This is a genomic window from Micromonospora sp. NPDC023737, from assembly GCF_040639715.1.
Taxonomy (GTDB): Bacteria; Actinomycetota; Actinomycetes; order Mycobacteriales; family Micromonosporaceae; genus Micromonospora.
Genome location: NZ_JBFAAL010000005.1, coordinates 1 through 57,671, shown reverse-complemented (window position 1 = coordinate 57,671; position 57,671 = coordinate 1). Strand labels below are relative to the sequence as shown.

Below are 57,671 nucleotides of genomic sequence, written 5' to 3'. Positions count from 1 at the left end.
GACCACTGGCCGGTCGCGCGGACCGTCTTCTTCCTCGGGCCCGGCCTCGGCGGGGTCGCGCTGGTCACGGTGAGCGGGCTGCACGCGTACGACACGGCGCTGCTGAGCGTGCACATGGTCCAGCACATGATGCTGTCGATGGTGGCGCCGATCTTCCTTGCCCTGGGCGCGCCGATGACGCTCGCCCTGCGCACCCTGCCGCAGCGACCGCGCAAGCGGCTGCTGGCCATCGTGCACAGCCGGATCGCCCGGGTCTACAGCTTCCCGCTGGTGGCGTTCGCCATCTTCGTGGTCAACCCGTTCGTGCTCTACTTCAGCGACCTGTACCGGTACACGCTCGAGCACGCCTGGGCGCACGAACTGGTGCACGCGCACTTCATCATGACCGGCTGCGTGTTCTTCTGGCCGCTGCTCGGCCTCGACCCGCTGCCCGGTCGCTGGCCGTATCCGGCCCGGGCGCTGCTGATGGTGCTCTCGGTACCGTTCCACACCGTGCTCGGGCTCACCGTCATGCAGAGCACCACGCTCTTCGGCGGCGACTGGTACCCCTCGCTCAACCTCGGTTGGGCCGATCCCTGGGACGATCAGGTGCTCGCCGGCGGCATCCTCTGGGCCGGTGGCGAGTTCGTCAGTGTGACGATGCTCGCCGTGCTGGTCGTTCAGTGGATCAAGCAGTCCGAGCGGGAGGCCCGCCGCATCGACCGCGAGCTCGACCGCCAGGAGGCCCGCGAGCGCGCCGCGGAGTCCGCGGCCTGAGCTGGGCCGGGAGCAGCCGCGGCCGCCGGACGCCGGGCGGGATGTCGGCTGTGTCACGTCGACCGGTACGATCAGCGGGCAGCTACGAGGTGGGAGCCTGTCTAGCGATGAGCGATCGTGAGTGCACCGTCGTGCTCTACAGCGACGACCCGCAGGTCCGGGACCGGATGCGGCTGGCCGTCGGCACCCGGCCCGCGCCCGGCCTCCAGCTCGAGTTCGTCGAGGCCTCCAACTATGCGGAGGTCGTCCGGCTGGTCGACGACTACGAGATCGACCTGCTCCTGCTCGACGGCGAGGCGACCCCGGGCGGTGGCATCGGGATCGCCCGCCAGATCAAGGACGACCGGGCCGACGCGCCCCCGACCTGCGTGGTGATCGCCCGCGCCGCGGACCGATGGCTCGCCGCGTACGCCGAGGTCGACGCCACCCTGGTGCACCCGCTCGACCCGGTGACCACCGGCAACACGGTGGCCGAGCTGCTGCGGACGCACGCACCCGCCTGACGTCCCCCGCTCCGGCACCGACCCACGGCGCCGGACCGACCGGCGCCGGTTCACCCACCCGTATCCGCACGCTCGGGAGGCCCGCGATGGGCGATCGGACCTGGCCGCACCTGCTCAACGCGCTGCTGCGCGGCGAGGAGCTCTCCACCGCCGACACCGCATGGGCGATGGGCGAGATCATGAGTGGCGCCGCGAGCGCCGCGCAGGTCGCCGGGTTCGCCGTCGGATTGCGCGCGAAGGGCGAGACGTCGGCCGAGCTGGCCGGGCTGGTCGAGGCGATGCTCACCCGGGCGGTCCCGGTGTCGCTGAGCGACGAGGTGCGGTCCACCGCCCTCGACGTCGTCGGCACCGGTGGCGACCTCGCTCACACGGTGAACATCTCCACCATGGCCGCCCTCGTGGTCGCCGGTGCGGGCGTGCGCGTGGTCAAGCACGGCAACCGCGCGGCCTCCTCCCTGTGCGGCACCGCTGACCTGCTGGAATACCTCGGCGTACCGCTGGATCTCGGCCCGGAGGCGGTCGCCCGGTGCGTGACGGAGGCCGGCATCGGCTTCTGCTTCGCGGCCCGCTTCCACCCGGGCATGCGGCACACCGGTCCGGTCCGGCGCGAGCTGGGCGTGCCCACGGTGTTCAACTTCCTCGGCCCGTTGAGCAACCCGGCGCGCCCCCGGGCCGGCGCGGTCGGCTGCTTCGACCCGCGGATGGCCCCGGTGATGGCCGGCGTGTTCGCCACCCGAGGCGACTCGGTGCTGGTGATGCGGGGCGAGGACGGGCTCGACGAGTTCAGCACCGCCGCGCCGACCAGGGTCTGGGTGGCGCAGGGCGGCACCGTACGCGAGACGCTGCTGGACGCGGTCGACCTGGGGGTGCCCCGGTCCACCATCGCCGACCTGCGGGGCGGTGACGCTCCCTACAACGCCGACGTGGCGCGCCGCGTGCTGGCCGGCGAGACCGGTCCCGTACGCGACGCGGTCCTGGTCAACGCCGCGGCGGCGCTGGCCACGCAGGGCCCGTTGGACGGTGATCTCGTCGAGGCGCTGCGTGCGGGAATGGCCCGCGCCGCCGAGTCGATCGACTCCGGTGCGGCGGCTGCCACTCTGGAGCGCTGGATCGAGGTCGCCAAGACGCTCTGAGCGCCCGCCACGGCCGGTCCGCCGTTTTCGGGCGCGACGGGTCGTGTCGGAGGGGCGTGCCAAACTACACCTGAGTGATTCATCCTCGCTCGGGCAGCACGTCCACGGCCGGTCCCTCCCCGCGATCGGCCCGACGTCGCCCGGGCGGGCCGCAGCGAGATGAGGCGCCCGTGTCGGACCGTGAGCTGTACTGCGACAGTTGCCAGGGCGTTCAGCAGTTCGAGACGCCACCGTGCGTCGACGGGCACGGTGGCGACTGCCCCGAGCTGGTCTGCACCCGCTGCGGCGACGCCCTGCTGATCGCCACGTTCACGTTCCGCGCGCCTCGCCTCGCTCGGAGCGAGCAGCGCACGCCGGCCCACCGCCAGGCCGCCTGACGATCCCGCCACGCGCCGGCCAGACGCCTGACGACCCCACCCCCACCTGCCGCGTAGCCACGCAAGCCCTCTGAAGCCACGCGCGCTCCCTGACGGCCACGCAAGCCCTCCGAGGGCCACGCACGCCCCCCTGACGGCCACGCACGCCGCCTGACGGCCACGCCCGCCTGCCCGGGGCTGCCGTGAACCCGCCGCGGCCCTCTGCCGGCCGCACAAACCGTCTGACGATCCATGCGCTCGTCACCCTGCCGCACCGCGCCGCACCGCCGCGCGATGTCCGCGCCTGCCCTCCGGCCCACCGCTACCGGTGGCCGGCCCGACTGACGCCGACGACGCCTCGACCCGCGGGCCGCCGTTCGGCGTCCCGGCGGTCCGGCAGCCTCCCAGGCCGGTTCGACGGACGACGCCGCATCGGCGGGCAACGGGCTGCCGTGCCAGCACTGTCGAGCTGCCCCAAATATGGGACGGCGGTGGGTGGCGTCGCGACCGCCCCTGGGGACGCCGACGGAACGCCGCGACCGGCATCGGCCGGCGGACGCCGCCAGCCAGCCCCTACGACAGACAGCGCGACCGGCGTCGGCCGGCGGACAGCTACCGGAGGCCGGGCTCCCATGGCGGACACCGCACCGGACAGCCACCGGACCGCCGAAGTCCCATGGCAGACGCCGCACCGCACAGCCACCGGACCGCCGAAGTCCCATGGCAGACGCCGCACCGCACAGCCACCGGACCGCCGAAGTCCCATGGCAGACGCCGCACCGGGACAGCCACCGGACCGCCGAAGTCCCATGGCAGACGCCGCACCGCACAGCCACCCGGCGGCCAAGGCCCCTTGACGGACGCCGCGCACCGGACAGACAACAGGGCGGCTACCCGGGGGTCCACTTGGATGTCGAGCGCGATCGGCGTGTGCCCCAGAACTGGGGCAGCTCGACACTGCCCGACACAGCACCCCGGCACCCCACGTCTGAGGACGGGTCGCTCAGGAGGTGGGTGCGTTCTCCCACCCGGGAAACGCGAAAGCCCGCCTCCGAAGAGGCGGGCTTTCGTCGCGGTTCAGGATGCGGCCGGCTCAGTGCTCCGCGGTGCGCCGGGTGCCCGAGTAGTACTCGAAGAGCAGCCCGCAGGCGGCGAAGATGACCGCCACCAGACCGGCGCCGAGCAGCCAGAACTGCCAGAACACCAGGCCGAGACCGGCGATGGAGGCGGCGAGCGCCAGCCCGAGCGGCCAGTAGCTGCCCGGGCTGAAGAAGCCGACCTCGCCCGCGCCGTCGGCGATCTCCGCGTCCGGACGGTCCTCCGGACGCAGGTCGATCCGGCGGGAGACGAACCAGAAGAAGCCGCCGCACATCAAGCAGAGGAGGAAGGACAGCGCCAAGGCGGTGGTGCCCACCCACTCGACGCGACCACCCTCACCGGCGGTCCAGGCGCCGTACAGGACGGCGGCGCCGAAGAGGAAGCCGGCGATGACCAGGAAGATACGCCACTCGGTCTTCATGCCTGCTCCCTCAGCTTCCCGCGCCGGCCGGAGCCGGGTTGAAGTTGTGCTCCGTGCGCCGGGTCTCGAACGGCTCGGTGGTCTGCGCGTACGGGTCCTCGCCGATCGCGGACAGCGCCTCCTGCGTGGTCTTGCCGTCCCGCTTGGCCGCGAGGAACTGGTCGTACTTCTCCGGCGACACGACCCGCAGTTCGAAGTTCATGAACGCGTGGTACGTGCCGCAGAGCTCCGCGCACCGCCCGACGTAGGCGCCCTCGCTGTCCAGGCTGGAGACCTCGAACACGTTACGGATCTTTCCGGGGAAGACGTCGCGCTTGAACAGCAGCTCCGGCACCCAGAACGAGTGGATGACGTCCCGGCTGGTCTCCTCGAACCGGACCGACCGGCCGGTCGGCAGCACGAGGATCGGGATGACCTCGCTGGTGCCGAGCGTCGACGCGACGGTGTTGGCGTCCGGGCCCTGACCGTCACGGTAGTTGAACTGCCAGTTCCACTTGAACGCGACGACCTCGACGGTGACGTCGGGGTTCCGGCTCAGCTTGTTCACGTCGGTCTGCACGACCGCCGTGTAGTAGAAGAGCACGGACACCACGAGGATCGGCGCGATGGTGTAGAGGAACTCCATCGGCATGTTGTAGCGGGTCTGCACCGGCAGGTCGTTGCCCCGCTTCCGGTAGCGGATCACGCACCAGAAGATGAGGAACCACACGAAGACGCCGACCGCGAGCGCCGCGATGCAGGACGCGATCCAGAGGTCGTACATCCGGTGCGACTGCGGCGTGATGCCGCCCTGCGGCCAACCGAAACCGTGGAACGTCTTGCCGACGTCACAGCCCGTGAGCAGGAACAGCAACGCCGCGCCGCCGAGGCCGAGCCCGGCGAGCCGACCAGCACCACGCCGCCGGCCCACGCCAGCTCCCGCGTTGTGCCGTACGGCCGACGGCCGTACCTCCGAACTCCTTGCGACCACCTGGTCCTGCCTCCCTAGCGCGCCGCGGTGTCTGTCCTTGTCCTGCTGACCTCCGGCTTACGGAGCGGACAGCACCGGCGGCAAAGGCGTCACCGACGGTCGCAGATTACTCGACCATGACCGGCTGGACCGTGTTGGGGTCACTCTCCGCCCCCCAACGGGGGATCTTGGCTCATTCGGCGAGATAGCGTAATCAGCCGTGAGTGCTTCCCCGGTCTACCTGGACGCCGCCACGGCCACGCCGCTGCACCCGGTGGCCCGGCAGGCCCTGCTCGCCGCTCTCGAGGACGGCTGGGCCGACCCGGGCAAGCTCTACACGCAGGCGCGCCGCTCGCGCCAACTGCTCGACGCGGCCCGGGCCGCGGCCGCCGAAACCCTGGGCGTACGTCCCGACGAACTCTCCTTCACCGCCAGCGGCACCGCCGCCGCGCACGCCGCCGTGCTGGGTGGCCTGGCCGGCCGGCGGCGAACCGGTCGCCGGCTGGTGCACTCCGCCATCGAGCACTCGGCGGTGCTGCACGCTGCCGAACGGCACGTCGCCGACGGCGGCGAGGCCGCGTCGGTGCCGGTGGACCGGCTCGGCGCCCTGGACCTCGACGTCTGGTCGGCCGAGGTACGCGCGCCGGGCGTGGCGCTGGCCGCGCTGATCGCCGCCAGCCACGAGGTGGGCACCCTCCAGCCGGTGGCCGAGGCGGCCGCCGCCTGCGCCGGCGCCGGGGTGCCCCTCTACGTCGACGCGGCGCAGGCGGTGGGCCGGGTGCCGGTGCCGGCGGGCTGGTCGGTGCTGACCGCGAGCGCGCACAAGTGGGGCGGGCCGGCCGGGGTGGGCCTGCTGGTGGTGCGCAAGGGCACCCGCTGGGAGTCGCCCTATCCGGCCGACGAGCGGGAGTCGGGCCGTACACCCGGGGCGCTGAACCTGCCCGCGGTGGTGGCCGCGGCGGCCAGCCTGCGCGCGGTGGCGGCCGAGGCCGAGGCCGAGGCGGCCCGGCTGGCACCGCTGGTCGACCGGATCCGGGCCCGGGTGGGTGCGGAGGTGCCGGACGTGGAGGTCGTCGGTGACCCGCAGCGCCGGCTGCCGCACCTGGTCACGTTCTCCTGCCTCTACGTCGACGGCGAGGCGTTGCTGCACGCGCTGGACCGGCGGGGTTTCGCGGTCTCCTCCGGCTCGTCGTGCACGTCCTCGACGCTGCGCCCGTCGCACGTGCTGGAGGCGATGGGTGTGCTCTCGCACGGCAACGTTCGTGTGTCGCTGCACCGGGACACGTCGGCGGCCGACGTGGAGCGGTTCCTCGCCGAGTTGCCCGGGATCGTCGCCGACCTGCGGGCCGAGGCAGGGGTGGTGGGGCTGTGACCATGCCGGACGAGGTGCTCGACTGCCGTGGCCAGCGCTGCCCGTTGCCGGTGATCGCGGTGGCCCGCCGCCTGCCGGAACTGCCGGTCGGCACGGTCGTACGGCTGCTCGCCGACGATCCGGCGGCGGCGGTGGACATCCCGGCGTGGTGCCGCATGCGCGGACAGGAGTTCGTGGCCCGGGTCACCGGCCCCGACGGCCCCGCCTACGACGTACGTCGCATCCACTGACCCTGCCCGCGCCCTGGCCTTCTCGGCCCATCGGTGGGTCAGGGCAGCAGGTGGGGGCGAACCTCGTCGGCGGCCACGTCCCCGTACGACTCGCCGAGGCGCTTGATGAAGAGATCCCGGCGCACCTGGTACTCCTGGGTGCCGACGGTCTCCAGCACCAGGGTCGCCAGCAGGGAGCCCACCTGCGCGGCCCGCTCCAGGCCGAGCCCCCAGGAGAGCGCGGTGAAGAACCCGGCGCGGAAACCGTCCCCCACGCCGGTCGGGTCGACCGCCCGGATCTCCCGGGCGATGGGCACGTGGATCGTCTCGAAGTCACGCCCGGCGATCTCGACGCCGTCCTTGCCGAGCGTGGTGACCCGGACCTTGACGCGGTCGAGCAGCTGGGCGTCGCTGAGTCCGGCCTTGCTCTGCAGGAGCGACTTCTCGTAGTCGTTGGTCATCAGGTACTCGGCGCCGTCGATCAGCGCGACGACGTGCTCACCGGGCATCCGGGCCAGTTGCTGGGAGGGGTCAGCGGCGAAGGCGTAACCGCGCTCGCGGCACTCGGCGGAGTGACGCAGCATCGCCTCGGGGTCGTTCGCGCCGACCAGGACCAGGTCGAGGCCGCCGAGGCGCTCACTCACCGGGCCGAGTTCGATGTTACGGGCCTCGCTCATCGCCCCCGCGTAGAAGGAGGCGATCTGACACATGTCGAGGTCCGTGGTGCAGACGAAGCGGGCGGTGTGCGCCACCTCGCTGACGTGCACCGAGTCGCAGTCGACGCCGTGCCGCTCCAGCCAGGAGCGGTAGTCGGCGAAGTCGGCGCCGACCGCGCCGACGAGCGCCGGGTGCAGGCCGAGCTGGCCCATGCCGAACGCGATGTTCGCCGCCACGCCGCCACGGCGCAACACCAGGTCGTCCACCAGGAAGGAGAGCGACACCTTGTGCAGCTGGTCGGCGATGAGCTGGTCGGCGAAGCGGCCGGGGAAGCTCATCAGGTGGTCGGTGGCGATCGAACCGGTCACCGCGATCTTCATGTCAACCCTCGGGGTCGGGAGCGGGGCGCGGTCAGCCTACCGGGCCGGCAAACGTGCGGTGTCCGCTCGGTGGGACGACGGTCATCTGCGGTAACCGCGCCGGAACGAGGACGGGGCCGCCCAGATGGGCGGCCCCGTCGTCGTACAGGTCGATTCAGCTGAAGGAGTCACCGCAGGCGCAGGAGCTACCCGCGTTGGGGTTGTCGATGGTGAAGCCCTGGGCGTCGATCCGGTCGGCGAAGTCGATGGTGGCACCGGCCAGGTAGGGGGCGCTCATCCGGTCCACGACGACCTCGACACCGTCGTAGTCGGTGACGATGTCACCGTCGAGGGAGCGCTCGTCGAAGAAGAGCTGGTACCGCAGGCCGGAACAGCCGCCCGGCTGCACCGCGACGCGGAGCCGCAGGTCGTCGCGGCCCTCCTGCTCGATCAGGGCCTTGACCTTCTGCGCCGCGACGTCGGTGAGGACGACGGTGGTAGGGGCCTTGGCCTCGGTCGACTCGGTCTGCGCTGGCGTGGTCACGTGGAATTCTCCCTGCGCGCTCGTGGTGTGGTCGTCCCGACCAACGTCACCCGCCGGTCAGCGATTCCCACTGTGGTCCAATTTCTGATTGTAGGCCGGTCCGGGCGCCGTTGACCCCTGGACGTGACCCGGGGTTCACCTCGGGCGGCGTGGGTCACACCCGCCGTGCGCGGCTCCACTGCCCGGCCAGCCGCGCGCCGAGCTCCCGCAGGCCGTCGGCGGGCCGGCTGAGCGCCTCCGCGAGGCCGCGCTCGTCGCCCCCGAAGTGTTCCACCAGGCTGTACGCGTCGGTGACCCCGGCCGCGGCCGCCTCCCGGCGGCCGGTGCTCACCTGACCGGCCAGCACCACGCAGGGCAGCCCCCGGTCCCGCGCCGCCCCGGCCACCCCGGCCACCACCTTGCCGCGCAGCGACTGGTGGTCGAACGAGCCCTCGCCCGTGATCACCAGGTCGACGGCGTCCAACGCGGCGTCGAGGCCGATTGCCCTGGTGACCAGTCCGATGCCCGACTCACAGCGCCCGCCGAGGGCGAGGATCGCCGCGCCCGTCCCGCCGGCGGCCCCGCCACCCGGAAGCGCACCGAGCGACGCAGGGCATCCGGGCAGGTCCCGTTCCAGCACCACCGCGAACCGTTCCAGCGCGCCGTCCAGCAGCAGCACGTCGGCCCGGTCCGCCCCCTTCTGCGGGCCGAAGACGTTGCTCGCGCCGTGCAACCCGAGCAGCGGGTTGTCGACGTCGGTGGCGGCGATCAGGTCGACGCCGCGCAGCCGGGGCGCCCCGTCGAGCCCGGTGACGGCGGCCAGCGCCGCACCGCCGTACGGCAGAGCCAGGCCCGCCTCGTCCAGCGGCGTGACGCCCAGCGCGGTCAGCATGCCCGCCCCTCCGTCGTTGGTGCCCGAGCCGCCGAGCCCGACGACCACGCGTCCGGCCCCGCGCTCGACCGCTGCGGCGACCAGCAGACCGAGCCCGAAGGAGGTGGTCACCTTCGGGTCGCGCTCGGGTGGGGCGAGCAGGTGCAAACCGCACGCCTGGGCGCTCTCGACGTAGGCGGTGCCGTCGGCGGTGAGCAGGATCTCACCGGCCGTCGGACGACCGAGCGGATCGACGATCGGCACCGCCACCCGGTGGCCGCCGAGCGCGTCGGCGAGCACGTCGACGAAGCCGGGCCCGCCGTCGGCGAGCGGTCGGATCAGGAGTTCGTCACTCTCGGCGATTTCACGCCAACCGGCAGCGACCGCGGCGGCCACCTCCGGGGCGGAGAGGGTGCCGGCGAACTTGTCCGGGCAGAGCAGCACACGCATGCCGAGCAGTGTGGCAGCACACACCGGGGGAAGCTGCGCACCGTTCGCGCTGTGGGACCATGGCCTACGTGACTTCCACCTGGGTAGAACCCTCCAACACGGCCACGGCACTGCTGCTGCTCGGGCGGGGAAGCGACCCGGCCACCGAGCGCGGGGTGGAGTGTCCGGGTGACCTTCCGGCGCCCAGTGACCCCGACCTGGTGGCCCGGGCGGCGGCAGCGAAGGCGGCGTTGGGCAGCAAGGTGTTCGTGCTGGGGCATCACTACCAGCGCGACGAGGTGATCCAGTTCGCCGACGTGACCGGTGACTCGTTCAAGTTGGCGCGCGAGGCGGCGGCCCGGCCGGACGCGGAGTACATCGTCTTCTGCGGCGTGCACTTCATGGCCGAGAGCGCCGACATCCTCACCACCGACAGCCAGAAGGTGATCCTGCCCGACCTGGCCGCCGGGTGTTCGATGGCCGACATGGCCGTGCTCGGTCAGGTCGAGGCGGCCTGGGACGTGCTCACCGAGCTGGGCATCGCCGAGGAGACGGTGCCGGTCACGTACATGAACTCGTCGGCCGACATCAAGGGCTTCGTCGGCCGGCACGGGGGCGTGGTCTGCACCTCCTCCAACGCCAAGCGCGCCCTGGACTGGGCCTTCGAGCAGGGTTCGAAGGTGCTCTTCCTGCCCGACCAGCACCTCGGCCGCAACACGGCCGTGCTGGAGATGGGTTACTCGCTCGACGACTGCGTGCTCTACGACCCGCACAAGCCAAACGGCGGGCTGACGCCGGAGCAGCTGCGCGACGCGAAGATGATCCTCTGGCGCGGGCACTGCTCGGTGCACGGCCGGTTCACCCTCGACAGCGTGAACGACGTCCGCGAGCGGGTGCCGGGGGTGAACGTGCTCGTCCACCCGGAGTGCCGGCACGAGGTGGTGACCGCGGCCGACCACGTCGGCTCGACCGAGTACATCATCAAGACCATCGAGGCGGCCCCGGCCGGCTCGGCGTGGGCGGTCGGCACCGAGCTCAACCTGGTCCGCCGGCTCGCCCTCGCCCACCCGGACAAGCAGATCATGTTCCTGGACCGGGCGGTCTGCTACTGCTCGACCATGAACCGCATCGACCTCCCGCACCTGGTCTGGGCGCTGGAGGAACTGGTGGCCGGCCGGGTGGTGAACCAGATCACCGTGGATCCGGACACCGCCGGGCACGCCCGCGCGGCGCTGGACCAGATGCTGGCGCTTCCCGGCGTCGGCGCGGCGGCCCCGACCGCCAACTGATCACGTTCCGTAGCGTCGTTGATACCCATTAGTGCGGGATCACCGGTTTAGCACTCTGCGGGTGGTGTGACCGGTTCCATTCTCGCCACCGAGGACTATGCTGCCGGAGCAACGACGCAGGCGGTCCGTTTTGAGATGACCGCATCCGGGGTAGCGGTGAGCATCGTTGGCCCCACCATCAACACGGCAGCACCGACGCGCTGGAGGTTGCGTTGACCGACGACGTCCTGGTCGTGCACGGAGGCACTCCGCTTGAAGGGCGGATCCGCGTGCGCGGCGCGAAGAACCTGGTCTCCAAGGCGATGGTCGCCGCGCTGCTCGGCGACAGCCCGAGCCGGCTGTTCGACGTGCCGAAGATCCGCGACGTCGAGGTGGTCCGGGGCCTGCTCGGGTTGCACGGGGTCAAGGTGACCGACGGCGAGGAGGACGGCGAGCTCGTCTTCGACCCCGCCAACGTCGAGAGCGCCAGCACCGACCAGATCAACGTGCACGCCGGGTCGAGCCGCATCCCGATCCTGTTCTGCGGGCCGCTGCTGCACCGGCTCGGGCACGCCTTCATCCCGGACCTCGGTGGTTGCCACATCGGGCCGCGCCCGATCGACTTCCACCTCCAGGCGCTGCGCGAGTTCGGCGCCACGGTCGACAAGCGGCCGGAGGGCCTGCACCTCTCCGCGCCGAACGGCCTGCGTGGCACCAAGTTCTCGCTGCCGTACCCGAGTGTGGGCGCGACCGAGCAGGTGCTGCTCACCGCGGTGATGGCCGAGGGCGTCACCGAGCTGCGCAACGCGGCGGTGGAGCCGGAGATCCTCGACCTGATCTGCGTCCTGCAGAAGATGGGCGCGATCATCAAGGTGCACACCGACCGGGTGATCGAGATCCAGGGTGTACCGAAGCTGCACGGCTACACGCACCGGCCGATCCCGGACCGGATCGAGGCCGCGAGCTGGGCGGCCGCGGCGCTGGCCACCCGAGGTCACGTCGAGGTGCTGGGCGCCCAGCAGGCCGACATGATGACCTTCCTCAACATCTTCCGGTCCGTCGGCGGCGAGTACGAGGTGACCGACCTGCGGCCGCCGCGCAACGGCCAGCCGGGCCAGGAGGGCGGCATCCGGTTCTGGCACCCGGGCGGGGAGCTGAAGTCGGTCGCGCTGGAGACCGACGTACACCCCGGCTTCATGACCGACTGGCAGCAGCCGCTGGTGGTGGCGCTCACCCAGGCCCGCGGGCTGTCGATCGTCCACGAGACGGTCTACGAGCAGCGGCTGGGCTACACCGAGGCACTGAACTCGATGGGCGCCAACATCCAGGTCTACCGCGACTGCCTCGGCGGCACCCCGTGCCGCTTCGGTCGGCGTAACTTCAAGCATTCGGCGGTCATCGCCGGTCCGAGCAAGCTGCACGCGGCCGACCTGGTCATCCCGGACCTGCGGGCCGGGTTCAGCCACCTGATCGCGGCGCTGGCCGCCGAGGGCACCTCCCGGGTGTACGGCGTCGACCTGATCAACCGCGGTTACGAGGACTTCGAGTCGAAGCTCGCCGACCTGGGCGCCCACGCCGAGCGTCCGTAACGTCGGGAACCTCGAGTTCGCGCCCGGTGCACCGCGATGTGCACCGGGCGCCGTCGTTTGGCTACCCTTTCCCCGTGCCGTCGCTGTTTCGCCGTAAGCCCACCGACCTCGCCGACGAGGCCGTCACCTCGGTGACGCCCGACGAGGAGTCCGAGTCCGCCCGCCCGCGCGGCTACACGCCCGCCAAGGGGCGCGAGACGCCGAAGCGGCCGAGCGTGGGCCGGCGCCCGGGCGGCGCCCCCAGCAAGCCGCTCACCAAGGAGGAGGCCCGGGAGCGTCGCCGGGAGCTGCGCGCCGAGGCGGCTGCCGAGTTCCGCCGCGAGGGCGGTCCCCGCGACCGGGGCCCCGAGCGGCTGCTGGCCCGCAACGTGGTCGACTCCCGGCGTAACGTCGGCACCTGGTTCTTCGGCGGCGCGCTGATCGTGCTGCTCGGGTCGAACGCCGCGATGCCGCCACTGGTTCGGCTGATCTCCAATCTGCTCTGGGGTGTGCTGGCACTCGGCGTGGTGGTCGACTCGATCCTCATCTCGCGCAAGATCGGCAAGCTGGTCCGCGAGCGCTACCCCGACACCGGTCAGCGCATGGGCTCGCTCTACCTGTACGCGATCATGCGGTCGATCACCTTCCGCCGGATGCGGACGCCGCAGCCGCAGGTCAACATCGGCGATCGGGTCTGACGCGGCGCAGCGTCGCCGGGTGCGGTGGCGCGGCGCCGAGCGGCGTCCGATCACCCTCCGTTCGCGGTAGCGTACGCATGGTTCACCACGCGTAATGCGCTACCGAGATCAACGGAGTGACCCATGCCCGCTCCCCCGCTGGCCGACATCGCCGCCGCGCTGCGCCGGGAACGGGAGCGGGCCGGCCTGTCGCTGGCCGATCTGGCCCGCCGGGCCGGGCTCTCCGAGTCCACCCTCGCCCACCTCGAGAAGGCGGACGGCAACCCGGACGTGAATACGCTCTGGGCGCTCGCGGACGCGCTCGGCGTACCGCTCGCCCGGTTGGTCGAGACGCAGCCGCACGAGGTACGGGTGATTCCGGCCGGCCAGGGTCCTCGGATCCGCTCCGAGCACGCGGACTTCGCCGGAGCCCTGCTCAGCGCCGGCTCGGCCGAGGTACGCCGTGACCTCTACCTCATCCGGCTGGAGCCCGGTGCGGTGGGCAGGGCGGAGGCGCACACCCCGCGCAGCGTGGAGCACGTCGTGGTGGCGGCCGGGCGGCTGCGGGTGGGCCCCGAGTCGGAGCTGGTCGAGTTGGGCCCCGGCGACTACGCGGCGTTCCCGGCGGATACTCCGCACCAGTACGAGGCGCTGGCGCAGGACACGTTCGCGGTGCTGGTGCTGGAGCATCCCTGAGACACACCCGGCCAACCCGGTCCGCCGCGTCGGCCCGGAACTCGCGCTCGAACCGCGTGCGGCGCGCCGGTGTCCGCAGGGGACGCGGAACGCCGAATATCCACAGTGGCGGACGATCCCGGCCAGACCCACTCGCGGGTAGGTGGAGTATCGTCGGAGGCCGGATGCGGCTATCGCCCAAAATGTCCGGAACAGTAGGATAACGTTTGAGGTGGTGAACGGTGCCACAGTGGCGTTGGGCGAGCCCACGCCGCTACCCTCCATCCGCAGCCACACCCTGCCGGAACGGCGAACTCCGCCGGCGGGTCGGGTGCCCAGCGCGACAATTGGCAACGAGGTGACAACGCCGTGAGCGAGCGGACGCGAGCCGGCCACCGGAGCGCGGTCCTCGGCGGCCCGGCGTCCGGCGGTCACCGTGTCGCGGCCCTGGCCGGACGGCGTCGGACGGGCACCGGCAGGCACCCCGGGCGAGGCGACAGGCACGCCGGATGAGCAGCCGGTACGCAGACCGGTGGCAGGACCCGGCCGAACCATCCTGGATGGTCGAACCCACCCACGAGTGGCACCCGCAGTTCCCCGGTCAGCGTTACCCCGGTGACATCGGCGCGCAGTACACCCCACCACCCCGTGGCCGGGCCGCCGTGGTCGGCCGCGCCGACGTGCCCCCGCTCGCCCCGACCCGCCCCGACGGCACGTACGTGGGCCGTTCCTGGGCCGACGAACCGACGCCGGAGGAGGAGCCGCACGGCTGGGACCGCCGGCCGGACCGCGTCGACGCACGCCGGTACGACGACGAACCGTACCGCGCGCCGCACGCCGAACCGACGTGGCCCGACGAGCGACCGCCGACGCGCCCCCGCGACCCGGACGGCCGGACCGAGTGGGCCGACCGCCGCTCGCGCGGCGAGGATCGCGGCGCCTGGGAGCGAGGGCCGACACCGGAGGTCCGCCCGCACCGGGTCGAACGCAACCCGGGGTATCCGCCCGCCCCTCCGGTCTCCCCCGCGCCCCGCTCTCCCCAGCCCGGTTGGGTGCCCGAGCCGGACGAGCAGACTTCCCGCCGATACGACGGCGGGCGGCCGTCCGCCGGCCACGAGGGACGCCCGCCGGCCGGCGGCCGTACGCGCTACCCGTGGGGTCACGCCCCGGAGCGGGACCGGCGCCCGGACGACCTCCGGCATGAGCCGACCGGCCGCGTGCAGCGGCCACGCCACCCGGACCAGGACCGGCACCCCGACGACGCACGCGGCCCCCGCTACGACGACCGGCCACGCTACGAGGACGGGCCGCAGCACCCCGCCGGGCGACCCCACGGCACCGACGAGCACCTCCGCCGCCCCGACCACGACCGGCACGGTCGCCCGCATCACGAGGACGACCGTGCGTACGACCGTGGCGGGAATCCGCGCCCCGAGCCGGAGCGGCGCGGACGGCCCCGCGAGGCGGCCGGCTACACCGATCCGTACGCCGATCGGCGGGCGCGCGAGGGGGGCCGGCCGGAGGCGTACCGCGAAGGGTGGCCGCGACCGGAGCACGAGTTGCGCGGCGCGTCCTGGCCGCCGGGACCTGCGCGCCCCGGTCGGGACCCGGGACAGCACGGCGAACCGCGACCGGAGCCACGCCGGCCGGTCGAGCCCGAGGTGCCGCCTCGCGCCGCCGGACGGCAGGAGGTGCCGCCCCGGTACGACGACACGCAGCGCCCGCCCGGCCGGCCCTACCCTCCGGCCGCCGGCGCCCCGGCCCGGGACATGCCGATGTCCGGCCCGCCCGTCTCGCCCGCCCCGACGGGCGGCCGCCCCACGGGGCCCGCGCCGGCCGGCAGGCCGTACCCGGCGACACCCCCGGCCCCGCCGACACCCCCGGCCCCACCGGCGCACCCGGCTCCCGCACGGCCCGGCGTGCCCGACCGACCGATCTCGCCCGCGCCGGCGCGACCGGTCTCCTCGGCGCCCTTCTCCCCCGCGCCGCGGGGCCACGTCCCGGGGGCACCTGTCTCCCCCGCGCCGCCGGGCCACGTCCCGGGGGCACCTGTCTCCCCCGCGCCGTCGGGCCACGTCCCGGGGGTACCGCCGTCCGGTTCGACCGCTCACCGCAGGCCGGTCTCCGGTCCGCCGGGGAGCGGGGTGCGACCCGAGTTCCGCCCCACCCCGGAGCCACCTTCGGGCGCCTCGGCGTCGTCCCGGCCCGCACCGGCTCCATCGGCCGAGCCGCGCCCGGGATCCGGTGGTGGTGTCGACGCGACCAGCCGGACGGCTCACCCCGTCCAGGGGCCGCCGCCTGGACCGGGCGCCCCGACCCGTCCGCCGTCGGCCGCTCCGTCAGTGACGCATGCGCCGGGCCGGCCCACGCCGGACGAGCCGCCGCGCCACGACGGGCCGCCCACCCCGGATCGAGACACCGGCGAACAGCCGCCGGACCGGGGCCATCCGGTCGTCGAGCGCGCTCACGCGTACCCCGTCGCGCCGTCCGAGCACCGACCGGACGAGAGCGAACGCGCCTCCGCCGGGAGGGCCGCGTCCCCTGCGGACCCAGCGGCGCCGGTGGCCCCGCCGACACCCGGCGCGCCACGGGTGTACGTACCACCGCCCCCGTCGGGCGCGCCCGCATACCAGCCGCAGCCCCAGCCCGCCGGTGGTTCGGACGCCTGGTTCCGCCCGGCCCGTCCGACGCCGAGCGAACCCGAGTCGACGCCGGCCAGCGGCCGGTCGGAGCAGGCCACGGCGCAGCCGGCCGGGTCGGCGGCCGGTCGCACTGAGGACCGGACGACGGTTCAGCCGGACCGGTCGACCAGCGACACGTCCGCCTCCTCGACTCCGCACACCCCGTCCACCCCGCAGCCGCCGGCCCTACCGGCCCAAGCCCAGACGCCACCGACGGTGACCCGGCCGGTGGATCCGCAGGCATCCGCCCCGCGCCCGCCGGCCGTACCGGAGCCGCCCGCCACGCCCGAGCCATCGGCCGACGCCTCCGCCGCCTCGCCGGCGGGCGCCCGCGTCGAGGCGTCGACGTCCGACCCGGAACCGCCGGCAACCGCGTCCGTCGACCCTCCGGCGAACCCGCCGGCCAGCGTGCTCGACGGCTCGGTGAACCCGCCGGCCGCCGGGATGAGCGACGAGCCGGTGAATCGACCGGCCGCCGGGATGAGCGACGAGCAGGGTGTCCTGGCCGCCGATCCGATCGAATCGGCTGCACCGCCGGCCGCCCCCGTCGGCGCACCCGCACCGGCGGTCGGGCAGTTCGACGCGCGACAGGCTCCGTCGGCCGGAGCGGTCGAGGCCACCCCGGGGCCGGTGGACGTGGCCGACCTCGGCCCGGAGCCGGTCATGCCGGCCCGGACGGGCCCGCTGCCCGCACCGGTATCCGCTCCACCGGCCGGCCTCGACCGGTCGGCGTACCCGGTGGACGACGTCGCATCCCTGCTGGACACCCCGGCGGCCGCGTCGCCGGGTGCCGAACGCGAGCCGACCCGGTCGCCGGTACCCGACGAGTCCGGCACCGTCGCCACGTCCGCACCCGACGAGCACACCTCGGCCTCGTCGGTCCCTGCCGACCTCGCGGCAGCGGTCCCCGACCCGGCGCAGCCGGTCCCAGCGCAGCCGGTTCCAGCACCGCCGGTCCCAGCGCAGCCGGTTCCAGCACCGCCGGTCTCGGCGCAGCCTGCGTCGGCGGGTCCGGTCCCCGCAGCGCCAGGATCAGCGCAAGCCGTCGCGTCGCCGGCCGTACCCGGTCCGGCCGTGCAGCCGCCGGCCGGCACGGAGACGGTCGTCCCGGAGCCGTCCCGCGCGGCGACGGTCGTCCCGGAGACGAGCGTCTCGAAGACGGTCATCGCGGAGACCGCCGGCACCGGGACCGCCGGCACGGAGAACGCCGAGGGCCTTCCTGCCGCGACAACCACCCCGCGCCCGACCTCCGCGTCACCGACCGAGCCGGACTCCTCAACACCAACTCCGTCGGCGAACACGCGAGCCGACGCGGACCTGGCGGAGGCGGCATCGGGCGGGCTGGACCGGACGTCTCCGACCGCTCCCGCCGCTTCGGCCTCGCCGGCGCGGGTCGACGCGTCGGTACCGGGTCCGGACGGGTCCTCGCCCGATTGGGTGACACCGCCGACGCAGCCCGTCGCGGCGCCGGTGTCCGCACCGCCGGTCGCACCCGACCCCACACCGCAGCCCGGCTCCGCCGCGGCGCCGGCGTCCGCCGCTTCGGAGCGTCCGGTGTCCGCGCCACCCGGATCCGTGTTGCCGCACTCGACCACCACTGTCACGTCCGAGCCGGAATCCGGTCGGTCGAACAGCCCGACCGCCGCGCCACCGGCCGAGCCGGTCTCCACGCCACCCAGCGCGTCGCGCGCCGGGCCGAAGTCCGAGCGGCCCGCCACATCTCCGGCCGGGCCGAAGTCCGAGCGACCCGCCGGACCGGTCCCCGCGCCACCCGCCGCCACCGACGCCGCGCCTCCGGCCGGGCCGAAGTCCGGGCAGCCCGCCGAACCGGTCTCCGCGCCACCGGCGTCGTCCGTGTCCGCCCCGCCCGCCGCGCCGACGGCCGCCGAGCAGGGCGACCCCGAGCAGGTGTTGGCGAGCTACCGCTGGCAGATCGATCCGGTGACGCTCCGGGAGATCGTGGACGACCCCGAGGAGCTGCGGATCATCCGACGGCGGCTCACCGAGAAACTCGATACGGCTGTCGACAACCGGGCCCGTGCCCGGCTGCTCAGCCTCCGTGCCGTGGTCTCCCGCGTCCTCGGAGAACTCGACGACGCCCTCGCCGACGCGCGGCTCGCCCTCACGTACGCAGAAGCGACAGGCGAACTGCGCCGGATCGCGCTCGCCCAGGCCCGGCTGGCGCAGGTGCTCCGCTGGCGCGGCGAGTTCGTGGAGGCCGACCAGCTGTTCGCCCGAGCCACCTCGCCCGAGTTGCCGGACCGGCTGCGCGCCGCGCTGCACGAGCACGCCGGACGATCCTGCGTCGACCAGGGCCGGTTCATGGAGGCCTGCCAGCACTTCGAGTGGGCGCTCGACCTGCGCGGTGCCGGGGACTCCGAGCTGCTGGCCCGGGTCCGGGTGGCGCTCGACGCGATCGCCGAGCGGGCGGCGGAGGGATTCGGGCCGTACCCGCGCAGCCGCGACGAGGTCCTGGAGCGGATCCAACCCCCGGTGCCCGCACGCGACGGCGCGCTGTGGGGCTACACCGACCCGGAGGGCGACCTGGTCATCCCGGCCCGGTACGCCGAGACCCAGCAGTTCCGCGAGGGGCTGGCCTGGGTACGTCGACCGGACACCGACCGCTGGTCGCTGATCGCGCTCACCGGTACCACGGTGATCCAGCCCTCCTACCTCGCGGCCCGTCCGTTCTCCGACGGGCTGGCCTGGGTGCTCCGGAACGCCGCCGAGGGCTGGCTGGCCATCGACCCGACCGGCGACGTGGTCGTCCCGCCCGGGTTCGCCGACGTACGGCCGTTCCGCCGAGGCGTGGCCGCGGTCCGCCGGGATGGTTGGGGCGCGGTCGACCGGTCCGGCCAGATCGTCGTGCCGACGAGGTACCACGGTTTCCGTACGGCCATGGCCGACGGTCGGGTCATCGACGGCTTCACCGACGAGGGGCTGGCCGTGATCGAGCTGGCCGGTCGGCACGGTGTGGTGGACCACACCGGCAACATGATCGTGCAGCCGGTGCACCCGGCGCTGGTCGTGCATCCGGTCGCCTTCCTGGTGGGTACGGGCACCGGGCGGTGGGGCGCGCTCGATCGACGCGGGAATCCGCTGATAGACCCGGTGCACCGCACACCAGAGGACGTGCTCGACGAGATCGAGCGTCTGCTCGCCGACACCAACCCGGTGCTCTAGGGGCGGCCGGCATCGACTCGGGTTCCTTGGAGTCGCGGTGTCCCCGTCGCGTGGATGCCCCGACTTCATGGAAGTCGAGTTGACCATGCGCCCGAGGGCGCGGTGGCCGGGCGTCGGCACCAGGGCGAAACCGCGCGGACGAGGGACGACACACACCGGAGGACGGCGGGACGGAGTCGGCCGAAGATCAGGGCTAGGGTCGGGTCATGGAATTCCGTCACCTGGGCCGCTCCGGCCTTCTGGTCAGCGAGATCTCGTACGGCAACTGGATCACCCACGGCTCGCAGGTCGAGGAGGACGCCGCCCTCGCCTGCGTACGGGCCGCGCTCGACGCCGGCATCACCACCTTCGACACCGCCGACGTGTACGCCGGCACGAAGGCCGAGGAGGTGCTCGGCCGCGCCCTCAAGGGTGAGCGGCGCGAGGGGATCGAACTCTTCACCAAGGTCTACTGGCCCACCGGGCCGGGCCGCAACGACCGGGGCCTGTCCCGCAAGCACATCATGGAGTCGATCAACGGCTCGCTGCGTCGGCTGCAGACCGACTACGTGGACCTCTACCAGGCCCACCGGTACGACTACAGCACGCCGCTGGAGGAGACGATGGAGGCCTTCGCCGACGTCGTGCACTCCGGCAAGGCGCACTACATCGGCGTCTCCGAGTGGAAGGCGTCCCAGATCCGCGAGGCCCACAAGCTCGCCCGTGAGCTGAAGATCTCGCTGATCTCCAACCAGCCGCAGTACTCGATGCTGTGGCGGGTCATCGAGGGCGAGGTCGTACCCACCAGCGAGGAGCTGGGCCTCGGCCAGATCGTCTGGTCGCCGATGGCCCAGGGTGTGCTCACCGGTAAGTACCTGCCGGGTCAGCCGCCGCCGGCCGGCTCCCGGGCCACCGACGAGAAGTCGGGTGCGAACACCATCGCCCGGTTCCTCAACGACGCGGTGCTGACCCGGGTGCAGCAGCTCCGGCCGCTGGCCGAGCAGGCCGGGCTCACCATGGCCCAGCTCGCCATCGCGTGGGTGCTGCAGAACCCGAACGTCTCGTCGGCCATCATCGGCGCGTCCCGCCCCGAGCAGGTGTACGACAACGTCAAGGCGGCCGGTGTGAAGCTCGACGCCGACCTGCTCAAGAAGATCGACGAGATCGTCGACCCGATCACCGAGCGCGACCCGGCCAAGACCGAGAGCCCGGCCCAGCGCCCGTGACGCCCTCCGGTCCGGCCGGCGCGTCAGCCCGGCCGGACCGGCCCGTCAGCCCTGCCAGAAGCGGATCAGGTCGAGTCCGGCGGCGTAGAGCCAGGACGGTAGGCCGAGCACCTCGCCGACGGTGAAGACCACGTCGAAGAACCAGCCGCTGATCCGTGGGTTCCACAGCAGCGCGAACAGCAGGATGAATCCGTACGGGGCGAAGAGGTCGTACATCCGGCGCCACTGCTGGTTCAGCCAGGGCTGGATCATGTTGCCGCCGTCCAGCCCCGGCACCGGCAGCAGGTTGAGCGCGCTCGCCGTGAGATGGAGGAACGTCAACAACGCCACCCCGGCCCAGAACTCGATCGACCCGCCGGCGCCGGTGCCGACCCGCAACACCAGCACGAGCACGAGCGTGAACACCACGTTGGTGGCCGGTCCGGCGAGGCTGACCAGCGTGTGCCGCAGCCGTCCCGGAATGGCGTGCCGGTCCACCCAGACCGCCCCGCCCGGCAGCCCGATGCCGCCGAGCAGCACCACCAGCACCGGCAACGCGATGGACAGCAACGGGTGGCTGTACTTCAGCGGGTTGAGGGTCAGGTAGCCGCGGTGCGCGACGCTCCGGTCGCCGGCCCGGAAGGCGACGATCGCGTGGGCGTACTCGTGCAGGCAGAGCGACACCAGCCAACCGGAGACCACGAACCCGAAGACGTCCAGCCGGACGTTGCCGACCTCGTTCCAGGCGAGCACCCCGGTGGTCACGAAGAGCGCCACCAGGGCGACGAAGATGGGGCTCGGCCGGAACGCCGCCCGCGGCACGCCGAGTATCAGCGACTCGCCGCCCTGGCGCTGGGTGGCCATCACTCGGCTGTGGGCAGCAGGCTCATCCGGTACTCGACCCGGTCGTCGTCGACGAGCGCGACCGAGGTGACGCCGGACGACGCGAGCTCGCGCCAGACCTGACCGATCCAGGACTCGGCGTCGGCCTGGCTGCCGAACGACTCCGCCGGGCCCTGCACCGGCTGGCCGTCCGTGCCCTCGTACCGCCAGCTCCACGCCATGCCGCGTCTCCCCTCGCCGCTGTGGTCCCCATGGGACGAACCCTCGCAAGCGTAGTCGCCCTGGCGCGCGACGGCCGCTCGCTCGCCCGTCGGGCGGTCGTACGGGCGTCGATAACCGTGTCCGCGCCTGCCGGTACGGTGGCCCGGTGCTGACTGAGGGAGTGGTGCTCAGCGATCGGTACCGGCTGAGCGAGCGCGTGGCGACGGGCGGGATGGGTGCGGTCTGGCGGTGCACGGACCTCCTGCTGGAACGCGAGGTCGCCGTCAAGGTGCTGCTGCCGACCCTGGTCGCCGACGCCGAGTTCGCCACCCGGTTCCGGGCCGAGGCGCGGATGCTGGCCGCTCTGCGTCACCCGGGGGTGGTCGCGGTGCACGATGTCGGTCAGGCCACGCTCGCCGACGGCACTCCGGTCGACTACCTGGTCATGGAGTACGTCGAGGGAGAGCCGCTGGGCCACTGGATCGGCCGCGCCGGCCGGCTGGACGCCGCGTCCGCCATGTCGGTGGTGGCGCAGGCGGCGGACGCCCTGCACGCGGCGCACGTCGCCGGGATCGTCCACCGCGACGTGAAGCCGGGCAACCTGTTGGTCAGGCCGGACGGCCGGGTGGTGCTGGTGGACTTCGGCATCGCCCGCTCGCCGGCCCTGACCGGGCTCACCGCGGCCAACATCGTGCTCGGCACCGCCCTCTACATGTCTCCCGAGCAGGGCACCGGCCAGCCGGTCTCCGCCGCCAGCGACGTGTACGCGCTCGGCGCCGTGGCGTACCTCTGCCTCGCGGGGCGCCCCCCGTTCGTCGGTGAGAATCCGCTCGAGGTGGCGCTGCGCCACCAGCAGGACGAGCCGGCGCCCCTGCCGCCGGGCACCCCGCCCGCGGTCATCGAACTGGTGGCCCGGACGATGGCGAAACGGCCGGCCGACCGGTTCGGCAGCGCCGCCGAGATGGCCAGGGCGGCCACCGAGGCGCGCCGCGCCGTCCTGGCCACCAGCCCGAACTCCGCCCGGCCGCCGTGGGCGTCGACCGGCGCGACCCCCACCGCGCCGCCCGCACCGGCCGACCTCTCCCAGCCGCCGCTGCCGGCCGCACTGGCCGCTCCCGGCGGTACGCCTCCGCCGCCCGCGCCGGTCAGCCCCGCACAGCCCCTGCCGATCAGCCCCGCACAGCCTGCGCCGGTCAGCCCCGCACATCCCTTGCCGCCGGCCCTGCCCGGGGATCTCACCATCGTCGGCGCGGCACCCGCCGGCCCGGCCCCCGGGCACCCGGACGCCGCTGCTCCACCGGCCGGGTTCGCGGCGCCGACCACGTTCAACGCCACGCCTGGGTTCCCAGCCACGGCGGGCGACATCCCGCCCGGGTTCCCGACCCCCGGGGTCCCGAGCGGATACCCGACCCCACCAACCGGGTTCCCGACCGCGCCGGCCGGATACCCGACCTCACCAGCCGGATACTCGACCCCGCCGGCCGGATTCCCGGCCCCACCGCCCAGCGGACCGGCTGGATTCCCGACCGGGTTCGCCGGCCCGGTCCCGATGTCGACGCCCCTCGGTCAGCCCGGCCCCGCCGGGTGGTCGGCCGACGTCACGCCCGTACGGCAACCGCCCCCGGCCGACACCCTTGAGAACCCGCTGGGTGCCGAGTCGACCGGACGCCGGGGCAAGCTGATCGGTGCCGGCGCGGCCGTGCTCGTGGCGCTGGCCGCGACGATCGGACTGATCACACTGCGTCCCGGCGACGAGCCCGGCAAGAGCGACCAGCCGCCGGCGCTGACCGCCGAGTCGGCGGCGGCGGAAGAGCAGACTCCCGTGCCGAACGCCGTCGGCACCGCCCCCGCCCGCCGCCCCAGCACCACCCCGAGCGCCACCCGTACGGCGCGCCCCGGGGTGACCGACACCAGTTCGACCGGCCAGCCCGGCGCTCCCGAAGCGCCCGGCGGCGGGCAATCCACGGCGCCGACCGGCGGAACCACCGACAGCCGCCCGACGCCGAGCGCGACCAGCAGCAAGCCCGAGAAGCCCAACCCGTACACGGCGGCCCAAGCCTGCGGCTCCGGCTACCAGGTGATCGACTCGGCGACGCTGACCGACGGCGGTGGACGCCGCCGGGGGCGCGTCTACCTGCTCTACAACGCGGCCAACGGCAACAACTGCGTCGTCACCCTCAAGGACACCGCCGTCGGCACGAAGACGGCGGCGTCCGCGTACCTCGAGGTGAAGGGGCAGACCCGTACGACCGACAGTGGCTCGTTCCAGTACTACGCCGGGCCGGTACGGGCCGCCGCCGCCGGGAAGTGCGTGAAGTGGGGCGGGTCGACCGGAGGCGTCAGCTACGCGAGTCCGTTCGAACACTGCGACTGAGCGCCCGGGCCGGGCGGCAACGGCACCACCGACGGCCTTAAGGTACGGGCATGTCGGTTGACGGGTGGAACACGGTCCTGGTGCTCGGCGGCATCCGGTCCGGCAAGTCCGAGTTCGCCGAGTCCCTGGTCGGTGACGCGCCGGTGGTCCGCTACGTGGCCACCGCGCCCGAGGGGGACCCGCAGGACACCGAGTGGGCGGGCCGCCTCGCGGCGCACCGCGCCCGCCGGCCGGGCAGCTGGACCACCGAGGAGACCTCCGACGAACCACGTCGGCTCGCCGACGTGCTCGCTTCCGCCGAGCCGCACGAGACGCTGCTCGTCGACGACCTCGGCGGGTGGGTGGCGGTGCTGCTGGATCCGGCGCACCAGCCCGCGGACGACACCGGGACGATCGCCGAACTGGCCGACGCGATCCGTCACTGCACCGCTCGGCTGGTGCTGGTCAGCCCCGAGGTCGGGCTGTCGCTGGTGCCGACAACCCCGGTCGGCCGGGCCTTCATCGACGCGCTGGGCACGACGAACCGGGCCGTCGCCGACGCCTGCGACGGGGTCGTGCTGGTGATCGCCGGGCAGCCGACCTGGCTCAAGAGCCCGGCACCGGTCTCCACCGGCGCCGCGGCGGCCGTGGGCGCCGGGGCCGTGCCGGTCTCCGGCAGGAAACCTGCCGGCGCCGCCGCGAACGGTGCCGCCGCCGCGTCGACACCCGAACTCGTCGACCTGTCGAACGTGGTGAACCCCACATCCCCACCGCCGTTGCCCGCCGAGAACGGCGCCGGCTGGGCCACGCCCACCACGACGCTGCCGATGAGCTCCACGGATCTCGTCATCCAGCCGGGCATGGAACTGCCGATGCCCGACGAGTACGCCGGTCCGCAGGCGATCGAACGGCTCGCCACCCTCGACGTGCCCGGCGCCGGGCTGGGCGTGCTCGCGCAACTGGTCGGCTTCGCCGCCGCCACCCAGGGCACCCCGACGCCGGCCGCCTGGAACTCCGTACGCGTGCTGCTGCTCAACGGCGACCACGCCGGTGGCGCGGCCGCCGGTGTCCGGCCCGGCGAGTCGGCGCGCCGGGCCGGGCAGGCCCGCACCGGCCGGGGCGCGCTGGCCCGGCTGGCCGCCGAGGCCGGCGCGAGCCTCCAGGTGGTGGACGCCCCGAGCGCCGCCGCGATGGAGGATGAGCCGGCGCTCACCGGCGAGCAGGTCGAGTCCGCGCTGCGCTACGGCTGGCAGCTGGCCGAGGAGGCCGCCGCGGCGGGCGTGCAACTGCTGGTGCTGGCCGCGACCGGGGCCGGCACCGAGGCGACCGCCGCCGCCGTGCTCGCGGCCACCGCCGGAGCGGAACCGTCGGCCGTCCTCGGCCGGGTGGTCACCGAGACTGGCGAGATCGACGACGCGGCCTGGATGCGGCGCTGCGCCGCGGTGCGCGACGCGATGCACCGGACTCGCAACTCGTCCCGGGCCGCCAAGGACGTGCTCGCCGAACTCGGCGGTGGCGACGTGGCGATCGCCACCGGCGTGCTGCTCGGCGCGACGGCACACCGCATCCCGGTGATGCTCGACGGCCCGGTCGGCCTGGCCGCCGGCCTGGTCAGCCGGGACCTGGCCGGGCAGGCCCGGCACTGGTGCCTGCTCGCCGACCACGGCGGCGACCCGGCGGTGAAGCTGGCGGCCGACGTACTCGGCCTCACCGCGCTGCTCGACCTGCGGCTGGGTCTCGGCGAGGGTGCCAACGCGCTGGTCGCGCTGCCGATGCTGCGTTCGGTGCTGGCGCTGGCCGCCGCGCTGCCCACGCACCCGTCGCTGGCCGGCGAGGGCGAACCGGACGAGGAGCAGGCGGCACCCGAGTTCGCCGAGCCGACACCGGCCGGACCCGGCCCCACCAGTACCGAGGCGGACGAGGAACGGGTCGACCCGTCGGGCCGTGCCGGCTGACGGGCGGTTCGTCGCCGGGGCGCGGCTGGCGCTCACCACGTTCACCACGCTGCCGGTGCGCGCCGGCCGGATCGATCGGGCCGTGGCGGGCACCGCGATGGCGCTCGCCCCGGCCGTCGGGGCACTGCTCGGCGCGCTGCTGGCCGGGGTGCTGCTGCTCCTGGCCGCGGTCGCACCGCCACTCGTCGCCGCCGGGGTGACGGTCGGCGCCGCCGCGCTGCTCACCCGGGGCCTGCACCTCGACGGGCTGGCCGACACCGTCGACGCGCTCGGCTCGTACCGGCGCGGGCCGGCCGCCCTGGAGATCATGAAGAAGCCGGACGTCGGCCCGTTCGGGGTGGTCGCGCTGGTGGTCGTACTCCTGCTGCAGGCCGCGACGCTCGCCGAGCTGGCCGGGCGGTCGTGGCCGGCGTGCCTCGCGGCGGTGGTCGCCGCGACAGCGGCCGGCCGGCTCGGCGTCACGCTGGCCTGCCGACGGGGCGTGCCGGCCGCCCGGCCGGACGGCCTCGGCGCGCTGGTCGCCGGGACGGTCGGCCCGCCGGCCCTGGCGCTCGGCGTGGTCGCCGTCGCCCTGGTGGCCCTCGCCGCGGTGCCGGGCCGGCCGTGGCAGGGGCCGCTCGCCGTCGGGGTCGCCCTGGCCGTCGCGGTGGCGCTGCTGGCCCACGTGGTACGCCGACTCGGCGGCGTCACCGGCGACGTGCTCGGAGCGACCGTCGAGCTCGTCACCACGCTGGTCTACCTCGGACTGGTGCTGTCCGGCTGAACGTGACACGGCCCGCCGGGTAGCGTTCGGCTCGACAGCACCGGCACCGCCAACCGGGGGACGAGAATGCTCATCACCGACGACTTCCTACCCGTACCGGTCCCGGAGTCGCTCAACGCGACCTACCTGGTGCCCGTCGAGGGGTTGCCGAAGGTCAGTACGAAGAGCGCGGTGGCGGCGCTCGCCGGCCGGATCGCCGAGCCGGTTCACGGGCTGGCGAAGCAGATGCTGGAGAGTCCGCTGATGAGCGTGGACCTCCGCCCGATCGGCGAGTTCCCCGAACTGCCGCCGGACCTGCTCGCCGCGTTCGGCGCCAGCGAGACGCAACTGGACCGGCTCGCCGCGGCCACCCACCTCGTGGTCGTGCAGGCCGAGTACCGGCCCGGCTGGCCGCCGGCGCACGAGTGGGCGGCCCGGGCGGTGGCGGCGGCGGTCGCCGACTCGGTGGGCGGTGACGTGGTGGACGTCTTCGGGTTGCAGTTCCTGGACCCGGCGACCGCGCTGCGCTCACTCCCCGACGACAAGGGGCGCATCCGGCTGGTCGACTGGGTACTGGTGCCCTACTCCTCGGACGCCGAGGGGCTCTGGTTCACCACGAAGGGACTGCGTCGCTTCGGCCTGCTGGAGTTGCAGACCCAGGGCGTGCCGGACCACCTGACCCGGGCGTGGGGCGCGGTGATGACCGGCGCGGCGCGACGGCTGCTGCGGGACTGGACCGACGGGCTGTCCGGCGAGGAGGTGCCGGCGTTCGTGCAGCTGCCGGTGCTCGCCACGGTGACCGGGCACGACATCGCGGTGGCGTACGGCAATCCGGAACAGCACGGTGCGACGGCTCCGGTGCTGTTGCGCATCGAACTCGACCCGGCGACCGACCCGGACGCGGACTCGTTCCTCAGCCTGCGGCCACCGGAGGGCCACCCCGGCCCGGCCGGCCGGTACTACGCGGCGGCCTGCGCCACGCTCTTCGCCGGCATCCAGCCGGACGTGCGCTATGCCCGGCCGGGGGACGCCATGAGCAAGGCGATCGCCACCGCCCGGTCGGGGTTGGATGACGTACGTGCCCGGTTCGTCGCCGGCCAACTGCCGCGCGAGTCGCAGCTGGTGGTCAAGTACGGCCTGCCCGGCGAGGACGGCCCCGAGTACGTCTGGGCCGGCATCAGCTCGTGGGACACCCCGGAGCGGATCGTCGGGGTGAGCGCCAGCGATGCGACCTCCGACCCGACCGTACGGATCGGCTCCCCGGTCGTGGTGGAGGCCTCCGACGTGGTCGACTGGGCGGTGCTGGACGGCACCGGCGTCATCGAGGGCGGCTGGACCCAGGCCGTCCTCGACGCCGGCGACCACCCCACCCCCTAACCCCACCCCCGGCCCCAGCCTGCCCCCCGCCCCAGCCTGTTGATCATGAAGTTATTGCCCACGGCAGCGGCGTGTCACGGCAATAACTTCATGATCAACCCGGGGGCGGGTGGGGTGGGACCGGGTGGGGGGCGGGTGGGACCGGGTGGGGTGGGGGTTATTTGACGCTGGGTTGGACGAAGGGGGGGCGGGTGACGCGCATCTGGGCGCGGCGGCCGCGGATGTCCACCTCGACCACGTCGCCGTCGGCCAGGTTCGCCCCCGTGTCCAGCAGCGCCAGGGCGATGCCCTGCTTCAGCGTCGGCGAGAACGTGCCGCTGGTGACCGTGCCCACAGTCGTCTCACCGACGTGCACGGTCATGCCGGGACGCGGGATCGCCCGGTCGACGGCCACCAGACCACGCAGCGTCCGGCGGGGACCGGCCGCCTTCTCCGCGCGCAGCGCGTCCCGGCCCCAGAACGCCGGCTTGTCCCAGCCGACCGCCCAGCCCGAGCGGGCCTGCACCGGAGTGATGTCCAGCGACAGGTCCTGACCGTGCAGCGGGTACCCCATCTCGGTACGCAGCGTGTCGCGGGCGGCGAGCCCGCAGGGACGCACGTCGTACGACTCGTCGGCGGCGAAGAGGGCGTCCCAGACGGCGGTGGCGTGCTCGGCCGGCACGACCAGCTCGTAGCCCAGCTCACCCGTGTACCCGGTCCGGCAGACGGTCAGCTCGACCGGCACGCCGGCGGCCGACGTGGCGGTGGAGAAGCTCATGTAGTCGTGCCCGGTGGGCAGACCCAGCGAGTCGAGCAGCTCCGCCGAGCGCGGCCCCTGCACGGCGAGCACCGCGTACGCCTCGTGCTCGTCGGTGACGGTGATCGACGCCGGCGCGGCGGCGCGCAGCCGTCGGACCACCTCGGCGGTGTTCGCGGCGTTCGGGATCAGGAAGACGTGATCGTCGGCGTGCAGGTAGGCGATGATGTCGTCCACGACGCCACCGGTGGCGTCGTCACAGCAGAGGGTGTACTGCGCCCGGCCGGGGCCGATCCGGCCCAGGTCGTTGCTGAGGCAGGCGTTGACGAACTCCGCCGCACCCGGTCCGGTCACCCGGGCCTTGCCGAGGTGGGACACGTCGAAGACGCCCACCCCCGTGCGTACCGCCGTGTGTTCCCGGAGCACGCCGCCGCCGGCGTACTCCAGGGGCATCTCCCAACCCCCGAAGGGGGCGAACTTGGCACCGGCAGCGGTGTGCCGCTCGTGCAACGGGGAACGACGCAGCCGGGTGTCGGCGACGTCGGTGGTCACGTCGGTCATGGGTGGCAACTTACCGGGGCCGGACGCGCTGGTTAGCATCGGCGGGACCCGCCGATTCGCCTCGGCGGGACAACCCACACGTCCGGCGGGTAGGTTCGCCGCCGGAGACCTTCACCGCCGGTACGCGTCGTCGCGGCCGGCCCGGCCCGCCCGGAGTAGCTCAGTGACATCGCCCCGCACCACCCTCAGCCTGGTCGACACCGACCCTGCAGAGCTCGCCGTCGACGCCATCGTGATCGGCGTGCACAGTCAGACCGGAGAGCAGGCCGCCACCAGCGGCCTCGCCGGCACCCTGCTGCTCGCCAGCGGCGCCGAGAGCATCGCCGCCGCCTTCGACGGGAAGCTCACCGAGACGCTGGCGCTGCTCGGCGCGACCGGCGGCCCGGGCGAGGTGATCAAGCTGGCGACGCTGGGCACGATCACGGCTCCGGTGGTCGCCGCGGTCGGCCTCGGCCCCGAGCCGTCCGGCGCCGCACCGAGCCCGGAGACCCTGCGCCGGGCTGCCGGTTCGGTCGTGCGCGCCCTCGCCGGCGCCTCCCGGGTGGCGCTGGCGCTGCCGCTGCCGGACGACGCCGACGCCCCGGCCGCGCTGCGCGCGGTCGCCGAGGGCGCGCTGCTCGGCGCGTACCGCTTCGCCGGCTACAAGACCCGGCCGCAGCCGGCCCGGCGCGAGCCGGTCGCCGAGGTGCTGGTGGCCGTGCCGGACGCCACGGACAGCACCGCGCAGGCCGAGGTGGCCCGCGCCACGGCGGTGGTCGGGGCGGTCCTGACCAGTCGCGACTGGGTCAACACCGCGCCGAACGAGCTGCGCCCGCCGGCCTTCGCCGACGCGGTCGCCGACGCCGCCCGTGAGGCCGGGCTCGGCGTCGAGGTGCTCGACGAGGCGGCGCTGCGGGAGGGCGGCTACGGCGGCATCATCGCCGTCGGGCAGGGCTCGGAGGCGCCGCCGCGGCTGGTCAAGCTCACCTACACCCCGCAGGGCGGCGGCAACGGCAAGCGGGTGGCGCTGGTGGGCAAGGGCATCACCTTCGACACCGGCGGCATCTCGATCAAGCCGGCCCAGGGCATGTGGGAGATGAAGTCCGACATGGCGGGCGCGGCGGCGGTCGGTGCGGCCATGCTCGCGGTGGCGGCGCTCAAGCCGTCCGTCGCGGTGACCGGCTACCTGCCGATGGCCGAGAACATGCCGTCGGGGATGTCGTACCGGCCCGGCGACGTGATCAAGATGTACAGCGGCAAGAAGGTCGAGGTGTTGAACACCGACGCCGAGGGCCGGATGATCCTCGCCGACGCGATCGCCCGCGCCTGCGAGGACGGCACCGACTACCTCTTCGAGACCTCCACCCTGACGGGCGGCCAGGTTATCTCGCTGGGCAAGAAGATCGCCGGTGTGATGGGTACGCCGGAACTCTGCGAGCGCGTGAAGACCGCCGGCGAGGCGACCGGCGAGCCGGCCTGGCCGATGCCGCTGCCGGACGACGTGCGCAAGGGCATGGACTCCGATGTGGCCGACATCTCCCAGGTGAACGCGGGGATGGACCGGGCCGGGCACATGCTCCAGGGCGGCGTGTTCCTGCGCGAGTTCGTCACCGAGGACGTGGCGTGGGCGCACATCGACATCGCCGGCCCCGGCTACCACTCGGGTGAGCCGACCGGCTACTGGGCCAAGGGCGGCACCGGCGTGCCGGTCCGTACGCTCCTGCACCTGGTGGAGGACGTCGCCGCCAACGGCTGACCCCCGTCCGCCCGCCACGGGCGGTGCCCAGATCCACGGAAAGAGTGGCTGTTCCGCGCGGAACAGCCACTCTTTCCGTGTACGAGGGGCGGCTCAGTAGAGCTCGGGGCGACGCTTGCGGCGCTCGTTGAAGTCGCGCATGCGCTGCGGGTAGCCCATCAGGCGCACGTCGTAGATCGGGATCCCCAGCCGGTGCGCGAAGCGCCGCGCCCCGTCCGGGCTGTCGATCCGCCGGCGGGTCCACTCCCCGTCGTCGGCGATGAGGATCACCGTGGTCTCGGTGACCGTCGTCCGAGGCTCGATGTACGCCTCGACGCCGCGCCGGGTGCGGATGAAGCTCTCAAGATGCTCCAGATCGGCACGGTCGACCACCCGATCCTGGCCCACCGCGCGCGTCGGCTTGCGGCGCCGGAACAATCCCACGGACCTCTCCCCCACAATCCGTCATCGACGACGGTGCCAAGCGTACGTGTCGGGGACGTGTCGTTGGGCACCTCACTACGCACCCTGTGCCGGGTGGTGACAAGATGACCGAGGTGGGGTCTGCCCAAGAGGCGTCCCGCCGTGACCCCCGATGCACTGTCGCGACCTGGGAGTTGGACGTGAGCGAGCCGAACGACGCAACCTTCGACATCGTCATCCTCGGAGGTGGCAGCGGCGGCTACGCGACTGCGCTGCGTGCCGCCCAGCTGAACCTCTCCGTCGCCCTGATCGAGAAGGGCAAGCTCGGCGGCACCTGCCTGCACAACGGCTGCATCCCGACGAAGGCCCTGCTGCACGCGGCGGAGGTCGCCGACCAGACCCGCGAGTCGGAGCAGTTCGGCGTCAAGGCCGAGCTGGTCGGGATCGACATGACGGCGGTGCACTCGTACAAGGACGGTGTGATCGGCCGGCTCTACAAGGGCCTGCAGGGCCTGGTGGGCAGCGCCAAGAACATCACCCTCGTCGCCGGCGCCGGCAAGCTGGTCGGCCCGAACACGGTCGAGGTCGACGGCAAGCGCTACACCGGCCGCAACATCGTGTTGGCCTCCGGCTCGTACGCCAAGAGCCTGCCCGGCCTGGAGATCGACGGTGAGCGGATCATCACGAGCGACCACGCGCTGACCCTGAACCGGGTCCCGTCCTCGGCGATCGTGCTGGGCGGTGGCGTGATCGGCGTCGAGTTCGCCAGCGTCTGGAAGTCCTTCGGCGTCGACGTGACCATCATCGAGGCCCTGCCTCGCCTGGTCGCCGCCGAGGACGAGGAGTCGTCGAAGGCGCTGGAGCGGGCCTTCCGCAAGCGGAAGATCAACTTCAAGGTCGGCAAGCCGTTCGAGAAGGTCGAGAAGACCGGCAACGGCGTCAAGGTGACCATCGCCGGCGGCGAGACCATCGAGGCCGAGCTGCTGCTGGTCGCCGTCGGCCGGGGTCCGAACACGGCCGACCTCGGCTACGAGGAGCAGGGCGTCAAGATGGACCGCGGCTACGTGCTGACCGACGAGCGGCTGCGCACCAGCGTGCCGAACGTCTACGCGGTCGGTGACATCGTGCCGGGCCTCCAGCTGGCGCACCGCGGCTTCCAGCAGGGCATCTTCGTCGCCGAGGAGATCGCCGGCCAGAACCCGGCCGTCATCGACGAGGCGGGTATCCCGCGGATCACCTACTGCGACCCGGAGGTGGCCTCGGTCGGTCTCACCGAGGCGAAGGCCAAGGAGCAGTACGGCGCCGACAAGGTCAAGACCTTCAACTACAACCTCGGCGGCAACGGCAGGAGCCAGATCCTCAAGACCGCCGGTCACGTGAAGCTGGTCCGGGTCGAGGACGGTCCGGTGGTCGGCGTGCACATGATCGGCGCGCGGGTCGGCGAGCTGATCGGCGAGGCGCAGCTCATCTACAACTGGGAGGCGTACCCGGCCGAGGTGGCCCAGCTCGTGCACGCCCACCCCTCACAGACCGAGGCCCTGGGCGAGGCGCACCTGGCCCTGGCCGGCAAGCCGCTGCACGTACACGGCTGATCGAGAACGTATTTCGCGGCGTCCGGCGACGGGCGATGATCCCACCAGGGAAATGAAGGAGTCTGGAGAACATGCCGGTATCGGTCACCATGCCTCGGCTCGGCGAGAGCGTCACCGAGGGCACCGTCACCCGCTGGCTCAAGCAGGAGGGTGAAACCGTCGAGGTCGACGAGCCCCTGCTCGAGGTCTCCACCGACAAGGTGGACACCGAGATCCCGTCGCCGGCGGCGGGCGTGCTGACCCGGATCGTGGTCGGAGAGGACGAGACCGCCGAGGTCGGCAGCGAGCTGGCCGTCATCGCGGGTGAAGGTGAGCAGGCCGGCGGCGCCGCGCCGCAGCAGCAGGCCCCGGCCGAGCAGGCCGCCCCGGCCCCGCAGCCGACGGCCGCCGCCGAGGGCACCGCGGCCGAGCCGGCCCCGCAGGCCGCCCCGGCTCCGGCCGCCGCGCCCGCGCCGTCGGGCCAGGGCACCCCGGTCACCATGCCGGCGCTCGGCGAGAGCGTCACCGAGGGCACCGTCACCCGCTGGCTCAAGCAGGTCGGCGAGACCGTCGAGGTCGACGAGCCCCTGCTCGAGGTCTCCACCGACAAGGTGGACACCGAGATCCCGTCGCCGGTCGCCGGCACCGTCCTCGAGATCAAGGTTGCCGAGGACGAGACCGCCGCGGTCGGTGCCGAGCTGGCCGTGATCGGTGCCGCCGGGGCCGCCCCGGCCGAGGCGAAGCCCGCGCCGGCCCCGCAGCCGGAGGCGAAGCCCGCGCCGCAGCCCGAGGCCAAGCCGGCCCCGCAGCCCGAGGCGAAGCCGGCTCCGACGGCCGCCGCGACCCCGGGCATGTCGTACAACGAGCCGGCGGCGGAGGCGGAGACCGCCAAGCAGCCGGCCCAGGCCGAGCAGCGGGCGGTACCCCCGGCCCCGGCCGCGCAGGCTCCGGCGGCGCCCGCCCCGGGTGCCGGCGCGGAGGCCGGCTACGTGACCCCGCTGGTCCGCAAGCTGGCCGCCGAGCACGGCGTCGACCTGTCCTCGGTCAGCGGCACCGGCGTCGGTGGCCGCGTCCGCAAGCAGGACGTGCTGGACGCGGCGGAGCGGGCCAAGGCCGCCAAGGCCGCCCCGGCCCCGGCCGCAGCTCAGCCGGCCGCCGCCGCTCCCGCCAAGCCGGCCGCGAAGCCGCAGCCGAGCGCGAAGCGGGGCACCACGGAGAAGCTGCCCCGGATCCGCAAGGCCATCGCCACCCGGATGCACGAGTCGCTGCACGAGATGGCGCAGCTGACCACGGTGATCGAGGTGGACGTCACCCGGATCGCCAAGCTGCGGGCCCAGGCCAAGGATTCCTTCCAGCAGCGGCACGGCGTGAAGCTGTCCTTCCTGCCGTTCTTCGCCCTGGCCGCCATCGAGGCGCTGCAGACGTACCCGATCCTCAACGCCCAGCTGGACCTGGCGGGCGGGACGATCACCTACCCGGACGCCGAGCACCTCGGCATCGCCGTGGACACCGAGCGGGGCCTGCTCGTGCCGGTCATCCACAACGCCGGTGACCTGAACCTGGGCGGCATCGCCAAGCGGGTCGCCGACCTGGCCGAGCGGACCCGGACCAACAAGATCAGCCCGGACGAGATCGCCGGCGCGACCTTCACGCTGACCAACACCGGCAGCCGGGGCGCGCTCTTCGACACCCCGATCGTGCCGTCGCCGCAGTCGGCGATGCTCGGCACGGGCGCCGTGGTCAAGCGGCCGGTCGTGGTCAACGACCCGGAGCTGGGCGAGGTCGTCGCGGTCCGGTCGATGGTCTACCTGGCCCTGTCGTACGACCACCGGCTGATCGACGGCGCGGACGCGGCCCGCTTCCTGGTCGCGGTCAAGGAGCGGCTGGAGGGCGGCAACTTCGAGGCGGAGCTGGGCCTCTGAGCCGCTGACGCAGCGACGGCGAAGGGCGCCCCGGTCACCCGGGGCGCCCTTCGCCGTTCGCGTCTCAGGCGAGCAGCAGCTCTTCGGAGACCACCCAGAGCCGCTCGGCGGCCTCCGGGTCCATCGCGTACGGGGCGTACCCGGTGCGCGCCGGCGGCTCGTTCGGCCCAGCCTCCTGGCAGTCCTCGAAGTAGCGTCCGCCGACCCCGTCGAGCAGCGGCGAGGTGGCGAGCAGCACCGAGGTCGCCGCGCCCTGCTCGGCGGTCTTCCAGTACGCGGCCCCACCGCCGCCGCCGGTCTGCGCCCGCATCCGGGCGAGTTCCTCCTCGTCGATGAAGCGCTGGAGGTTGGTCCGGATCGCACCCGGCATCAACGAGTTGGTGAGGATGTCGTCGTCGGCCCAGCGCCGGGTCGCCTCCACGGCGAAGAGCACGTTGGCCGTCTTGGACTGCCCGTACGCCAGCCACGGGTCGTACGGCCGGCTCTGGAAGTGGATGTCGTCGAAGACGACCGGCGAGCGCAGGTGTGCCGCCGAGCTGACCGCGACCACCCGGGCACCCTCGGCCGCGATGAGCGCCGGGCGGAGCCCGACGGTGAGCGCGAAGTGGCCCAGGTGGTTGGTGGCGAACTGCATCTCCCAGCCCTGCGCGGTCCGCATCTCCGGCGACGCCATGATCCCGGCGTTGTTGACGAGGATGTGCAGCGGCCCGTCCCAGTTGGCCACGAACGCGGCCACCGAGTCGAGGTCGGCGAGGTCCAGCGGGGCAACCAGGACGCGGTCGTTACCGGTGGTCGCGGTGATGTCGGCGGCGGCCTCGTGCCCCGCCTGCGGGTTGCGTACGGCGAGAGTCACCTCGGCACCGGCCTGGGCGAGTGCCCGTGCGGTCTCGACGCCGATTCCGGAGGCGCCACCGGTGACGACGGCGCGACGGCCGGCGAGACCGATGCCGTGCACCACCTCGAGCGCCGTGCTCTCGCGGTTGAAGGGTGTGGTCACGCGGGTATTGGTCATGATCCGTCCTAGTCGGTGACGGCGGGCCGTACGGGCCTTTTCCCAGGGCGGGCCGGAGGTAACGTGCGGGGGACGGCCGACGCGTCACGCCTCGTCATCCGGCCTGAGCCACCGCGCGGCGGTTGATCCGATTCCGGTCCTGAGCCGCCTGGGGCACTGACAGACTCGTCCGGTGGGTGGTCACTGGTGGCGCGGACGGCTGGGCCCCGCCGTCGCGATCGCACCGGGCGCCCGGGTCGACAAGTTCGAGATCTTCTTCGACCTGGTCTTCGTCTTCTCGTTCTTCATCATCGTCCGGACCACGGCGATGGACATCACCGGCCGCAGCCTGCTGCACGGCCTGCTCGTGCTGGCCGTGCTCTGGTGGTGTTGGGTGATCCACAGCGTGGTCGCCACCCGGGTACGGCTCGGCGAGGGCTTCGTCCCGGTGCTCATGGTGATCGGGATGGCCGCCCTGTTCTGCTTCGCGCTCTCCCTGCCGCAGGCGTTCGGCGACCCTCGGCAGACCACCGCCGGGCCCATGGTGGTGGCGGTCAGCTATCTCGTGATCCGCGCCGTGCACCTGCTGCTGTACTGGCACATCGCGAAGGAGAAGCCGGGCGAACGCCGCCTGCTGCTCAGGTACTCCCCCGAGGTGGCCGTCAGCACCCTGCTGCTGCTCGCCGCCGCCCTGGTCCCGCCGTACATCGACGACTTGGGCTCGGCGCAGATGTGGCGCGACGGGCTCTGGGTCGCCACGGTGCTGATGCAGTACGGCAGCGGCCTGGTCGCCGGTGCCTGGGGCTGGACGGTGACCTCGGCGGAACACTGGACCGAGCGGTACGACCTGATCCTCATCATCGCGCTCGGCGAGTCGATCATCTCCGTCGGCGTCGGCGGCAACCTGCTCGGTCAGCGGGTCACCTGGGCGGCGGTCGCCGCCGCCTCGTGCGGCGTCGTCTTCACCGCGGCGCTCTGGTGGGCGCACTTCGACGTGATCGGCCCAGCGGCACGGATCGCCCAGCACGAGGCGCTGGGCCGACGCCGGGTGGCCATGGCCCGCGACGCGTACGCCTACCTCTACCTCGTGATGATCGCCGGCATCATCATCTTCGCCCTCGGCGCCGAAGAGGTCGTACGCCAGATCAGCGATCCACACATCGGGCCGGCCGAACCGTCGCACGGGCCGGGCGTGCCGCTGCTCTTCGCCGGCGTCATCTGCTACTTCTGCGGCGACATGCTGTTCCAGGCGCGCACCCTGCACACGCTCTCCTGGACCCGGGTGGGCGTGGTGGCCGCGCTCGGCGCCGCCATCCCCATCGGCGCGCACCTGCCGGGGCTCGCCACGCTCGCCCTGCTGACCCTGATCTGCGTCGGGCTGGTGGCGGTCGAGGTCGTGGTCATGGCCGACTCGCGGAAGGCCCTGCGCGAGTACGTCTTCCACGAGAAGACCAGCCACGAGGAGCACGAGGCCGCCTTCCGCGCCGCCTGGCACGAGCCCGGGGAGAACGGGCCCACCAGGCACGGGTGATGCGGTGCGCGGCCTGTCGAGCTGCCCCAGATATGAGACAGCGGGCAGCGGGCAGCGGGCAGCGGGCAGCGGGCAGCGGGCAGCGGGCAGCGGGCAGCGGGCAGCGGGCAGCGGGCAGCGGGCAGCGGGCATGATGCCCGACGTCGACGCCGCCCGCAACCGGTCGACCCGAGGCGACTGTCCGGGCGCGCGTGCGCCACCTCGGGTCGCCGGCGGACCGGAACCAGGCGGTGTGGCCCCTCTGCCGGTAGCAGAATCGGCGGTTTCGGCTGGCTGCGCGGGGGCGCGACCCGGCAGGCTGACCCACATGATCACCTTCTCCCTCCAGGCCAGCCCCTCCGACGCCGCCGGCTGGGTCGACCTGGCCCGGCGCGCCGAGGCCGCCGGTTACGACGCCCTGCTCACCGCCGACCACCCGGGGGTGGTGTCGTCGCCGTTCGTCGCCCTGGCCGCCGCCGCGACGGCGACCACGACGATCGGCCTCGGGTCGTACGTGTCGAACGCCGGGGTCCGCGAGCCGATGCTGCTCGCCGCCGACGTGGCCACGCTCGACCTGCTCTCCGGCGGGCGGGCGCGGCTCGGCATCGGCGCCGGGCACACCCCCGCCGAGTGGCGGTCGGTCGGACGGGAACGTCCCGACGTGGCAGGCCGGGTACGGCGTGCCGTCGCCGTCATCGAGGCGACCCGCGCGCTGCTCAACGGCGACGAGGTCACCGTGGAGACGGCCGACCTGGTGATGAGCGACGCCCGGCTGGAGAAGCCGCGCCCGGTGCAGCGGCGCATCCCGCTCACCGTCGGCACCGCGAACTCGTCGCTGCTGCGCTGGGCCGGCGCGCACGCCGACGTCGTGGGGCTCTCCGGGCTCGGGCGTACGCTGCCCGACGGTCACAGCCACGGAGTGCGCTGGCGGGCGGCCGAGATCGAGGCGCAGCTCGCCCAGGTCGCGACCGGAGCGCAGGGCCGCGCGAATCCGCCGGAGCTGGAGGCGCTGGTGCAGCGGGTGGTGGTGACCGACGACGCGGAGGCCGCCGCCGCGCGGACCGCCGGGGAGACCGGGTTGAGCGTCGAGGAGCTGCTCGCCACCCCGTTCGTGCTGATCGGCACCGAGGACGAGATCGTCGCGGCGGTCGCCGCACACCGACGCCGGTGGGGCGTCACCCGTTACGTCGTCCGCGCGGACGCCCTCGACCCGCTCGCCCCCGTGCTGCCCCGGGTCGCCGCGCTGGACTGACCGGCACGCTCGCAGCTGCTTGAACGCGGTCCGGCACCGCCGTCCACCGCCCGCGAGAGTCGGGTAGCCGAACGGTCCATTGACGCTGCCATCCACCAGGCCGACATTGGAGGTGTCGTGGAGAGGTGACACACCGTGAACATCGAGATCGCTCGTGCAGCTGATCTCGATCGGGTGGAGACGCTGGTCTCGTGGCTGAAGCGCCCCCATCTCGACCGGGTCACCGTCACCATGCCCGGGCTCGACACCACTGAGCGTGAGCGAGCCGCCAGGACCATCCGCCACCTGTTCAACGACTGCGGCTGCGCCTGGGGGGCGCTGGCGTTCGTCGTCGCGGTGGCGGCGGCCGTCCTGGCCCGGCCGAGCGGCGGCACGGCGTACGCCATGGCCGCCCTCACCTGTGTCGCGGCGGCCGTCGCCGGCAAGTTCCTCGGCCTGGCGTGGAGCCGCCAGCGCCTGCTCGCCCGGCTGCGCGCCCTGCGATCCGCCTCCTGACTCAAAGGGGGGACCTCTCATGGCACTGGTCTGCACCGAAATCACCGAATGGATCGAGGAGGAGGTCTCCAAGCCGGTCGAGGAATGGGAGGAGCGGCAGGAGAAGCGCTGCAAGGATTATCCCTGGTACGACCCGCGGGGCTGGTTCTGCTGGTTCGTCACGGTCTTCGTGAAGGTGATCCGGTGGGTCGTGGTCACCGTCGGCAAGTGGGTGACCCGTACGGTCTGCAAGCTCGTCGGAGTGGTCGTCGAGGCGGTCGTCCAGATCGTCGGCGGCCTCTGGGACGTGATCGTCGGCATCGTGACGCTCGACTGGCGCCGCATCCTCGACGGGTTGCTGCGCATCGTCATCGGCGCGGTGCTGGGGATCATCCGGCTCGGCCGCATCGTGCTGCTCGGCGACACGATCGACTACATCATCGAGGAGATCAACAAGGAGCGGCTGCGCCGGTACGTGCGCGGACTGCTGGAGGCGAAGTACGCCGGTGACAGACTGAGCCAGATCAAGGAGGCCATCCGCCTCGACCACGGCGCGTTCGGGCTGCGCCTGCACGCCACCGCGTACCGGACGATGCTCGACTCGGAGACCCCGTCGCAACGCGAGCCGGGCGTGCCGAACCTGGTCGTGCTGCACGAACAGGGCGCGATCAACCTCCGGGCGCTCTGCGGCTTCGAGTTCGACGAGGGCTTCTGGAACCGCAAGCGCTACAAGACCCTCAAGAAGGAGACGGTGCTGGGCGGCGGTGGCGGCGGCGAGTTCGACAACCCGATCTCCGCTGACGACCTCGACACGTACCTGACGTCACGGGGCACCGAGGGCCCACCGTTCATCGTGCTGCCGATGCGAGACGGCGCGCTGGACACGAAGGTCTCGACGGCCAGCGAGAAGGGGCGCGAACTGGCGCTCATGCTGGACTTCGACAAGGAGAGGCACGAGGTGACCGAGGCCGGCCACATCGTACACACCGGCCTCGCCCAGCCCCGGTTCCTGATCGACGAGTTCGATCGCCACGACGCCACGACGGACTCGGCGGGGGCCACCGCCGACCTCTGCCACCCGATCGTCGTCGGCGTGTTCCGCTACACGAACACGTTGCGCGGGCTGGCTAGCAACCTGCACGAGACCCGGTGCGGCCTGGACGCCCACAACGCCTCCGGCGCCACGTTCATCGACAACCTGCCCGACCAGGTCTGGAAGTACGTGCCGATCCACGAGCTGGGCCACTACTTCGGGTTGTGCCACACCGACGGGGTGGACCGGATCATGTACTCGCCGAAGACCAACAGCTGGTGGCGGGGGTGGGCCATCCCGCGCACGCTGCTGAACGTCTACCTCCAGGGCGAGCCGACGTTCACCTACGGCGAGGCGAAGGCCACCTGGGACTACGTGGTGGCGCACTTCGCCCCGGAGTGCCTCGGCGCCAAACCCATCGTCATCGGGGCCCGACCGACCGCCGCCACCCCGGGAGCGGCCGACGCGGTCGCCTGACCGGGCGTACCGCACCGACCGGCGCGCCGCCCGCTGACGGACCCGCACAGGTCCCTGGCGGACCGGCGCGCACCCCCGGCACACCGCTGGTGGATCGACGCAGTTTGATCAACTCGACATCCAGGAAGTCGGGGTGTCCCGCTCGGTCGGACACCCCGACTTCCCAGAACCCGAGTTGACCGAGGGCCGCCGCCCGGAACGGCACGTGCCAGTGCCCACCGAACCGCCCACGCCACCGGCAACACCCCTGGCGGGACGAGGCCGCCCCGCATCGGCCGGGTGGGCGGCTCATGCCCGCGCGGACATGCCGCGCCGACGGCGGGCGGTGGTGAGACCGCGCCCCCAGGTCAACGGCGGCCCCGCAGTGCCGCACCTGCCGCTGCCTCGACACTGCCGACGGCGGGACCGAGCGAGGAAGCACGATCCCGGGCGCGGTCCTTCAGTACTTCCAGCCCGGCCCGTCACCGGGCCGGCGGCCGCCCGCAGGTCACTCGGAGTCGGCCAGCCCCTCGTAGAAGCGGATCTTCTCGCGGAGGTGGTCGTACTGGTGCTGGAGCAGGCGCATCTGCTCCACGACCCGGGTGGCGTGCGCCTCCAGCAGCGCCTTGCGCTCGCCGGCGGTGTGCTCGCCCGCGCGGGCCAGCTCGGCGTACCGGCACATCTGGGCGATGGGCATGCCGGTGTCGCGCAGGCAGCGGAACAGCACCAGCCAGCCCAGGTCTTCGTCGGTGAAGACCCGCCGGCCGGCCGAGGTGCGGCCGATGTCGCTCAGCAGGCCGATCTTCTCGTAGTAGCGGAGGGTGTCGAGGCTGAAGCCGCTGCGCCGGGCGGCCTCGGAGGGGGCGTACATGCTCGGAGGCTAGCGCTTGACCTGGAGTGCGCTCCAGGTTGAAGGCTGGATGCATGACGATGACACGGGAACTTGGCCGCAGCGGCATCGAGGTGAGCGCGATCGGCATGGGCTGCTGGGCCATCGGCGGTCCGCTGTGGGGCGACAACGGGCAGCCGTTCGGCTGGGGCGAGGTCGACGACGACGAGTCCGTCCGCACCATCCACGCCGCGCTCGACGCGGGCGTGACCCTCTTCGACACGGCCAGCAACTACGGCGCCGGGCACAGCGAGCGAGTCCTCGGCCGGGCGCTCGCCGGCCGCCGCGACCGCGTGGTGATCGCCACCAAGTTCGGCAACCGCGCCGACGAGGCCACCCGCCGCTGGTTCGCCGTCGACCCCAGCCCGGCGTACGCGGTGCAGAGCCTGGAGGAGTCGCTTCGCCGGCTCGGCACCGACCACGTCGACCTGTTCCAGCTGCACATCAACGAACTGTCGGTGCCCGTCGCGCTCGACCTGGTCGACACGCTCGAGGATCTCGTCGCCCAGGGCAAGATCCGGGCGTACGGCTGGAGCACCGACCATCCGGACTCGGCCGAGGCGTTCGCGAAGGCCGGTACGCACTGCACCGCGATCCAGCACGACCAGTCGGTGCTGCGGGACAACGCGCCGATGCTGGCGGTCTGCGACACGTACGACCTGGCCGCCCTGAACCGCGGGCCGCTCGCCATGGGGCTGCTCACCGGTGCACAGCGGACGCTCGGCCGCGACGACGTGCGCGGGTCGACGCCGGAGTGGCTGGTCTGGTTCACCGACGGCCGGCCGACGCCCGAGTGGGCGGCCCGGGTCGAACAGGTCCGCGCCGCGCTGACCGCCGACGGCCGTACCCTCGCGCAGGGCGCGCTGGGCTGGCTGCTGGCACGCAGCCCGCGGACGGTGCCGATCCCCGGCGCCCGGACGGTGGCGCAGGCGGAGGAGAACTTCGCGACGCTGGCGCTCGGCCCGCTCCCCGCCGACGCCTTCGCCGAGGTGGAGCGTCTCCTCGCCGACCTGCGACCGACTCCGGTGATGTGAGGCGGTCGTTACCGGCTCGACGTGTCAGGTCCGCCGCGCGTACCCGAAGATAAGGTCATGCGGATCCTCATGGCCGGCGCGTCCGGCTTCCTCGGCACCCGGCTGGTCCACCGGTTCACCGCCGACGGGCACCAGGTCACCCGGTTGGTCCGCCGCCCGCCGCGCACCCCGGACGAGCGGCAGTGGAACCCGTCCGCCGCGCAGCTCGACCCAGCCGTGGTGGCCGACGCCGACGCGGTGGTCAACCTGGCCGGCGCGGGCGTGGGCGACCGGCGGTGGAACGACGAGTACCGGCAGCTGATCCGGAGCAGCCGGGTGGACTCGACCACCACGCTGGCCATCACCATCGCGGGTCTGCCCGCACAGGACCGGCCGAAGACGCTGCTCAACTCGTCGGCCGTGGGTTGGTACGGCGACACCGGTGATCGGGCCGTGGAGGAGGACGCGCCGGCCGGCGAGGGCTTCCTCTCCGACGTGTGCCGGGTGTGGGAGGCGGCCACCCGGCCGGCCGAGGACGCCGACGTACGGGTGGTCCGCCTGCGCATCGGGCTGCCGTTGCACCGCGACGGCGGGATGCTCAAGCCGCAGCTGCTGCCGATGCGGCTGGGCGTCTCCGGCAAGTTGGGCGGCGGGCGGCAGTGGTGGCCGTGCCTGTCGATGGTCGACTTCCTGAACGCGGTGGCGTTCGTGCTGGAGCGCGAGGACGTGGCCGGACCGGTCAACATGGTCGGTGCGGCCCCGGTGACCAACGCGGAGTTCACCAGGGAGCTGGCCCGGCAGTTGCACCGGCCGGCGATCATGCCGATCCCCGCGCTGGCGCTGAAGATCGTGCTCGGCGGGTTCTCCGTGGAGGCACTCTCCAGCTCCCGGGTGCTGCCCGGCGCCCTCGCCCGCGCCGGTTTCACCTACCGCCACCCCGACCTCCCCTCCGCCCTGCACAGCGCCCTAACCGACTAACCCCACCCACCCACCCCACCCCCACCCTCACCCGCCCTCACCCGCCCTGTTGATCATGAAGTTATTGCCCGCCGGCTCGGCGTGTCGTCGCAATAACTTCATGATCAACGGAGTTGGGGGCGGGCGGACCGCGGGCAGGGGGGCGGGGCGGGGGCGGTGGGGGTCAGCAGCCGATCACCCAGTAGTTCGGGGCGGTCTGCTTGAGCGTGCTCGTGTAGAAGGTGTTGTAGAGACCCATCCGCTGGTTGGAGCCGTTCGCGTAGGCGTACCCGCCGGACTGGTACGCCCGGCCGGCGACCACGTGCGCGTAGTTGCTGGCGGTCGTGCAGACCGGCGTCGTCGGCGGGTCGGTCGGAGGCGGGTCGGTCGGGTCGCCGCCGCCCTCGCCCAGGCCGAAGAAGAGCGCGTCCCGGTAGGCCGAGCAGATGGTGTCCAGGAAGTACGCCCCGGCGCTGCCGCACTGCTCGGCCCCGCTGCCCGGGTCGACCGGGGTGCCGTGACCCATCCCGGAGACGCGGTAGAGCCGGACGACGTCGTTGCCGTACACCTCCAGGCTGGTGCCCCCGGGCAGCGACGAGGTGCTGGTCGGATTCTGCGGGACGCCGCGCACGTTGGTCCACTGGTCGCGCGCCTCGCCGGCGTTGAGCGGGGCGACGGTGGTGTCCGAGGTGCCGTGCCAGATGGCCACCCGGGGCCGGGGTCCGCTGTAGCCGGGGTACGCGTTGCGTACCAGGTCGCCCCAGGCCGCCGGGCTCTTGTCGGTGCCCGGGTTCATGCAGCTGAACGCGTTGATCATGCTGGTGGCGCAGCGGTACGGGATGCCGGCGACGATCGACCCGGCGGCGAAGACGTCGGGGTAGGTGGCGAGCATGACGGCGCTCATCGCGGCGCCGGCCGACAGGCCGCTCACGAAGACGCGGCTGCCGTCGGTGCCGAAGTTCGTCTTCGCGTGGTCGACCATCTGCTTGATGGACAGCGCCTCGCCCTGACCCCGGGCGGTGTCGCCGGTCTCGAACCAGTTGAAGCAGCTGGTGGCGTTGTTGGCGGACTTCTGCTCCGCGACGATCAGGGCGAAGTTCCACTGGTCGGCGTACTTCCGCCAGCCGGAGTTGGTGAAGTAGGCGGAGGCGTTCTGGGTGCACCCGTGCAGCAGCACCACTGCCGGCGCGCCGGACGGGAGGTTGTCCGGCCGGTAGGCGTACATGGCGAGGTTGCCGGGGTTCGAACCGAAGTTCGTCACCTGGGTGAGGGTGGCGGCCTGGGCGGGGGTGGCGAGGGTGACCGCGCCCGCGACGGCGAGGACGAGCCCGGCGACCGCGGCGGCCAGCCGGGTGAGCGGAGATGAGGAGCGGCGCACGGCAGCCTCCCAGGGAAGATGTGAACTGGGTCACCTGCGATTGCCGCGACGCTACGACGAAATGATGGAGTCGCGACATGGGCGGCCATCACACATTCACGCCCACCATTGTGTTCATCGCGAGCGGCGCTCGCGACTCGCCGGGGCGAGCGGGCAGCTCGCCACCGGAGACGACAAGAAGAGGCCACTCCTCGCATGTATGACCGGCACGTCCAGTTCCGATTGGTAACGTCCGCTGCGTGCCGACCTCCCCGTCCGTGGCCACCGGGCCCGCACCCGCCTCACCGCCGCGCACTGTCCGGGGGCGCCGGGCCGACCTGATCGTGGTGCTGGCCGCGCTCGCGCTGGCCGTCTGGGTGACCAGCGGCCTGTGGCGGGACCCGAACGTCCGGACGATCACGGTCAACTCCAGCGACCAGGCCCTGTTCGAGTGGCTGCTGGCCTTCGGCGGGCACGCGCTGACCCACGGGCAGGATCCGCTCTTCACCCATCTGATCAACGTGCCGGACGGGGTGAACCTCGCGGTCAACACCTCGATCACCGTGTACGCGGTGGTCTTCGCGCCGCTGACCTACCTGGTCGGCCCACCCGTGACGTTCCTGGTCATCCTCACCCTGAACCTGGCGGCCACCGCGATTGCCTGGTACCTGCTGTTCTCCCGGCAACTGGTGCGCAGCCGACTCGCCGCCGCGGTCGGCGGCCTCTTCATCGCCTACTCCCCCGGCATGGTCTCGCACGCCAACGCCCACCTGAACTGGACGGCCGGCTGGCTGGTGCCGCTACTGATCTGGCGCGCGTTCGCGCTGCGCCGCCCCGGACACTGGCTGCGCGACGGCGTCATCCTCGGCGTGCTCGTGGCGATCGCGTTCTCCATCGCCGCCGAGGGGCTCTTCTTCACCGCCCTCGCGCTCGGACTCTTCGTCGTCGTCTGGGCGCTGCACCCGGCCCGGCGCGCCGAGGCGCGGGCGGCGCTGCCGAACTTCCTGCGCGGCCTCGCGGTCACCGCCGTGGTCGCCGGGGTGCTACTGGCGTACCCGCTGTGGCTGCACTTCGCCGGCCCGCAACGGTTCCACGGCACCGGCTTCGACCCGGTCACCCACTCGGAGGACATCGCCGCGTTCGGCGCGTACCCACGCCGGTCCCTCGCCGGTGAGGCCGGACTGGGCACGTCGCTGGCCCCGAACCCGACGGAGGAGAACTCGTTCTTCGGGATCCCCCTGCTGCTGCTCACCGTGGTGTGCTTCGTGGCGCTCTGGCGGCGCGCCGATCCGGCCCGGCGTGCCACGCTCTGGGCGCTGGCCGCCGTCGCCGTCGTCTTCAGCGTGCTCTCCTGGGGGCCGGTGGCGAAGTTCGACGGCGACCGCACCGACGTGCCCATGCCGTTCGACCTGCTCGGGCATCTGCCGGTGGTGAACGCCGCGCTGCCCGCCCGGCTCGCACTGGTGGTGGCGCCGGTGATCGGGCTGCTGCTGGCGTACACCCTCGACCAGCTCCGGGCGGCACCGGCGCGGCACCGGGCGACCGAGGCGGCCTGGTCGCTCGGCTTCGTGGTCGCGCTGCTCCCGCTACTGCCGACCCCGCTGCTCACCGACGAGCGCGAGCCGATACCCCGGTTCATCACCGCCGGCACCTGGCGGGACTACGTCTCCCAGGGCGGGGTGCTCACCCCGGTGCCGACGGCCGTGGACATCTACCCGGACGGGCAGCGCTGGCAGGCGTACGCGCTGGCCCACCGGCAGGGTGAGTTCCGCATCCCGGCCGGCTTCTTCCTCGGCCCCGGCGGTCCGGACGGCCGGGGCCGGATCGGCCCGGTGCCGCGCCCGTTCAGCGCCCTGATGGACCAGGCCGCGCGGACCGGCCTGGTGCCGATCGTCACGGACGGCACGGTGCGGGAGGTCCGCGCCGACCTGGCGTACTGGCACGTCGAGGCGGTGGTGCTCCCCGACGAGGTGCACGGGGCCAAGTTCGAGGTCGACCAGGACGCCGTCCGGCGCACGGCGACCGCCCTGCTCGGCGAGCCGCAGCGGGTGGACGACGTCTGGCTCTGGCGGATCCCGCCGGCCTGAGCCGCCGGCAGTTCCGGCTCAGTCGGCCCGAGCCGCCGACGCTTCCGGCTCAGTCGGCCTGGCCGGCCCGGCCGGCGCACGTACCCGGCGGTGAGGCGGCTCACCAGCGCCATCGGCCCGCTGCGGGACTACGCTGAACGGCGTGAGCACGATGACCTCCGGCCTTACGGCCGTCCGCGCCGGTCTCCTCGACTACCAGACCGCCTGGGACGAGCAGCGCCGGCTGCACGAAGCGGTGGTTGCCGGTGAGCAGGGCGACACGGTCCTGCTGTTGGAGCACCAGAGCGTCTACACGGCGGGCAAGCGCACCGAACCGTGGGACCGGCCGACGGACGGCACCCCGGTCATCGACGTGGACCGCGGCGGCAAGATCACCTGGCACGGTCCGGGTCAGCTCGTCGGCTACCCGATCGTACGGCTGCCCGACCCGGTGGACGTGGTGGCCTACGTGCGGCGCACCGAGCAGATGCTGATCGACGTCTGCGCCGAGTTCGGGCTCACGGCCGGTCGAGTCGAGGGACGCAGCGGCGTCTGGGTGCCGGAGGACGACCGCGGCCCGGCCCGCAAGGTCGCCGCGATCGGCATCCGGGTGGCCCGCGGGGTCACCCTGCACGGCTTCGCCATCAACTGCGACTGCGACCTGAGCTACTACGACCGGATCGTGGCCTGCGGCATCCGGGACGCGGGGACCACGTCGCTCACCGCCGAACTGGGCCGCCCGATCACCGTGGCCGACGTCCTGCCGGTGGTGGAGCGTCACCTGTCCACCCTCATCGCCGTCGCGTCCTGACCCGGATGCGGGTCGACCTCGTCACCGTCGTGATCGCCGAGTACGACCCGGCGATCGCCTTCTTCACCGAGGTGCTCGGCTTCGAACTGGCCGAGGACTCGCCGTCGCTGACCAACGACGGCCGGCCGAAGCGCTGGGTGGTCGTACGACCGCCCGGCGGCGGGACCGGCCTGCTGCTCGCCCGCGCCGACGGGGACGAGCAGGCCGCCGCGATCGGCAACCAGGTCGCGGGTCGAGTAGGTTTCTTCCTGCAGGTCGACGACTTCGACGCCACGTACCGGCGCATGGTCGACGCGAAGGTCGAGTTCGTCCGGCCGCCGCGCACCGAGCCGTACGGCCAGGTGGCCGTCTTCCGCGACCTCGCCGGCAACCGCTGGGACCTGCTCGGCCCCGCCTGACCGCGAAGGAGTCCCGTTGACCGAGGCGCTGTCGACGCAGCAGCAGATCGCCGCCGACCTCCAGGTGTCGTCGACCTTCGACGCCGAGGCGGAGATCGAGCGCCGGACCGTCTTCCTCGCCGACCGGCTGGTCGACACCGGGCTGTCGACACTCGTGCTCGGCATCAGCGGCGGGGTGGACTCCACCACGGCGGGGCGGCTCTGCCAGCTCGCCGTCGAACGGGCCCGGGCGGCCGGCCACCCGGCGACCTTCGTCGCCATGCGCCTGCCGTACGGGGTGCAGGCCGACGAGCATCACGCCCAGGCGGCCCTGGAGTTCATCCGGCCCGACCGGGTGCTCACGGTCGACGTCAAGCCGGCCAGCGACGCCGCGCTGGACGCGCTGCTGGCGGCCGGGCTGACCTTCCGTGACGCCGCTCAGCAGGACTTCGTGCACGGCAACGTCAAGGCCCGCCAGCGCATGATCGCCCAGTACGCGGTGGCCGGCGCGATGGGTGGACTCGTCGTCGGCACCGACCACGCGGCCGAGGCGGTCACCGGCTTCTTCACCAAGCACGGCGACGGGGCGGCGGACGTCGTACCGCTGACCGGGCTGACCAAGCGGCGGGTACGGGCGATCGCCGCGGCGCTCGGCGCCCCCGCCGAACTGGTCGGCAAGGCGCCCACCGCCGACCTGGAGAGCCTGGCCCCGGGCAAGCTGGACGAGGACGCGCTCGGGCTGGCGTACGAGCACATCGACGCGTACCTGGAGGGCCGGCCCGTCCCGGCGGAGGCGGCGGAGGCGCTGGTCGCCCGCTACCGGGCCACCGAACACAAGCGCAGCCTGCCGATCGCGCCGCCCCAGTCGGGGGTCGCCGCTCCGGCCACCGGTGAGGATCTCCTCCGCAGCCACGCGACCCGGTAACCGGCGTACCCCGTCCGTCGTGTCCGGGTGCAAGGCCTGTTTCACAAGGCTCGGCCGAGCGAGCCGGGACCCAGGCGGCGGTCCGACAACGCCGCCGGTCATCGCCTGAGTCCGGCGCAGCCGGGCACGGTCTTACGAAACAGGCCTCAGGGCGCGGGCAGGTTCACCCGCGCCCTGGACCAATTCCGGGTACCTAGGGAGTCAGCCGGTGCAGGTCGCGGGGGAAGGCGGTGACCTCACGGATGTTGGCCGCGCCGGTCAGGCGGGCGACGAACCGTTCCAGGCCGATCGCGAAGCCGCCGTGCGGCGGCATCCCGTGCCGGAACGCGTCCAGGTAACCGGTGTACGGCTCGACCGGCTCACCCCGTGCGGCCAACGCCGTCAGATAGTCGGCGTGCTGATGCAACCGCTGCCCGCCGGTGACCAGCTCCATGCCCCGGAAGAGCAGGTCGAAGCCGTTGCTGTGGCCCGGCCGGGCGGGGTCGGGGTGGGTGTAGAACGGCCGCTTCGCCATCGGGTACCCGGTGACGAAGAGGAAGTCCGAACCGTGCTCGCGGTGGGCCCACTCCCCCAGCGCCCGCTCGTGTGCCGGGGCGAGGTCCGGCTCGTCGGCGGGCGCGCCCGCGATCTTCAATGCCTCGGTGAAGTGCACCGCCGGGATCTCCTCCGGCACGGCCGGCAGCGCGGTCCCGAGGGTGGCCACCGCGCCCGCGGCGCGTTCCGCCACGCTGCCCAGCATTCCGGCGAGGACCTCGCGCAGCACGCGCATCACGTCCCGGTGATCGGCGATGAAACCCAGCTCGACGTCGAGCGAGGTGTACTGCGCCAGGTGCCGGACGGTGTCGTGCGGCTCGGCCCGGAAGACCGGCCCCACCTCGTACACCTTCTCGAAGACACCGACCATCAGTTGCTTGTAGAACTGCGGTGACTGGGCCAGGTACGCCGGACGGCCGAACCAGTCCAGTTCGAAGACGTTCGCGCCCGATTCGGTGGAGGAGCTCACCACCTTCGGCGTGTGGATCTCCACGAAGTCCCGGCGGTCCAGCGCGGCCCGGAATCCGGCCACGCTCGCGGCCGAGACGCGCAGCGCCGCCGAGCGCAGGGGATGGCGCAGCGCGGTGGGCGCGTGGTCGAGCTGGGTGGGCAGGCTCGCGGTGAGCGCCGGCCGGTACAGGTCGAACGGCGGCGGCACCGCGGGCGGGCCGAGTGGACGTACGACCGGGGCGGTCAGCTCGACCCCGGCGGGCGCCGTCGTGTTCGCCACCACCGTGGCGGTGACCTCGACGACGGTCTCCTCGGTCAACGCCTCGACCTGGGCGCGGGCCGCCGGGTCGGTGACCACCACCTGCGACAGGCCGGCGGCGTCCCGGACGATCAGGAAGGCCACCGACTTGAGCAGCCGGCGGCGGTGCACCCAGCCGGCGATCCGGACGGTCGCACCGACGTGGGTGGGGAGCTGGGTGGAGAGGATGCGTTGCACGGTGTACCTCCTCGTCGAGTCGCAACGCCTCCGCCGCGTGCGGCGGAGCATTACTCCAGCCCGGGAGGTGCGGGCGAGCGGGTCCTCGCGGTGCCACCACACCTTCGCCCCCGCCTCGGCGGGGGCCTCGTTCGTCGCCCGTGACGTGGGCCAGCCGGCGGGCTCTACTGGGCGTGGCCGTCGATCGGGCCTGCGGCACGCCGTTCTTCCCGCAGCTCGGGAGGGTCTTCACGCGCCCGTCGCCAGACCGCCTCACAGCACTTCGGCGGCTCTCTGCACTGGCGGGTCGGGCCGATACTCGGCTCCGTCGTCGCAACTGCGCACGGAGGCTAACACCGACGAGCGTCCGATGTGACAACGTTTTCCGCCGGGCCGGTGTCCGGCGTCACAAGACTTCTTGACGTGACGCCGGTCGCCTGAGGTACATCGACAGGCACCGTCGGGCGTAGGCTCGGTTTCGTGACGATCGAGCACTCCGCGCCGACGACCGGCCAGGCCGCGCGTACCGCGACGCCCGCCCCAGAGGGGCGGCGCATGCTGCGGATCGAGGCCCGCAACGCCGAGACGCCGATCGAGCGCAAACCGCCGTGGATCAAGGTCAAGGCCAAGATGGGGCCGGAGTACACCCAACTGCGCGGGCTCGTCTCGCGGGAAGGGCTGCACACCGTCTGCCAGGAGGCCGGCTGTCCCAACATCTACGAATGTTGGGAGGACCGCGAGGCCACCTTCCTCATCGGCGGTGACCAGTGCACCCGCCGCTGCGACTTCTGCCAGATCGACACCGGCAAGCCGGCCGAGTTCGACGCGGACGAGCCGCGCCGGGTCGCGGAGTCCGTGGTGTCGATGGGCCTGCGCTACGCCACCGTCACCGGCGTGGCCCGTGACGACCTGCCCGACGGCGGCGCCTGGCTCTACGCCGAGACCGTCCGCCAGATCCACGCGCTTCAGCCCGGCTGCGGCGTCGAGCTGCTGATCCCCGACTTCAACGCGGTTCCCGAGCAGCTCGCCGAGGTCTTCGGGTCCCGTCCCGAGGTGCTGGCGCACAACGTCGAGACCGTTCCGCGGATCTTCAAGCGGATCCGGCCGGCGTTCCGCTACGAGCGGTCGCTGGACGTGATCCGGCAGGCCCGCGCCGACGGACTGGTGACCAAGAGCAATCTGATCCTCGGTATGGGCGAGGAGCGGGCCGAGGTTTCCCAGGCGCTGCGCGACCTGCACGAGGCCGGCTGCGAGCTGATCACCATCACCCAGTACCTGCGCCCCACCCCCCGCCACCACCCGGTCGAGCGGTGGGTCAAGCCCGAGGAGTTCGTGGAGCTGCGCGAGGAGGCGGAGGAGATCGGCTTCGCGGGTGTGATGAGCGGGCCGCTGGTGCGCTCGTCGTACCGGGCCGGCCGGCTCTACCAGCAGGCGCTCGCGGCCCGCGAGGCCACCCCGGTCGCCACCGCCGGCTGATCTGAGCCCCTGCCGGTCCCACCGACCGGCAGGTGCCATGATCGGGTGATGACGGCCGGCGTGCGCGAGGAACTCCGCGACGTACCCGGTGCTCAGCCGAGCCCCCGGTGGGCGCGGCTGGCCGACGTGCTCACCGCTGTGGCGCTGCTGGCCGGGGTCGGCTACCGGATCGTCCTGCTCGCCTTCGACGCTCCGCCGACGAACAGCGACGAGGCCACCATGGGGCTGGCCGCGCTGCACATCGCCCGCGGGCAGGACTTCCCAATCTGGTTCTACGGGCAGTCCTACATGGGGACGCTGGAGGCGTACCTGGCCGCGCCGGTGCTCGCGCTGACCGGGCCGTCGGTGTTCGGGCTGCGCCTCGTCACGGTGGCGCTCTACGCGCTCTTCGTGCTGCTCGCCTGGCGGTTGACGCTGCGGCTGACCGGTGACCGCTGGTTCGCGCTGCTGCTGGTGGTGCTGCTCGCCTTCGGCTCGGATCGGATCGTCAAGAACCAGCTCATCGCGGGTGGCGGCTATCCCGAGATGAACCCGGCCGGCGTAGCGCTGGCCCTGCTCACGTACGACCTCTGCACCGGTCGGCCGGGCCACCGGCTGCCGCGCTGGGCGGCCTGGGGTCTCCTCGCCGGGCTGATGGTCTGGGTGGACCCGCTCGTGCTGCCGTACGTGGTCGGCCCCGGTGCGGTGCTCGTGGCGTTCCGGTGGCGGGAGCTGCGCGGCCGGGCCGGGGTGGTGCTCGGGATCGCCGTCCTGGTCGGCGCCGCGCCCCTGCTCGGCCACAGCCTGGTGTCCGGCCGGAACCCACTCGCGGCCGTACTGGCGGCGGCCTCCGGCGGCACCGGCGTGCCGGCCGGCTGGGCGGACCGGCTGCACGGCGGTCTGCTGCTCGGTCCGCCGCTGGGTATGGGCTTCTGCGCCCCCGGCGACTGCGCGACCTGGCAGCTCTGGTGGGCGTTCGCCCTGCCGGTGCTGCTCGTCGTCGGCGCGGTGACGGCCTGGCGCGCGCTGGGCGTGCCTCGCGTCGACGGCGCGCACGGCGGCGGCTCGGACCACGCGGGCCGCGTCGGGGCGGCCGTCCGGCTCGCGCTCGTCGCCGCGGGGGTGGCCACGCTGGCCGCGTACACGCTGAGCAGTTCGGCGGGGCGGACCCCGGTGGAGAGTTCCCGCTACCTGTCCTGCCTGCTCGTCTCGCTGCCCGCGTTGCTCTGGCCGCTGTGGCGCGCCGCCCGGAACCTGCCGCTCCGCCACGCCCCTCACCTCAGGGCAGTACGGCCTGAACCGCCGGCTCCGCCGACGCGGAAGGCCGCGCGGGGCGTGGCGGCGCGGCGCGAGGCGGCTGGACTCCGGTCCCGGACCGTCGCGCTCGTGGCGGCCGCCGTACTCGCCGCGACCGTGGCCGGCAGCGGCTACGCGACGTACCGCGCGATCGGTACCGCTCCCGCCGCCCGGACCGCCGAGGCCCGGCACACCGAATTGGTCACCACGCTGCGCGACCTCGGCGTCCGGCACGTGTACGGGGGCTACTGGACCTGCAACCGGCTCACCTTCGCCAGCGGTGAGGACGTGGTCTGCGCGGTGGTCGACGACGAGCTTCGGCCTGGATTCGACCGGTACGCCCCGTACCGTCGGGCGGTGGCCGCGTCGGCGGCCCCGGCCTGGGTCGCTCCGACCGGCTCCCCGCTCGCGGCCCGCCTCGACGAGCGGATGCGCGTCGAGCCAGGCACCCTCGATCTGGTCAGCGTCGACGGCTACCGCATCTACCTTGCCCACACCTGACGTCCGCCGCCCCGCCCGACATACTGCGGGCAGGCGCCAACGACGCTGGCCCCACGCCCAAAGATCGTGCTGTTTCCTGGATCGAGTGGCATTCCGGCCGCGCTGAGGCCACTGGATCCAGGATCGAGCACGATCTTGCGGTCGCGCGCCGCCGACGCGGGCTCGCCGCCCGCGACAGGGACAGGGGAACGGAGCGCCGTCACCGCGCCGGGTCTGCCAGTTCGTCGCGGCGTAGCCCGCCCGAAACGCGCGACGCGGCACGACGCAGCACCGCGCAACGCGGCACGCCACGGCACGGACGGCGCAAGGGGGAACAGCACGGCACGGGGCGGCACGGCCCGCGAAGGTGCTGGGCCCGGCCGCGGATCACGCTCACCGACGGCGACCACTAGACTCTGCGGCATGGCAAAGCCCCAGGAGAAGGTCTCGTTCGGCCAACGGCTGAAGCAGATCGGGATGGTGTTCCAGTTCACCGCGAAGCAGGACCGGTGGTTCGCGCCACTGGTCGCCGCGGCGGTGCTGATCCCGATCGCGCTGACCGTGGTCGCGACGATCTTCTGGGGCTGGATCTTCATCCCGCTGGGCATCCTGTTCACGCTGCTCGCGGTGCTGATCGTGCTCAACCTGCGCTCGAACAAGGCGATGATGAACGCCGCCGAGGGGCAGCCCGGAGCGGCGGCGCAGATCATGGAGAGCATGCGTGGCGACTGGCGGGTCACCCCGGCGGTCAGCTCCACCACCCAGATGGACATGGTCCACCTGGTCGTGGGCCGGCCGGGCGTGATCCTGCTGGCCGAGGGGAACCCGCAGCGGGTACGCGGCCTGCTCGGCCAGGAGAAGCGCCGGCTGGCCAAGGTGATCGGCTCGGCGCCGCTGCACGACTACGTGATCGGCCAGGGCGACGACGAGCTGCCGATCCGCAAGCTGCGCACGACGCTGATGCGGCTGCCGCGCAGCCTCAGCGGCAAGGACGTCAACGCGCTGGACAAGCGCCTCAAGGCGCTCAGCGCGCGGCCGCAGATGCCGAAGGGTGCGATCCCCAAGAACATGCGGCCGCCGCGGGGCGCGTTCCGCCAGACCCGGGGCCGCTGACCCCCGTCGTACGTCGAAAGAGCCGGACCCGGTGGGTCCGGCTCTTTGCTTTGGTCCCGGTCCTTGCCCGGGCACGGCACCTACCCGGTCACCCGGCGCGAGGCCGAGCCTCGTGCAGTGGGGCTCCACGCCGGTGGCCGCCAGGCGTCCGGCGCGGAAGCAGCGGCTCCGGCGGGATGGTTGATCACCGGACGGTTGATCGACTCGGGCTCCTGGAAGTCGGGGTGTCCCGGGCAAGCGGATACCCCGACCCCAATGACCCCGAGTCGATCATGTGGGTCAGACGCAGGTGACGATTGAGCCGGTCCGTGGGTCAGACGGAGGTGACGACCGAGCCGCTCGCGCGGTCGTGGAGGCCGCGGCGGTGCGCGTCCATGATCAGGGCAGGCACGACCAGGGCGAGGAGCAGACCACGCAGCAGGCCGCGGAACACCCCGATCCGACCGCCGTCGAACCAGGACACGCAGCGGATCCGGGTGATGTACATGCCGGGCGTCTGAGCGAACAGACCGAGGAAGAAGCCGTACTCGAGCACGAGCACGAGCACCGGGGCCCAACCGTCGCTGATCGGGTCGGCGAAGATCCGCGCCACCAGCAGGCAGAGCACCCAGTCGATGATCAGTGCGCCGAATCGCCGGCCGATGCTGGGCGGGGTGAAGGAGGGGTCGGCGGCGGGCGGCACCAGGTGCGGATCACGCGGGTTGGTCACAGCGGTCAAGGGTAACCAGCGGGTCCGGCGCCGACCGGCGCGGACCGGAGTAGCGTCTCCGCCAATTCCGACAACAGGGATTCACATTACTAGAATGGCTCATACCGGTGGCACCTGCCCGTCTGACCAGCGCGGATGACCAGCGTCGATGACGCTCCGCGAGGGTCGTAACACAGCAGAAACACTCAAGACACGGCCGGGCAACCGCCCCGCCATAGCGTCGCCAGAAGCCCCAGCCACCAAGTGGACGTGCCAGGAGGACGTGTGTTCGCCAACCCCGAGGAACTTCTGCGCTACCTCAAGAATGAGGACGTGAAGTTCGTCGACGTACGTTTCTGTGACCTGCCGGGTGTGATGCAGCACTTCAACCTGCCGGTCGAGTCCGTCGACGATGACATCTTCACCGAGGGCCTCGCGTTCGACGGCTCCTCGATCCGCGGCTTCCAGGCGATTCACGAGTCGGACATGCTCCTGCTCCCGGACGTGGCCACCGCCTTCATCGACCCGTTTCGCGCGCAGAAGACCCTCGCGCTGAACTTCTTCATCCACGACCCGTTCACCCGCGAGGCTTACACCCGGGACCCGCGCAACGTGGCGAAGAAGGCCGAGGCCTACCTGGCGGCCAGCGGCATCGCCGACACCGCCTACTTCGGCGCGGAGGCGGAGTTCTACATCTTCGACTCGATCCGGCACGAGACCTCGGCGCACCAGTCGTTCTACTACATCGACTCGATCGAGGGCGCCTGGAACTCCGGCCGCGAGGAGCCGGGCGGCAACCGCGGCTACAAGACCCCGTACAAGGGTGGTTACTTCCCGGTGCCCCCGGTCGACCACTACGCCGACCTGCGCGACAGCATCGTGCGCCGGCTCGTCGACAACGGCTTCACGGTGGAGCGCTCGCACCACGAGGTGGGCACCGCAGGCCAGTCGGAGATCAACTACAAGTTCTCGACGCTGCTGCACGCCGCCGACCAGCTGCAGCTCTTCAAGTACATCGTGAAGAACGAGACGTGGGCGCACGGCAAGACCGCCACCTTCATGCCGAAGCCGCTCTTCGGCGACAACGGCTCCGGTATGCACACCCACCAGAGCCTCTGGCTCAACGGTGAGCCGCTCTTCTACGACGAGACCGGCTACGCCGGTCTGTCGGACACCGCCCGCTGGTACATCGGCGGTCTGCTGCACCACGCCCCGTCGCTGCTGGCGTTCACCAACCCGACGGTCAACTCGTACCGCCGCCTGGTGCCGGGCTTCGAGGCGCCGGTCAACCTGGTCTACTCGCAGCGCAACCGCTCCGCCTGCACCCGGATCCCGGTCACCGGCAGCAACCCGAAGGCCAAGCGCGTCGAGTTCCGCGTGCCGGACCCGTCGGCCAACGTCTACCTCGCCTTCTCGGCGATGCTGATGGCCGGCCTGGACGGCATCAAGAACAAGATCGAGCCGCCGACGCCGATCGACAAGGACCTGTACGACCTGCCGCCGGAGGAATGGGGCGACGTCAAGCAGGTGCCGGGTTCGCTGCCGGAGGTGCTCGACCGGCTCGAGGGCGACCACGACTACCTGCTCGAGGGTGGCGTCTTCACGCCGGACCTGATCTCGACCTGGGTCGAGTGGAAGCGGGCCAACGAGGTCGACCCGGTGCGCCTGCGTCCGACCCCGCACGAGTTCGCCATGTACTTCGACTGCTGACGCAGCCGCTTCATCCCGGCCGGGGGGGGGGCGCCCCCCCCCGGGCGGCGCCGCCGGGGGGAGTAGGAAAAACGAAAAAAAGAAAGGGG

47 protein-coding genes and 1 pseudogene (1 of these 48 running past the window's edge) are annotated in these 57,671 nt (G+C 72.8%); 33 read left to right on the top strand and 15 right to left on the bottom strand.

All coding sequences use genetic code 11. From position 1 onward, the window contains the following. From AB0F98_RS13565 to AB0F98_RS13550, 4 genes are all read left to right on the top strand, one after another. Positions 1–756: the 3' portion of a cytochrome c oxidase assembly protein gene (locus tag AB0F98_RS13565; RefSeq protein WP_357734686.1), read on the top strand. The gene continues 147 nt to the left of window position 1, outside the view; 756 of the gene's 903 nt are visible here — the last part of the coding sequence; the start codon falls outside the window, past its left edge; it ends in the stop codon at positions 754–756. Between the two features lie 107 nt (positions 757–863). Continuing rightward, entirely contained in the window at positions 864–1,259 is a 396-nt protein-coding gene (locus AB0F98_RS13560; protein WP_357733715.1) for a hypothetical protein, read from the top strand. 86 nt (positions 1,260–1,345) lie between these two features. Beyond that, on the top strand, positions 1,346–2,392 hold the full coding sequence (gene trpD / locus AB0F98_RS13555) for an anthranilate phosphoribosyltransferase (protein WP_357733712.1): 1,047 nt from the start codon (positions 1,346–1,348) through the stop codon (positions 2,390–2,392). Between the two features lie 170 nt (positions 2,393–2,562). Beyond that, positions 2,563–2,769 carry a hypothetical protein gene (locus AB0F98_RS13550; RefSeq protein ID WP_357733709.1) on the top strand — a complete coding sequence of 69 codons (207 nt, stop codon included), beginning with the start codon at positions 2,563–2,565 and terminating at the stop codon, positions 2,767–2,769. Positions 2,770–3,841: 1,072 nt separating this feature from the next. Here AB0F98_RS13550 and AB0F98_RS13545 read toward each other — a convergent pair. Both AB0F98_RS13545 and coxB read right to left on the bottom strand, forming a co-directional pair. Next, complete coding sequence (locus AB0F98_RS13545; protein WP_357733706.1) at positions 3,842–4,267, bottom strand: cytochrome c oxidase subunit 4; 426 nt, start codon at positions 4,265–4,267, stop codon at positions 3,842–3,844. A 10-nt stretch (positions 4,268–4,277) separates the two neighbouring features. Continuing rightward, positions 4,278–5,237, bottom strand: coding sequence for a cytochrome c oxidase subunit II (gene coxB, locus AB0F98_RS13540; protein ID WP_357733703.1), 960 nt, complete (start codon positions 5,235–5,237; stop codon positions 4,278–4,280). Positions 5,238–5,436: 199 nt separating this feature from the next. Here coxB and AB0F98_RS13535 point away from each other — a divergent pair, with 199 nt between their 5' ends. Then, positions 5,437–6,588 carry an aminotransferase class V-fold PLP-dependent enzyme gene (locus AB0F98_RS13535; RefSeq protein WP_357733700.1) on the top strand — a complete coding sequence of 384 codons (1,152 nt, stop codon included), beginning with the start codon at positions 5,437–5,439 and terminating at the stop codon, positions 6,586–6,588. Beyond that, complete coding sequence (locus AB0F98_RS13530) at positions 6,585–6,818, top strand: sulfurtransferase TusA family protein (RefSeq protein WP_076468020.1); 234 nt, start codon at positions 6,585–6,587, stop codon at positions 6,816–6,818. The genes AB0F98_RS13535 and AB0F98_RS13530 overlap by 4 nt, the downstream gene beginning before the upstream one ends. A gap of 38 nt (positions 6,819–6,856) precedes the next feature. Here the strand turns inward: AB0F98_RS13530 and AB0F98_RS13525 are convergent, their stop codons facing one another. The 3 genes from AB0F98_RS13525 to AB0F98_RS13515 form a co-directional block, all read right to left on the bottom strand. Beyond that, the gene (locus AB0F98_RS13525; protein WP_357733696.1) at positions 6,857–7,834 is read right to left on the bottom strand and encodes a carbohydrate kinase family protein; all 978 of its coding nucleotides are present in this window, start codon (positions 7,832–7,834) and stop codon (positions 6,857–6,859) included. 154 nt (positions 7,835–7,988) lie between these two features. After that, positions 7,989–8,357 (bottom strand): iron-sulfur cluster insertion protein ErpA, encoded by a 369-nt coding sequence (gene erpA, locus AB0F98_RS13520; RefSeq protein WP_357733693.1) that lies wholly within the window; start codon positions 8,355–8,357, stop codon positions 7,989–7,991. Positions 8,358–8,511: 154 nt separating this feature from the next. Further along, positions 8,512–9,657 carry a glycerate kinase gene (locus tag AB0F98_RS13515; RefSeq protein ID WP_357733691.1) on the bottom strand — a complete coding sequence of 382 codons (1,146 nt, stop codon included), beginning with the start codon at positions 9,655–9,657 and terminating at the stop codon, positions 8,512–8,514. A gap of 68 nt (positions 9,658–9,725) precedes the next feature. Here AB0F98_RS13515 and nadA point away from each other — a divergent pair, with 68 nt between their 5' ends. The 4 genes from nadA to AB0F98_RS13495 all read left to right on the top strand — a co-directional run bounded on the left by nadA (position 9,726) and on the right by AB0F98_RS13495 (position 13,845). Beyond that, positions 9,726–10,925 carry a quinolinate synthase NadA gene (nadA, locus tag AB0F98_RS13510; protein WP_357733688.1) on the top strand — a complete coding sequence of 400 codons (1,200 nt, stop codon included), beginning with the start codon at positions 9,726–9,728 and terminating at the stop codon, positions 10,923–10,925. Between the two features lie 212 nt (positions 10,926–11,137). Next, positions 11,138–12,493 (top strand): UDP-N-acetylglucosamine 1-carboxyvinyltransferase, encoded by a 1,356-nt coding sequence (gene murA / locus AB0F98_RS13505; RefSeq protein WP_357733685.1) that lies wholly within the window; start codon positions 11,138–11,140, stop codon positions 12,491–12,493. Positions 12,494–12,567: 74 nt separating this feature from the next. After that, the gene (locus AB0F98_RS13500; RefSeq protein WP_350792441.1) at positions 12,568–13,170 is read left to right on the top strand and encodes a DUF3043 domain-containing protein; all 603 of its coding nucleotides are present in this window, start codon (positions 12,568–12,570) and stop codon (positions 13,168–13,170) included. A 123-nt stretch (positions 13,171–13,293) separates the two neighbouring features. Next, on the top strand, positions 13,294–13,845 hold the full coding sequence (locus AB0F98_RS13495; RefSeq protein ID WP_357733680.1) for an XRE family transcriptional regulator: 552 nt from the start codon (positions 13,294–13,296) through the stop codon (positions 13,843–13,845). Between the two features lie 2,318 nt (positions 13,846–16,163). Here AB0F98_RS13495 and AB0F98_RS13490 read toward each other — a convergent pair. Next, positions 16,164–16,319: a hypothetical protein gene (locus AB0F98_RS13490; RefSeq protein WP_357733677.1), complete on the bottom strand. Its 156-nt coding sequence runs from the start codon at positions 16,317–16,319 to the stop codon at positions 16,164–16,166. Positions 16,320–16,415: 96 nt separating this feature from the next. Here AB0F98_RS13490 and AB0F98_RS13485 point away from each other — a divergent pair, with 96 nt between their 5' ends. Together AB0F98_RS13485 and AB0F98_RS13480 are read left to right on the top strand one after the other, a co-directional pair. Continuing rightward, positions 16,416–19,688, top strand: coding sequence for a WG repeat-containing protein (locus AB0F98_RS13485; RefSeq protein WP_357733674.1), 3,273 nt, complete (start codon positions 16,416–16,418; stop codon positions 19,686–19,688). 206 nt (positions 19,689–19,894) lie between these two features. Further along, entirely contained in the window at positions 19,895–20,893 is a 999-nt protein-coding gene (locus tag AB0F98_RS13480; RefSeq protein WP_357733671.1) for an aldo/keto reductase family protein, read from the top strand. 45 nt (positions 20,894–20,938) lie between these two features. Here the strand turns inward: AB0F98_RS13480 and AB0F98_RS13475 are convergent, their stop codons facing one another. Together AB0F98_RS13475 and AB0F98_RS13470 are read right to left on the bottom strand one after the other, a co-directional pair. Continuing rightward, on the bottom strand, positions 20,939–21,736 hold the full coding sequence (locus tag AB0F98_RS13475; RefSeq protein ID WP_357733668.1) for a site-2 protease family protein: 798 nt from the start codon (positions 21,734–21,736) through the stop codon (positions 20,939–20,941). Further along, positions 21,736–21,936: a hypothetical protein gene (locus tag AB0F98_RS13470; RefSeq protein ID WP_076468044.1), complete on the bottom strand. Its 201-nt coding sequence runs from the start codon at positions 21,934–21,936 to the stop codon at positions 21,736–21,738. Before AB0F98_RS13470 ends, AB0F98_RS13475 begins: the two co-directional genes overlap by 1 nt. Before the next feature lie 146 nt (positions 21,937–22,082). Here AB0F98_RS13470 and AB0F98_RS13465 point away from each other — a divergent pair. The 4 genes and pseudogenes from AB0F98_RS13465 to AB0F98_RS13450 all read left to right on the top strand — a co-directional run. Further along, positions 22,083–22,892: pseudogene (locus tag AB0F98_RS13465) on the top strand (serine/threonine-protein kinase); the annotation flags it as partial. Between the two features lie 1,448 nt (positions 22,893–24,340). After that, a complete protein-coding gene (locus AB0F98_RS13460; protein ID WP_357733665.1) occupies positions 24,341–26,224 on the top strand; it encodes a bifunctional adenosylcobinamide kinase/adenosylcobinamide-phosphate guanylyltransferase in 1,884 nt (627 codons plus the stop codon). Further along, positions 26,214–26,987 (top strand): adenosylcobinamide-GDP ribazoletransferase, encoded by a 774-nt coding sequence (gene cobS / locus AB0F98_RS13455; protein ID WP_357733661.1) that lies wholly within the window; start codon positions 26,214–26,216, stop codon positions 26,985–26,987. The genes AB0F98_RS13460 and cobS overlap by 11 nt, the downstream gene beginning before the upstream one ends. 66 nt (positions 26,988–27,053) lie before the next feature. Continuing rightward, a complete protein-coding gene (locus tag AB0F98_RS13450; RefSeq protein ID WP_357733658.1) occupies positions 27,054–28,343 on the top strand; it encodes a DUF2314 domain-containing protein in 1,290 nt (429 codons plus the stop codon). 157 nt (positions 28,344–28,500) lie between these two features. On the opposite strand, the gene gcvT is transcribed toward AB0F98_RS13450, so the two are convergent. Continuing rightward, positions 28,501–29,640 (bottom strand): glycine cleavage system aminomethyltransferase GcvT, encoded by a 1,140-nt coding sequence (gcvT, locus tag AB0F98_RS13445; protein ID WP_357733655.1) that lies wholly within the window; start codon positions 29,638–29,640, stop codon positions 28,501–28,503. Positions 29,641–29,803: 163 nt separating this feature from the next. Here gcvT and AB0F98_RS13440 point away from each other — a divergent pair, with 163 nt between their 5' ends. Next, positions 29,804–31,375, top strand: a complete 1,572-nt coding sequence (locus tag AB0F98_RS13440; RefSeq protein WP_357733650.1) for a leucyl aminopeptidase — start codon at positions 29,804–29,806, stop codon at positions 31,373–31,375. A gap of 93 nt (positions 31,376–31,468) precedes the next feature. Here AB0F98_RS13440 and AB0F98_RS13435 read toward each other — a convergent pair whose 3' ends face one another. After that, positions 31,469–31,798, bottom strand: a complete 330-nt coding sequence (locus AB0F98_RS13435) for a hypothetical protein (protein WP_357733647.1) — start codon at positions 31,796–31,798, stop codon at positions 31,469–31,471. A 179-nt stretch (positions 31,799–31,977) separates the two neighbouring features. Here AB0F98_RS13435 and lpdA point away from each other — a divergent pair, with 179 nt between their 5' ends. Continuing rightward, entirely contained in the window at positions 31,978–33,369 is a 1,392-nt protein-coding gene (lpdA, locus tag AB0F98_RS13430; protein ID WP_357733644.1) for a dihydrolipoyl dehydrogenase, read from the top strand. A 71-nt stretch (positions 33,370–33,440) separates the two neighbouring features. Continuing rightward, entirely contained in the window at positions 33,441–35,270 is a 1,830-nt protein-coding gene (sucB, locus tag AB0F98_RS13425; protein ID WP_357733641.1) for a 2-oxoglutarate dehydrogenase, E2 component, dihydrolipoamide succinyltransferase, read from the top strand. 64 nt (positions 35,271–35,334) lie between these two features. On the opposite strand, the gene AB0F98_RS13420 is transcribed toward sucB, so the two are convergent. Beyond that, a complete protein-coding gene (locus tag AB0F98_RS13420; RefSeq protein ID WP_357734683.1) occupies positions 35,335–36,285 on the bottom strand; it encodes an SDR family NAD(P)-dependent oxidoreductase in 951 nt (316 codons plus the stop codon). A gap of 169 nt (positions 36,286–36,454) precedes the next feature. Here AB0F98_RS13420 and AB0F98_RS13415 point away from each other — a divergent pair, with 169 nt between their 5' ends. The 4 genes from AB0F98_RS13415 to AB0F98_RS13400 all read left to right on the top strand — a co-directional run bounded on the left by AB0F98_RS13415 (position 36,455) and on the right by AB0F98_RS13400 (position 41,007). Continuing rightward, positions 36,455–37,792 (top strand): low temperature requirement protein A, encoded by a 1,338-nt coding sequence (locus AB0F98_RS13415; RefSeq protein WP_357733638.1) that lies wholly within the window; start codon positions 36,455–36,457, stop codon positions 37,790–37,792. A 307-nt stretch (positions 37,793–38,099) separates the two neighbouring features. Then, complete coding sequence (locus AB0F98_RS13410; RefSeq protein ID WP_357733635.1) at positions 38,100–39,023, top strand: LLM class flavin-dependent oxidoreductase; 924 nt, start codon at positions 38,100–38,102, stop codon at positions 39,021–39,023. 135 nt (positions 39,024–39,158) lie between these two features. Further along, on the top strand, positions 39,159–39,518 hold the full coding sequence (locus tag AB0F98_RS13405; RefSeq protein WP_357733632.1) for a hypothetical protein: 360 nt from the start codon (positions 39,159–39,161) through the stop codon (positions 39,516–39,518). A 19-nt stretch (positions 39,519–39,537) separates the two neighbouring features. Further along, positions 39,538–41,007, top strand: a complete 1,470-nt coding sequence (locus tag AB0F98_RS13400; protein WP_357733629.1) for a hypothetical protein — start codon at positions 39,538–39,540, stop codon at positions 41,005–41,007. Between the two features lie 487 nt (positions 41,008–41,494). Here the strand turns inward: AB0F98_RS13400 and AB0F98_RS13395 are convergent, their stop codons facing one another. Beyond that, positions 41,495–41,857: a MerR family transcriptional regulator gene (locus tag AB0F98_RS13395; RefSeq protein ID WP_357733626.1), complete on the bottom strand. Its 363-nt coding sequence runs from the start codon at positions 41,855–41,857 to the stop codon at positions 41,495–41,497. Positions 41,858–41,910: 53 nt separating this feature from the next. Between AB0F98_RS13395 and AB0F98_RS13390 the strand changes: the two genes are divergently transcribed. Beyond that, positions 41,911–42,909 (top strand): aldo/keto reductase, encoded by a 999-nt coding sequence (locus AB0F98_RS13390; RefSeq protein WP_357733623.1) that lies wholly within the window; start codon positions 41,911–41,913, stop codon positions 42,907–42,909. Between the two features lie 57 nt (positions 42,910–42,966). Beyond that, complete coding sequence (locus tag AB0F98_RS13385) at positions 42,967–43,866, top strand: TIGR01777 family oxidoreductase (RefSeq protein ID WP_357733620.1); 900 nt, start codon at positions 42,967–42,969, stop codon at positions 43,864–43,866. 163 nt (positions 43,867–44,029) lie between these two features. On the opposite strand, the gene AB0F98_RS13380 is transcribed toward AB0F98_RS13385, so the two are convergent. Next, positions 44,030–45,223 (bottom strand): PHB depolymerase family esterase, encoded by a 1,194-nt coding sequence (locus AB0F98_RS13380; protein ID WP_357733617.1) that lies wholly within the window; start codon positions 45,221–45,223, stop codon positions 44,030–44,032. A 239-nt stretch (positions 45,224–45,462) separates the two neighbouring features. On the opposite strand from AB0F98_RS13380, the gene AB0F98_RS13375 reads away from it, so the two are divergent. The 4 genes from AB0F98_RS13375 to nadE all read left to right on the top strand — a co-directional run bounded on the left by AB0F98_RS13375 (position 45,463) and on the right by nadE (position 49,381). After that, on the top strand, positions 45,463–47,289 hold the full coding sequence (locus AB0F98_RS13375) for a DUF2079 domain-containing protein (protein ID WP_357733614.1): 1,827 nt from the start codon (positions 45,463–45,465) through the stop codon (positions 47,287–47,289). Positions 47,290–47,431: 142 nt separating this feature from the next. After that, on the top strand, positions 47,432–48,079 hold the full coding sequence (lipB, locus tag AB0F98_RS13370) for a lipoyl(octanoyl) transferase LipB (protein ID WP_357733611.1): 648 nt from the start codon (positions 47,432–47,434) through the stop codon (positions 48,077–48,079). 5 nt (positions 48,080–48,084) lie between these two features. After that, positions 48,085–48,477: a VOC family protein gene (locus AB0F98_RS13365; RefSeq protein ID WP_357733608.1), complete on the top strand. Its 393-nt coding sequence runs from the start codon at positions 48,085–48,087 to the stop codon at positions 48,475–48,477. A 16-nt stretch (positions 48,478–48,493) separates the two neighbouring features. Then, complete coding sequence (gene nadE, locus AB0F98_RS13360) at positions 48,494–49,381, top strand: ammonia-dependent NAD(+) synthetase (protein ID WP_357733605.1); 888 nt, start codon at positions 48,494–48,496, stop codon at positions 49,379–49,381. A gap of 193 nt (positions 49,382–49,574) precedes the next feature. On the opposite strand, the gene aspS is transcribed toward nadE, so the two are convergent. Continuing rightward, positions 49,575–50,861, bottom strand: coding sequence for an aspartate--tRNA(Asn) ligase (gene aspS / locus AB0F98_RS13355; protein WP_357733601.1), 1,287 nt, complete (start codon positions 50,859–50,861; stop codon positions 49,575–49,577). A gap of 459 nt (positions 50,862–51,320) precedes the next feature. On the opposite strand from aspS, the gene lipA reads away from it, so the two are divergent. The 3 genes from lipA (at position 51,321) to AB0F98_RS13340 (ending at position 55,184) form a co-directional block, all read left to right on the top strand. After that, entirely contained in the window at positions 51,321–52,316 is a 996-nt protein-coding gene (gene lipA / locus AB0F98_RS13350; RefSeq protein WP_357733598.1) for a lipoyl synthase, read from the top strand. A 48-nt stretch (positions 52,317–52,364) separates the two neighbouring features. Next, complete coding sequence (locus tag AB0F98_RS13345) at positions 52,365–54,092, top strand: hypothetical protein (protein WP_357733595.1); 1,728 nt, start codon at positions 52,365–52,367, stop codon at positions 54,090–54,092. A gap of 402 nt (positions 54,093–54,494) precedes the next feature. Then, positions 54,495–55,184 carry a DUF4191 domain-containing protein gene (locus AB0F98_RS13340; protein WP_076468096.1) on the top strand — a complete coding sequence of 230 codons (690 nt, stop codon included), beginning with the start codon at positions 54,495–54,497 and terminating at the stop codon, positions 55,182–55,184. 313 nt (positions 55,185–55,497) lie between these two features. On the opposite strand, the gene AB0F98_RS13335 is transcribed toward AB0F98_RS13340, so the two are convergent. Further along, a complete protein-coding gene (locus AB0F98_RS13335) occupies positions 55,498–55,869 on the bottom strand; it encodes an RDD family protein (RefSeq protein WP_357734680.1) in 372 nt (123 codons plus the stop codon). A gap of 288 nt (positions 55,870–56,157) precedes the next feature. Between AB0F98_RS13335 and glnA the strand changes: the two genes are divergently transcribed. Further along, positions 56,158–57,582, top strand: a complete 1,425-nt coding sequence (gene glnA, locus AB0F98_RS13330) for a type I glutamate--ammonia ligase (RefSeq protein WP_357733591.1) — start codon at positions 56,158–56,160, stop codon at positions 57,580–57,582. Positions 57,583–57,671: the final 89 nt, after the last annotated feature.

Coding starts and splice junctions, on each gene's coding strand:
- AB0F98_RS13395 (WP_357733626.1), bottom strand. CDS start 41,857: ATGTACGCCCCCTCCGAGGCCGCCCGGCGCAGCGGCTTCAGCCTCGAC.
- AB0F98_RS13385 (WP_357733620.1), top strand. CDS start 42,967: ATGCGGATCCTCATGGCCGGCGCGTCCGGCTTCCTCGGCACCCGGCTG.
- AB0F98_RS13545 (WP_357733706.1), bottom strand. CDS start 4,267: ATGAAGACCGAGTGGCGTATCTTCCTGGTCATCGCCGGCTTCCTCTTC.
- AB0F98_RS13340 (WP_076468096.1), top strand. CDS start 54,495: ATGGCAAAGCCCCAGGAGAAGGTCTCGTTCGGCCAACGGCTGAAGCAG.
- AB0F98_RS13365 (WP_357733608.1), top strand. CDS start 48,085: ATGCGGGTCGACCTCGTCACCGTCGTGATCGCCGAGTACGACCCGGCG.
- AB0F98_RS13390 (WP_357733623.1), top strand. CDS start 41,911: ATGACGATGACACGGGAACTTGGCCGCAGCGGCATCGAGGTGAGCGCG.
- sucB (WP_357733641.1), top strand. CDS start 33,441: ATGCCGGTATCGGTCACCATGCCTCGGCTCGGCGAGAGCGTCACCGAG.
- AB0F98_RS13460 (WP_357733665.1), top strand. CDS start 24,341: ATGTCGGTTGACGGGTGGAACACGGTCCTGGTGCTCGGCGGCATCCGG.
- AB0F98_RS13345 (WP_357733595.1), top strand. CDS start 52,365: ATGACGGCCGGCGTGCGCGAGGAACTCCGCGACGTACCCGGTGCTCAG.
- AB0F98_RS13525 (WP_357733696.1), bottom strand. CDS start 7,834: ATGAAGATCGCGGTGACCGGTTCGATCGCCACCGACCACCTGATGAGC.
- AB0F98_RS13450 (WP_357733658.1), top strand. CDS start 27,054: ATGCTCATCACCGACGACTTCCTACCCGTACCGGTCCCGGAGTCGCTC.
- AB0F98_RS13475 (WP_357733668.1), bottom strand. CDS start 21,736: ATGGCCACCCAGCGCCAGGGCGGCGAGTCGCTGATACTCGGCGTGCCG.
- AB0F98_RS13400 (WP_357733629.1), top strand. CDS start 39,538: ATGGCACTGGTCTGCACCGAAATCACCGAATGGATCGAGGAGGAGGTC.
- AB0F98_RS13495 (WP_357733680.1), top strand. CDS start 13,294: ATGCCCGCTCCCCCGCTGGCCGACATCGCCGCCGCGCTGCGCCGGGAA.
- gcvT (WP_357733655.1), bottom strand. CDS start 29,640: ATGACCGACGTGACCACCGACGTCGCCGACACCCGGCTGCGTCGTTCC.
- AB0F98_RS13480 (WP_357733671.1), top strand. CDS start 19,895: ATGGAATTCCGTCACCTGGGCCGCTCCGGCCTTCTGGTCAGCGAGATC.
- AB0F98_RS13560 (WP_357733715.1), top strand. CDS start 864: ATGAGCGATCGTGAGTGCACCGTCGTGCTCTACAGCGACGACCCGCAG.
- AB0F98_RS13410 (WP_357733635.1), top strand. CDS start 38,100: ATGATCACCTTCTCCCTCCAGGCCAGCCCCTCCGACGCCGCCGGCTGG.
- AB0F98_RS13515 (WP_357733691.1), bottom strand. CDS start 9,657: ATGCGTGTGCTGCTCTGCCCGGACAAGTTCGCCGGCACCCTCTCCGCC.
- trpD (WP_357733712.1), top strand. CDS start 1,346: ATGGGCGATCGGACCTGGCCGCACCTGCTCAACGCGCTGCTGCGCGGC.
- AB0F98_RS13470 (WP_076468044.1), bottom strand. CDS start 21,936: ATGGCGTGGAGCTGGCGGTACGAGGGCACGGACGGCCAGCCGGTGCAG.